Genomic DNA, 55,946 nt, shown 5'->3' on the forward strand with positions numbered 1-55,946 from the left:
TTGTATGGCGATGATTTGAAAAACGTCACCCCATTCAATTCTGCACTCTATGACGCGGAGATGATTGGGTTTGCCGAAACAAAAAATGAGAAAATACTTTCAAATAGATATGATCAGGTCGATATGCAGCGCTACGTATCTAAACTCTTCCATAATGATAGATTTGTGGGCAGTGTAAGGCAGGCTACCAGCGATGAGCAGTCGGTGAGGGCAAGGCTTGATATATTTTTGGATCATCTTCAAAAATTCTGATGCCTTACGCGCGGAGCATATATCGTAAGAACTTTGATTCAGAAGTGGATTTTCTGATCAAAAAAGCCCGGCGCGCGCAGAGATTGCGTGCGTCAGATTCTGATATACGTGACCTCGTCTTTCAGTCTTCCGTTTTTCGAACTGGTGCCGCGGTTGAGACCTATATACGTCTACTTATCGAGTCGTGGGCTCAAGAGGTAAAGAACAAAGCGAGAGGACATTTGACGCCTGGTGAGTGCAGGGCGTTTATTGTTTCAAAGCGACTTCAAGATAAATTTTCTCGGTACGCATTCAATGGCGATGAGAAGGAACTCTATATGGCGCTTCGTGCCGAGACAGATATTGTGGTCCTTCTGGGTGGAAATGCAAATTTGCCAGCTGCGTTCGATGGCAAAGTTCTCCATCAGGGAGCTGCGTATCCGTCTAATAAAAACATCAAGAAGTTGTTTGCGCGAGTGGGTATTGACAACATATTAGGCCGAATAAGCGCCAATCTTTCGCGCGATGCTGAAGTACTCATTGAAAGTTTTCAAAGCGTCAGAACAGCCCTAGCGCATGCGGCCCCTCCGACCGTTACGATTGGGGACGTGGAAAAATTGCTGGGCGATAGCAAAGCGCTTGTTGGCTCGATTGACAGGATATTTTATAAACATGTGGCTGCACACGGCGGTCGCGACTGCTGGACATCGTAGCTTCGCATCGTCGTGAGGGGAGGGTTACTCCGCCGCGTTCTTCTTTGCTCTGTTTGGTTGCGCCGAGCGACTCTCCTTCGTCGAGCCGGCCGCCGGGCGCGGACTTTACTCCGCCGCCGCTTTCTTTGAGGCGGGCTTAGGCTTACGCGCAAGCACCGGCTTCAAATACTGCCCGGTGTAGCTCTCTTTCACCTTCACGATGTCCTCGGGTGTGCCGGCGGCTACAATCGTCCCGCCGCCGTCGCCGCCTTCGGGGCCGAGGTCGATGATCCAGTCGGCGGTCTTGATGACTTCGAGATTGTGCTCGATGACGACGACGGTGTTGCCCGCGTCCGCCAGCTCGTGCAGCACCTCGAGCAGCTTGGCGACGTCGTGGAAGTGCAGGCCCGTCGTCGGCTCATCCAAAATGTAGAGCGTGCGGCCCGTCGCGCGGCGGCTCAATTCCTTCGACAGCTTGATGCGCTGCGCCTCGCCGCCCGAGAGCGTCGTCGCCTGCTGGCCGATGTGGATGTAACCCAAGCCGACGCGCGCGAGCGTTTCGAGCTTGTCGCGGATCGACGGCACGGCCTTGAAGAACTCGGCGCCTTCCTCGACCGTCATGTCGAGCACGTCGGCGATCGACTTCTCCTTGAACGTGACGGCGAGCGTCTCGCGATTGTAGCGCTTGCCCTTGCATTCCTCGCACGTGACGTAGACGTCGGGCAGGAAGTGCATCTCGATCTTGATGACGCCGTCGCCCTGGCAGACCTCGCAGCGTCCGCCTTTCACGTTGAACGAAAAGCGCCCCGGTTCGTAGCCGCGCGTTTTGGCTTCGGGGAGCCCTGCGAACCATTCGCGGATCGGCGTGAAGGCGCCGGTGTAGGTCGCGGGGTTGGAGCGCGGCGTGCGGCCGATCGGCGACTGGTCGATGTCGATGATCTTGTCGAAGTGCTCGATGCCGGTGATCTTGTCGTGCTCGCCGGGGTGGTCCTTCGCGTTGTTCAGCTTGCGCGCGACGGCCTTGAAGAGCGTGTCGATCAGCAGCGTCGATTTTCCGCCCCCGGAGACGCCCGTGATGCAGGTGAAGAGGCCGACGGGGACGGACGCGGTGACGTTCTTCAGGTTGTTCTCGCGCGCGCCGGTGACGGTGAGCATGCGTTTGGGGTCGGGCGCGCGGCGGTTTTTCGGAACGGGGACAAAGCGGGTGCCGGACAGGTATTCGCCGGTGATGCTTTGGGGTGAGTCCATAATGTCTTGCGGCGTGCCTTGCGCGATGACCTTGCCGCCGTGGATGCCCGCGCCGGGGCCGATGTCGACGACGTGGTCGGCCGTCATGATCGCGTCCTCGTCGTGCTCGACGACGATGACGGTGTTGCCGATGTCGCGCAGGTGCTTCAGCGTTTCGAGCAGGCGGTCGTTGTCTTTCTGGTGCAGGCCGATGGAGGGTTCGTCGAGCACGTAGAGCACGCCGGTCAGGCCCGAGCCGATCTGCGAGGCGAGGCGGATGCGTTGCGATTCACCGCCCGACAGCGTGCCGGACGAGCGCGAGAGGGTGAGGTATTCGAGGCCGACGTCATTCAGGAACTTCAGGCGGTCGCGGATTTCCTTCAGGATGCGCGTCGCGATTTCCGACTGCTGCTTGGTGAAGGTTTTCGGGATCTCGCTGAACCAGACGTTGGCGGCCTTGATCGAGAGATCGCAGACCTCACCGATGTGCTTGCCGCCGATTTTGACGGCGAGAGCTTGCGGTTTCAGACGGAAGCCGTTGCAGCCTTCGCATGGGTGCGCCGCCTGATAGCGCGACAGCTCCTCGCGGACCCAGTCGGAATCCGTTTCCTTAAAGCGGCGGGCGATGTTGCCGATGACGCCTTCGAACGGCTTTTCGGTCGAATAATTGCGCGTGCCGTCCCAGTAGGTGAACGTCACGTCCTCGTCGCCGGAGCCGAACAGGAGCGCGAGCTGGACGTGCTTCGGCAACTTCTCCCACGGCGTCTTCATCGAGATCTTGTAGTGCTTGGCGAGGCTTTCGAGCGTCTGCTCGTAATAGGGAGACGAGACGCCGGTTTTCGCCCACGGGTAGATCGCGCCTTTTTCGAGCGAGAGCGAGCCGTCGGGCACGACGAGGTCGGGCTCGAAGCGGAGTTCGGAGCCGAGGCCGTCGCAGACCGGGCAGGCGCCGGCGGGGGCGTTGAACGAGAACAAGCGCGGCTCGATTTCGTCGATCGTGAAGCCGGAGACAGGGCAGGCGAAGCGGGACGAGAATAGGATGCGCTCGTGCGTGTCGTTCTTCGACTTGTTGGCGCCTTCGGTTTCGGCTTTCGACAGTGGCTTGTCGACGTATTCGGCGATGGCGAGGCCGTCGGACAGTTTCAGCGCCTGTTCGAATGAGTCCGCGAGCCGGGTGCCGATGTCTTTCTTCACGACGATACGGTCAATGACGACGTCGATGTCGTGCTTGTATTTCTTGTCGAGTTTCGGTGCGTCCTCAATAGCGTAGACGGTGCCGTTGATCTTGAGGCGCTGGTAGCCCTTCTTCTGCCACTCGGCGATTTCCTTGCGGTATTCGCCTTTGCGCCCGCGAACGACGGGCGCGAGAAGCAGAAGGCGCGTGCCGTCGGGCAGCGCCAGCACGCGGTCGACCATCTGCGCGACGGTCTGGCTTTCGATCGGCAGGCCGGTCGCGGGCGAATAAGGAACGCCGACGCGGGCGAACAGCAGGCGGAGATAGTCGTAGATCTCCGTCACGGTGCCGACGGTGGAGCGCGGGTTCTTGCTCGTCGTCTTTTGTTCGATGGAGATGGCGGGCGACAGGCCGTCGATGTGATCGACGTCCGGCTTCTGCATCATCTCCAAGAACTGGCGGGCGTATGCCGACAAGCTCTCGACGTAGCGGCGCTGACCTTCGGCGTAGATCGTGTCGAAGGCGAGGGACGATTTGCCGGACCCCGACAATCCCGTGAACACGACGAGCGCGTCACGCGGGATCTCGATGTCGACGTTTTTGAGGTTGTGTTCGCGCGCACCCCGGACGTGGATGGTCTTCATCAGCTCGGAGGCGGGGCGGGAATTGGGTTTTGTCGATTTGGCCATGAGAACCGTCTAGCCGAGGGGTGGCGGGACTGGCAATGGAACCCGACGGCGCGGGGGCAATATGGGGGCGGGGTGCGGCATAAAACAGTCCCGCGACCGTGACGCTTGGCTGTCCGGCTGGTTATTCGGTGGCGTTCTAGGCGGCGTCTGGGGGATTGTCCGGCTTGCTGGCCGGGTCTGGGTCGACGATCGGGGCTGGAGAAGGCGTGTCGAGAGCTACGATCATGGCTCCAGCCGTTTCCCGTGAGCCCTGGACGACGTCGGAGGCTCCGTATTGCTTCAGGTAGGCTTCCTCGGCGTCCGAATGAGCGCGGGCGATGATCTGCAGGCCGGGATTGGCGGCGCGGCCCTGGGCGACGATCTGTCCAGCCTCGAAGCAGTCGGGAATGGCGACGATCAGCGCCCGGGCGTCCTTCAGGTTGGCCGACGCCAGATCGGTGACGGCGTTGGCGGCCACGGCGTCTAGACCGCGGGCTTTCAGCATTTGGGCGGTGTCGTCTCGGTCGTCCATGACGAACAGCGGGGTGCCGCGTTGGATCAGGCTCTCGCCGATCAAGCTGCCGACCCGACCGAAGCCGACCAGCACGGTGTGACCGGTTTTCGACGTGACGTGCTCCAGCTCCGACGCCGGTTTGGCGGCCAGGGGAACTTGCCCTGGGGCTGGTCCCGCGGGCGCAGGTTCTTTCGGCTTCGGCGGTTCGGCTGCAATGGTGGGGCCGTAACGTTCGACGGCGAGGAACAGCAGCGGGTTGAGCATGATCGACAGCAGCGCGCCTGCGAGGATCAGCTCGCGCCCCTCGACCGGGAGCAACTTCAGCGTCACGCCTAGTCCGGCGAGAATGAACGAGAATTCGCCGATCTGGGCGAGGCTGGCGGCAATCAGCAGCGCGGTGCGCATGCCGTGGCCGAAGGCGAGGACGATCAGCCATGCTGCAAGCGATTTTCCGACAATGATAATCGCGATAACAGCCACGACGCGCAGCGGATTTTCGATGATGATATTGGGATAGAACAGCATCCCGACCGACACGAAGAACAGCACCGCGAAGGCGTCGCGCAGCGGCAGCGTTTCGTTGGCGGCGCGCTGGCTCAATTCGGATTCGCTCAAGATCATGCCGGCGAAGAAGGCGCCGAGCGCCAGCGATACGCCGAACAGTTTTGCGGCCGCAAAAGCGACGCCGAGCGCGATCGTCAGCACGCCGAGGCGGAACAGCTCGCGCGAGCCGGTGTGTGCGATGTGGTGCAGGATTGCCGGAATGAGCTTGCGTCCGCCGAGCAGCATGACGGCAACGAATGCGGCGACTTTCAAAAGCGTGACGGCGAGCGTCATCGCCAGTTCGTTCGGCGAGTGGGCTCCCGCCGCGTTGGCGCTCTCGGTGCTCAGCAGCGGGGCAACGGCGGGCAGGATCACGAGTGTCAGGACCATGACGAGGTCCTCGACGATCAGCCAGCCGACCGCGATGCGGCCCTGATCGGATTTGACGAGACGTCGTTCCTGGAGTGCACGCAGCAGCACGACTGTGCTGGCGACGGAGAGTGCGAGACCGAAGACGAGGCCTGCGCCCAAAGACCATCCGAATGTCGTCGCGAGGCCGACGCCCATCGCGGTCGCGACAGCGATCTGAACGAGAGCCCCGGGCACGGCGATGGCGCGCACCGCCAGCAGCTCCGACATGGAGAAATGCAGCCCGACGCCGAACATCAAAAGAATGATGCCGATTTCCGCCAGTTCGTTAGCGAGGCCTTGGTCGGCCACGAAACCCGGTGTGAAAGGGCCGACGGCAACTCCGGCGAGCAGATAGCCGACGATAGGAGAGATGCGAAATCTCTGGGCGATGGCACCGAAAATGAAGGCCAGTGATAGGCCGACGACGATCGTAGCGATGAGCGGGGTATCGTGCGCCATTCCAGATGCGGCACCTCCTGAAGGCCGTTCCTCCAGTTTGCCCGGCTCAAGGCGAAACAATCAAGCCCCGCGGGAATTTAGGCTGGAGATTTCAAAGATGAGGGAGTTGGTTTTAGGGACCAGGTTCTGATGCCAAGGGTGCGGCTTCGTGGGTTCCCCTGTTCATCTCGGCTTTGCCTCGGGGATGACGGTGTTTCCGCGACACCCGTCCCCCCAAACGTCATCCCGGCGAAGGCCGGGATCCAGTCAAACCTCGACACCGAAGATACGGATACTTGCCTGGGTGCCGACCTTCGTCGGCATGACGGTGGTTGATCAGCCCGCGCGATTACAATGAGGACACCCGCCCCCGCGGGGAACGGTGTTCATGCGATGATATTCACGTGGTTGTCAGGATACCGTCAGCATTCAGCCTTGACGGCACGTTAAGCGTCGCGGAAATGAACCGCGGATCGTTATCGATGGGGGCATCACGTGAGCGACGCGCCGTCTCTTCTCAACTTTTCGCATCCGGCTCATCCGGTGAACCGAACGCTGACGGTGGTCAAGCTGCTGGTGCTTGCCGTATCCGTCGCCGCGGCCGTACCGACCGCGCGCAATCTGTATTTCTCCTGGAAGAACGACGTGCCGTTCAGCCAGGTCGATCACCGCCTGGCGCAAGCAGCGTTGCTGGAGAAGAATTTCGACTGCCGGATCGCGTATCGTTCGCTGACGACGCAGGGCAATGCGCAGGTTGAGGTCGGATCGTGTGCGAAGACCGGTGACATCTCGATCCGCGTGAAGAGCGCGGACGGTCAGGTCAACTACGAATGGATTGCATTCGATCAGTTGCCGAAGCCGATTTCGAAAACGGCGAGCCTGTGGGACTTGATTGTATCGCGCGCGGTGGCGGATGAAGCCGCACGGCGGGATGAGCCGTTCAATGTTGCGCAGGATGTGACGGTGCTGTGCCAGGCAAAGTCAGGCGACAACATCATTCGCGTCGTGCAATCCGGCGGACAGTGCACGCGCGAAACCGTTTCGATTTTCCGCGGCTCCGTCGAGAAAAGCGCGAGCGTGCCTTGCGATAAGGCGTGTCCTATTAAGTAAGCGCGTGCGACTCCCCTCCGGGGAGCCGGCCGCACGCGCAGGAGTTTTTTTATTGTGCTCGGGGACACGCATTCCGCGCGCCGGCCGCCGAGCACGGCAGTTTTTTATTTTCGCTTCCGACTCCGCTTCGCGGAGCCGGCCGGAAGCGACGGGACGTTTCACCATTCATCTTTCTGCGGCAGGCCGTCGGCGATGTCGTAGTAATCGGACTTCGAGCCGACAAAGATGTGCTCCTTGATCTTGAGGCCCGTCGGTCTGTCGAGCGTTCCGGCGGTGACATAAATTTCTTCGCTGCCGGGGGACTGCCAAAAGAGATTGCTACCGCAGCGCATGCAGAAGCCGCGGTTGCCGGCATCCGACGACTGATACCAGCGCAGCGTCTCGTCATTCAGCAATTTTATGTCTGCGGCGGCGCAGTTCGTCATCGCAGCGTAATTTCCACTCGTCTTCGCGCATATCGAACAGTGACACGCGAGGATCGGGTTGAGTTCGCCGCCGATTTCATAGCGGACACCTCGGCAATGGCAGCTTCCTGTGGCGTGAACGGTCATTAGCAACGAATATCCTTCGAACGGCGATGCGGCTCCCGGTAAGATCACTGATATTGCGCGCATTTCAAACATTACCGATGAGAATTGTGATCGCTTTCTCCCTGATGACAACTTGACGACCGGGGTTTTGAGGCACACATTTCTCTTTGTGACGGTGCCGCTCTCGCTAGCTGTTCCGGTAATTGCGTCTCGGCCGAGGGGTCGATGAGCTGCGGAATGGAGACGCGAGCCGCAAGGGCTTCACGTGGTGCGTATGGGTCCCGTGAGGCGCATGTGGAACGTGGTAGGCGTGACGTTGAAACAGATCGAGGAGAGGAGATGACTCCACCGGGTTATCAATCAGGACCTCGAGACTTGTTCACGGGGTCAGCAGCTTGACAAGCGCTCTCGAGATTGTGGCCACGCTTGGCTCAGCTGCACTCGCTGCTACAATTTGGATATCTCACACGAGGGAGGCGGTCCGTGCGGCCGCTAGAGCCTCGCATTCAAAGGCCCGGTTTTAGTCTGGGCGAACCATCGAAGGTAAAAAACACAGCCCCGCGCGAATCCGAGGATTCGGCGGGGTTAGTTTTTTTATTGTTGGCGAAGTTTTTTGTTGTCGCTTCCGACTCCGCTTCGCGGAGCCGGCCGAAAGCGACGAGCCGCTAGGGTGGCCGGTTGGTATTCGCTGACTGTCCAGAGATTTCCTTCGGGATCTTCAAGATCGAACCCCATCACTCCGTCGGGAAATGCCGGCGAACTCGTCCTGCGAAGAGGGCGAAGGAGCTTCGCTCCGGCTTTTAACGCCAAGCGATGATAATTTTCGACGGCGTCGACGTTTTCCGCAACGAGGCAGATGCAGGTTTTCCCGACCCTCGACCATGCCCCGTCGGCTGGAATCGTGGAGACGAAAATTATTCCGTTCCGCCAGGCAAGTTCTGCGAACACGACTTTACCGTTGGGACCATCGTAGGATGCGACGACGCGAAAGCCGAGCGCCGATACCAACCAATCAATCGCCGATCCAAGATCGGCATAATAGGCGCCCGGAACTACGGCGGGACCGTCGGTCGGAGAGCTCATCGTCATCCCACATCAAGATTGAGAATGCCGAAGCGGTAGCGATGTCGAAACCCTAATCCTTGTGGTTCGTGATCGCGACGAATTTGTCGTCGTTCTGGGCACGGCGTTCGTGCATCAGGAAGTCGTAGTAGCCGCAGCGACCGGAGCCAGGGTATGCGCGGCAGGCGGCGGGGCGCGCCTTATAGATCGTGCAGCAGCGCTTCTTGGTGTCGAAGAACTGGCAGATGCGGCCGTAGTGCTTATCGCGCTGGCGGCGCATGATGTACTTGTGGCCGTGGGCTTCGCGCGTAAAGCGCCGCTTCGCGGTTTCGTATTTCAGGTCGAAATGCTTGGCGAGGCGTTCCACGTCGCGCTTGTTCAGCGCAATGACCGGATACGAACAGCAGTATCCTGGGCAATTCAAACAATTGTACTGAGCCATTGCGGCTTTGGTGCTCCCGCGTGCGCACGCCATCCTCTGGGTAACGGCCTTAGATCATGCGGCGCGGCAGTCAAGACGGCATTCGCGGCGAACGCGACATTCCGGTGAGACCGTGGCGCGATGGGTTAATTTGCTTGCGCCTAGTGGGGCGGGCGCTATATAGAACAATGAGAGAACATTGCTATCCCCGCCCGGTCGATTAGGCCGTGGAGAACGATAAATGAAGTGAAGAAGGTGGCGGGGAGAGCCTTTAAAGTCAGAACGATTCCGCGCTATCCGAATAGCGCGTCTATGCAACTATTCATGTCGGCTGGCGAGCATGCCGCCGGTCGTCGCAAGGGAACGCGGTGGCGTTCCTCGCGTTCAGTCACGTTCAGTCAAGGAGACGAGTGAAATGGCAGGGTCGGTCAACAAAGTCATTCTGGTCGGCAATGTCGGCAAGGATCCGGAGATCCGCCGCACGCAGGATGGCCGCCCGATCGCCAACTTGAGCATCGCGACGAGCGATACCTGGCGCGACAAGCAGACGGGTGAGCGCAAGGAAAAGACCGAGTGGCATCGCGTCGTCGTCTTCAGTGAGCCGTTGTGCAAGATCATCGAGCAGTACGTGAAGAAGGGCGCGAAGCTCTACATCGAAGGCGCACTGCAGACGCGTAAGTGGACGGATCAGTCCGGCGCGGAGAAGTATTCGACCGAGGTCGTCATCCAGGGCTACAACGGCACGCTGACGATGCTCGATGGCGCAGGCGGCGGACGCGGCGCGTCGATCGGTATGCAGGAGAGCGGTCCGGATTACGCATCCGACGGCGGTTTCGGTTCGAGTTCGGGTGGCGAATCCCGGCGCGCGTCGGGTTCCAGGAGCGGCGGTTCGAAGCCAAGCTTCGACAAAGCGCTCGACGACGAGATTCCTTTCTGATGGTTGCTTCCGACTCCGCTTCGCGGAGCCGGCCGGAAGCAACGGGCTTGGTGAGGCAGTCTTCGGACGTCGGCGCGACTCGCGTTCCGCGAGCCGGCCGCCACGCACGGAAGTTCTGAGTTGTCGTTTCCTACTCCGCTTCGGGGAGCCGGCCGTCGGGCTTGGTGAGGCAGTCTTCAGACAAATGCGCCGGTTACAGAATGGATCCTCGGCCTGAAGCCGAGGATGACATTTTGATAGCGGGAACGCGTCCCAACACCGCCATGGCCCGCGATGGCGGCACGTGACGCTTAATGCGTCGCGCCTGCCGCGATCGGCGGCTTGGTTTTGTTGAACTGGAAGGCTTTCTCCGACTGCACCTCGATGAAGAGGTGCTGCACCTCTGGGAAGCGCGTCTTGATGGCCTGCTGCAATCGTGCCGTTACGTCTTCGACCGTTCGTGCGCTGACCCAATCCTCGAAATCGACGCTGGCCGTAACGAGCACATCTTGCGGTCCCAGATGCATCGTCCGGATTTCGTTGATGGTGCGGATCGGTTTGTCAGGTCCGATTTCCTTGGCGATGATTTCATTCAACCCGGCTTGGACTGCGCGCGACGCCGACTCGCCGACGATCAACGAGCGAATTTCGCCCGACATGAAAATGGCAACGAAGCCCAGCACGCAGCCGATCAGAATCGAGGCGATGCCGTCAGCCTGCTCGTAGCCGCCGAAGTCGGCTGCCATCGTTCCGATCAAGGCGATGCTCAGTCCAATCATTGCGGCGCTGTCTTCCAGCACGATCGCGAACAGCGTCGGATCTTTCGATGCGCGTAGCGCGGCAATGAAGCCCAAGCCTGACGGGCCGCGTCGCGTGTTGAATTCTCCAACGGCCTTCCACGTCGAAAATCCTTCAAGCGCCATGGCGACGAGCAGCACGATGTAGACCACGAAGACGTCGTGTATCGGGTGCGGATGGAGCATCTTTTCGATGCCTTCGTAGATCGCGACGCCGGCGCCGAGTGCGAACAGCACCATCGCGACGATGAAGCTCCAGAAATAGATCTCCTTGCCGTAGCCGAATGGGTGGTGCGCGTCGGCGGGTTTTTCGGCGCGTTTGATGCCGAAGAACAGTAGCAGCTGGTTCGAGGTATCGACCAGCGAGTGAATGGCTTCCGAAAGCATTGCCGAGGATTGCGTCCACGCCGCCGCCGCGAATTTTGCGGCGGCGATGCCTAGATTACAGGCAAAAGCGACGACGATAACGGCTTTCGATCCGCCGGTGTCCACGGTTGTTGTCTCCCTCTACGGCACCCTCATGCGTACCCGATAGCAGGGGAATGCGTCCACCCGCGCGCATTGAAGGCCGCGCCACGCGAGCAATAACGGTCAGCCGAAACGTCGTCAGCGGCTGAGGACGTTGCGCTTATTCCAAAGAAAAACGGCCTGTTTCAAACGATCTTTGACAGCGCAACCGAAGCGTGTCTGAGACCATGGGAGAAGCCGAGCGCTACGATCGGTCGCCACATAGTAGCGGCTGATAAGCGGGTAAATGGCCCACGCCATCGCGACACCAACGATCACGTCCGTCACGTAATGCGAGCCGATTGGGACGCACGAGACGAGCATCAGCAGATTAAGCGGCACGAAGAGCCAGCGTAAAATCGGGACCGCCATCCAACCATACGCGAGCAGCACAGCCACAACGGCGTGATAGCTTGGGAACGTCACCAGTCCGGCAAAGTGCAGTTGATGATCGCCGTTGCGCAGCCCGTCCGTAATGCCCGGAGCAACCCATGCGGCAGGCACAATGACGCTCGGAAAATCGGATGATTTGAAATTGAAATGTGCATAGGGGCCGATCGCGGGAGCAACGAGAAAGATGGCGATGGTTGCGGCGAGTACCACGGTGGATGTTGTCATGACGCTGCGGAGACGCTCCGGATCAGCCCAGGCGAGCGTCAGCACCAGAATGATCGGCTGCCATTCGATGCTTGCGTAAGCGTGGCTCAAAATTCTGGTCAGTTCGGGATGGTCACGGAACCAGAATGCCAGCGCCACCCAGTCTATTCCGAGACCGGCGTCGGCAGCGACAAGAATCTTGTCCTGAAACGGAAATGCTGCCGAGGCAAAAATGGCTTCTAACGGCGGCATGATAAGAACGGTTGAAATTGAAAGCGCGGTCGCTTCAACCGCTATAGCGGCCCGCAGGTGGCCGCAGTGTATGAGATAGGCCGTGGCCGCAGCCATTGCCGCCAAACACGCCCCTTGGCGAAGAAAAAAGGCCGGAGGCGGGAACGCGAAATCCGTAATGGAGCAGAGCAGCGCAAGAAGTGCGGCACTTAGAGCTATCAAGATCCAGGCTGGGCGCATGGCGCGCGCCCATACTTTGCTAGCGGAGGGACGAAGTCCGGGAATGCCTTGTTTCAAAGGGCGAGCTGCTGCGGAAATGCGCAATGAATTGGCCATCATCAGCTCAGCAAGTAACGTATCGCTCGGAAACGCGCTCTATACAGGCAAAAATATAAAAGTCGCGTTAAACGCAGATACGCCGGAACGAAGCAATTAATAAAATCGAACGTATTTTTGAGCGTGCAGGTGGGCGCTACCGGCTCTAATTAGACCGCCGCAGTTTCCGTTCTGTGATGTGATTGCTCGCCGCGTACGCGTTTGTGGTCGCCGATTAACCGTGCAAGCCTGAGCGTCGTGTCCGGATCGGTTGCGGGGGAAGAGAATGCAGAAGGGCCCTTATGGTGGCGGCGGGATATTCTTTAAGATATGTCAGCCTTGATGCTCAAAGGCCCGGAAAACTCCGGGCCTTTGTTGGTCTCGCTGTCGGTTTTAGTGGGGCGTTTATTTCAGCGGCACGGGCTCGCTGCTGCGGCCGCTGAGGAGATCGGCAAGGTTGAAGCGATAGCCAACGCCGGCTGAGACGATGAGGGGGTCGACGTCGACCTTGGCGGTGATGCCTGTTCCGCGCCAGTTTGCATCGGTATCCAGCCAGATCTTTTTGACGTCGGCGTTCAAGTACCAGCCGTTTCCGATCTCATAGTCGACGCCGCCCTGGAGGGCGAAGCCGAAGGAATCGCTCAGGTGCAGATTGCCGCCGAGGTCGCCACTATTGGTATTGAAGTAATGGATGTATTGGAAACCAACGCCACCATACGGCTTGAAGCCCATGATCGGGTCCATATGGTATTGCAGCGTGACCACTGGCGGGAAAGCCCAGAAGTTTCCGAGGTTGGTGCCGTTGATGGCGCCCTTGCCCTCGGCGCTGAACTTGGCGAAGCAACAGAAAAGTTCAGCCGCAATGTTCTTGGTAAAGAAATGGGTGATCGTGAGTGACGGGATCGTTTCCGTGCTGATCTCGGCGTCGGCGCCCGACAATGTGGTGCCGCCGCTGTAGACGTGCGCGCCGGAGTCCGGAACGACAACAGAGCCCTCGACACGAACCAAAGTGTCGCCGCTGTAGTCGCCAGCCCGCGCCGATGCCGACGCCGATATCAACGCAAGCACCGTCAACGTCCCTATCCCAAGCCGCCGCATTCTCAATTCCCCTTCTTCAAATTTTCCTGCCATCGCAAAGTCGCATTCGACTCGATGGCTCCCCTTCGAGTTATCGTAGCGTTGTGGAGGAAGGCACAGAGCGCTTTAAGCCTCTCTCCTGATGGGAGTCAGAGTGGCGGCGTGATTGGGTTCGCTGTGACACGAGCGACACGGCATTTATTGATTCACATCAAATGCTACGTCTCGTGACGGTTGGATAACACTAACCGAATGGCCGGATATGCCGGCGCGAGTCGGGCCACATGCTCCCATGACATATGACGTTGCCGCACGATTGACGCCACGCAGTGAAGACCGCGTGCAGTTGGAACCGGGATTAGCGGGGATTGGCAGGCTTCGAAGCCGCGCGCAGTTCGTTCGCCTTGGCAATCGATATGCGCTTTCCTCTCTCGGATCGGGAAATGTCTACGTGGCGGCGAAAGGTGTCGTCGGCATGGAAGGCGGAGCGCCGGGATCGGATGTTCGCGTCATTACCGCGTTACTTTATCCGGGGGACGTTCTCGTTCCCGAGCTGCAGCCGCCGTTGTCGAATTTGGCGCTAGTCTCGCAGCGGCCGGCGGAGTTCTGGAAGCTGACGGCATCGGCATTCGCCGAGGAGGCGGCCCGCGATAGTCAGCTTTGGCAGACGATCTTTGCGCGCATCAACGATCAGAATGCGCGGGCGCAGATGCACGCCGCGGAGATGTCTATTCTCAATTCAGAAGAGCGTGTCGCAGCGTTTCTGATCGAGGCGGGGACGCGGCTCGGCATTTCGTCGGGCGGTATGATCGCGTATGAGCTGCCGTTGTCGCGTTATAGCATTGCCGATTACCTGTCGCTCAATGCCGATACGATCTCGCGGACGTTCTCGGCTTTCAACACGGCGCGGATCATCGAGCGCCGCGGGCGCTTCCAGATTGTCGTGCGCGACTGGCGGGCGCTGATGGAACGCTGCCCGATGAGCGAAGCCATCGTCGCCGCTCATGGCAACGGACGGTTGCCGGTTATCCGCTGACGGGCTTTCTTTCAGCAACGCGACGATTGTTGTCTTTGGTCGCTGGCTGAGATGACCGGTGTGGAAGGCGTTCCACTTCTAAAATCGTCATGGCCGCGGAGGCGGCCGTCTACGACGGCCTTCGCTGGGACGACGTCGTGCCGGAGGTGTCGTTGGGCTTTCGCTCAGTCATGCTCGGGACAAGCCCGAGCATGACATTTGTGGCGTGAAGCGATTACTCGCTGACGGCTTCCTGCGATTCTTCGGCTTCTTCCTCGGTGATGCGCTCGACCGAGACGACCTTTTCATCCGCGTCGGTCTTGAAGATGCGGACGCCCTGCGTGTTGCGGCCGGCGATGCGGATGTCGTGCACCGGGCAGCGGATCAGCTGGCCGCCGTCCGTCACCAGCATGATCTGGTCGTTTTCACCGATCGGGAACGAGGCGAGCAGACGGCCGTTGCGCTCGTTCGCGACCATCGCGACGATGCCTTTGCCGCCGCGGCCCGAGGTCCGGAACTCGTATGACGACGAGCGCTTGCCGAAGCCCCTATTCGACACTGTCAACACGAACTGCTCGGCGGCCTGCATTTCGGCGAAGCGCTCCGGCGTGAGCGTGATGGCGTCGCCGCTGGCTTCCTCGCTGTCGCTCTCTGCCGGAACGGTTTCGGTATCCTCGGCATCTTCCGAGCGGCGAAGTGCGTTCGCCTGCTTCAGATAGGCGGCGCGTTCTTCGGCGGGCGCCTCAAAATGATTGAGGATCGCCATCGAGATCACTTCGTCGCCGTCATCGAGCCTGATTCCGCGAACGCCGGTCGAGTCACGCCCTTTGAAGAGGCGAATTTCGTCGGAGATCAGGAAGCGGATGCACTGGCCTTCCGCGCTGGTCAGCAGCACATCCTGGTTCGGTGTCGAGATGCCGACCTGCACGATGCGATCGCCCTCGTCGAGCTTCATCGCGATCTTGCCGTTACGATTGATGCTCTCGAAGTCCGCCAGAGCGTTGCGGCGGACGTTGCCGGAACGGGTGGCGAAGATCAGCTCAAGGTCGCCCCAGGTGGAGGAATCCTCCGGCAGCGGCAGGATCGAGGTGATGGCTTCGCCTTCTTCCAGCGGCAGCAGGTTGACGAGTGCCTTGCCCGGCGACTGCGGCGACGCAGCCGGCAGGCGCCAGACCTTCATGCGGTAGCACATGCCGCGCGAGGAGAAGAACAGCACGGGCGTGTGCGTCGAGGTCACGAACAACTGCGTGACGAAATCCTCGTCGCGCGTCGACATGCCGGAGCGACCTTTGCCGCCGCGGCGCTGGGCGCGATAGGCGGCGAGCGGCACGCGCTTGATGTAGCCCTTGTGGCTGACGGTCACGACGCAGTCTTCGCGCTGAATGAGGTCTTCGTCTTCGACGTCGCCGTCGAAATCCATGATCTCGGTTTTGCGCGGTGTCGCGAATTCGTCCTTGATCGACTGCAGCTCGCCCTTGACGATGTCGACGACGCGGGCGCGCGAAGCGAGGATCGTGAGGTATTCTTTGATCTCGGTCGCGATCTTGTTCAACTCGTCGGAAATTTCGTCCCGGCCGAGGGCGGTGAGGCGGGCGAGGCGCAGTTCGAGGATCGACTTGGCCTGCTCTTCCGAGAGGCGATACGTGCCTTCGGCCGAAACCTTGTGGCGCGGATCGGCAATGAGTTCGATCAGCGGCGTCATATCTTTGGCGGGCCAGTCGCGCGCCATCAGCTGCTCTTTGGCTTCGGCGGGCGATGCCGAATAGCGGATGAGCTTGATGACTTCGTCGATGTTGGCGACGGCGATGGCCAGGCCGACGAGGACGTGAGCGCGGGCGCGGGCCTTGTTCAACAAGTGCTTGATGCGCCGCGTCACCACTTCCTGGCGGAAGCTCGTGAAGGCCGAGATGAAGTCCTTGAGGTTCAGGCTTTCCGGGCGGCCACCGTTGATCGCCAGCATGTTGGCGCCGAACGTCGTCTGCAGGTCCGAATATTTATAGAGGTTGTTGAGCACCACGTCGGCGACGGCATCGCGCTTCAATTCGATGACGATGCGGATGCCTTCGCGGTTTGATTCATCCCAAAGGTCGGAGATGCCTTCGATCTTCTTGTCGCGCACGAGATCGGCGATCTTTTCGATCAGCGTGCGCTTGTTGACCTGATAGGGGATCTCGGTGACGACGAGCGCCTCACGGTCCTTGCGGATGTTCTCGACCTTGACGCGAGCGCGCATGATGATCGAGCCGCGGCCCTTGTGGTAGGCATTGAGAATGCCGCCGCGGCCGAGGATGATGCCAGCCGTCGGGAAGTCCGGGCCCTGGATGATCTGGGTCAGGTCTTCGAGACTGACCTCGGGATTGTCGAGGTCGGCGATGCAGGCGTCGATGACTTCGCCGAGGTTGTGCGGCGGGATGTTGGTCGCCATGCCGACCGCGATGCCGCCTGCGCCGTTGACGAGCAGGTTCGGGAATTTCGAGGGCAGAACGGTCGGCTCTTGAATCGTGCCGTCATAGTTGTCGCGATAATCGACGGTGTCGTTGTCGAGGTCATCGAGCATGAAGCCCGCGACCTTGGCGAGACGCGATTCCGTGTAGCGTTCGGCTGCAGGCGGATCGCCGTCGATCGAGCCGAAGTTGCCCTGGCCGTCGACGAGGGGCACGCGCATGGAGAAATCCTGCGCGAGGCGCACAAGCGCGTCGTAGATCGCAAGGTTGCCGTGCGGGTGATATTTGCCCATCACTTCCCCGACGATGCGCGCCGACTTGACGTATTTCTTGTTCCAGTCGAGCCCGAGCTCGTGCATCGCGAAGAGAATGCGGCGGTGGACGGGCTTTAAGCCATCGCGCACGTCAGGAAGCGCGCGGGAGATGATGACGCTCATCGCGTAGTCGAGATAGGAGCGTTTCATCTCGTCCGAGATGGAGATCGGGCGGATGTCGCTCGGCTCGCGGCCGGACGGATTTTCTTCGTCGTTATTGTCGGTCAAAGTCAGCTCTTTCCGGGATGAGATCGGCGGGGGTGATACGCACCAGCGGCCGACGGGAAACCAGTGCTTATACTGTAGCCGAAACGGAAACCGAATGCCACCTGCGCGGCGTCGTGCCACGGCTCCACAGAATTTGGAAAAACTATTTTATATCAAACTGTTATGGAGCCGTATTTGGGCGTATTGCGATTGCCGCCATGACGTGCCGGCGAGATCGCGGCGAACGGCGTGGAATGGCGGCAGAATCGGTGCGCTGAAGACTGCGCGGCGCACGCCTCCACGGGCCGCCTGCGGGCGTTTTTCGCGATGGCTGACGGCCTCGGCTTTTCACGCGGAACGGCATTTCGTTCATTGCGTTGGCGAAGCAGGAACAAGTTGCAAAAAACAAAACATCCGGCGCACGGCGTCGGAGGGAGGACTGTCATGCGCGCGATATTCGCTGGTTGTGCAATCGCATTGTCACCGATGCTGATCGAGACCGCGTTTGCGGCGGAAGAGGTTGGGCCGGAAGCGTTCAATAACAATTGCCGGACCTGCCATTCGTGGAAGGAGGGCGACAATCGCCTCGGCCCTACCCTGCACGGCATTATCGGCCGTAGGGCGGGAACGGCTGCGGGCTTCAATTATTCGAGTGCGATGAAGTCGTCAGGCATCACGTGGGATGAGGCGACGCTCGACAAATTCATCACCAACCCGAATGCGGTCGTTCCCAATAACAACATGAAGCCGTTCAGCGGCGTCGGCGATGCGGCGACGCGCAAACAGATCATCGATTTTCTGAAAAGCAATCCGAAGTGAGGCACCCTTGTCATCCTCGAACGGCGAGCTAGCGAGGCCGTTCGAGGATCCAGCGTGATGTGTGCCGAAGGCCCGATATTGGGTCTCCGACGACTCTTGCGCGGAGGGAACGGCGCCCAGCGGACAATTTTCATCGTATTGTGCGATGTTCGACAGAGCCCTCTGGGCAAGGGGAGGGGCAGAGGCTATTCAGGACATTCCTGAATGGTGAAGGCACATATGGCTCGCATCGGTTTTTATTCCGGCTCGTTTGATCCCGTGACGCTCGGGCATACTGACGTCATCCGGCGGGCTGCGGGGCTGCTCGACAGACTCGTCATCGGCATCGGCGTCAATCCGGGCAAAGCGCCGATGTTCGACGACAACGAGCGCGTTGCTATGCTCGAAGACGAAGTGCGGCCCATCGCCGAGGCGACGAAGACCGAGATTGCGGTCGTGACGTTTTCGGGGCTGGCGGTCGATGCGGCGCAGATGCACAAAGCGTCGATCATCATTCGCGGCCTGCGCGATGGCACCGATTTCGACTACGAGATGCAGATGGCTGGGATGAACGGCGAAATGGCGCCGGAAATCCAGACGGTCTATGTTGCGGCGTCTCCTGCCGTGCGGCACATCGCGGCGAACCTCGTGCGGGCGGTGGCGACGATGGGCGGCGATCCCTCGCCGTTCGTTTCGAAAGGCGTGCTGAAGCGCCTCAAGGCGAAGGCCGCGAAACCTCGCTAAGGCACTCATATGGTGCTGCCGGTCAAAGCCGAACTTTTGAAATTGTTGCGAAAAATTCCGCTCGGCCGCGTAGCCTCATCCGACAGGCTTGCGAGTGAACTCGGAGTTCCCGCTCCACTCGTCGTCATGCTCATGGGGCAGCTTTCCGAAGACGAACGCGATCTTGTGCCTTGGCATCGCGTGGTCGCCAAAGGCGGCGCCATCGGCCGCGGACCGCATCGTGATCAGCAGTTTGCCCGGCTGGTACGAGAGGGCGTGATGGTTTCGCCCGCGGGGATCGTTCAGGACCTCGAACGGCACATGATCTCGGGGTTCGACGACAAGTCTTTGCTTGCAAAGGCACCTGAAGAGCCGTCGAAGATGGGCGGGCGATCGCGCGGCATGAAAGATCGGCCTTAAGGCTAGGCACCGGCGCCGGCACCCAGGCAGCGTAAGGATGCTCTGCTGAAGCTTGTCTGGATCCCGGCCTGCGCCGGGATGACGTTTGGTGTATTGCGCAAATTTATCATTCTCGGGCTCGTCCCGAGGATGACATGAAAAGCGCGGTTGCTCCCAACCACCGTCATGCCGACGGAGGTCGGCACCCAGACAACGGCCAACATGACCGATATTTCGGTTTACCAGCATCCCGGCCTTCGCCTTGTTCGAGAGGCGTCGAATACGTAATTCCGCCTTGTGGGTTGCGGCTTAGCCGTCAAATCGCCATAAGGGCGGCAACACTGCCCGCCGCGGCGCTAGGCGGCCGGGATTGGCCCGGAAAAAGCCTGGCGAAATCATTCATCCACGAGGAACGCCATGGTTCGGTTTTTATCGTTCGTTCTCGCTTCGCTGCTGATGGCGAGCGTGTTTACAGGTTCGACGGCACGCGCCGACGGCGACAAGCTGGTTATCGAGCTCAAGAACGGCAAGGTGGTCATTCAGCTTCGGCCGGATCTTGCGCCCAAGACGGTCGAACAGATCAAGACGCTCGCCAACCAGGGCTTCTACAACGGCATCAAGTGGCATCGCGTCATCGACGACTTCATGGCGCAGACCGGCGATCCGACCGGCACGGGCATGGGTGGCTCGAAGCTGCCCGACCTTCCGGCAGAATTTTCCGATGAGGAGTTCAAGCGCGGCACGGTTGCGATGGCCCGGTCGTCGGACCCGAACTCAGCGAACAGCCAGTTTTTCATCTGCTTCAATAGCATCGGCTGCGCAGGCCTGAAGGGCCAATACACCATCTTCGGACAGGTCATCGATGGCATGCAGTATGTCGACATGATCAAGCGCGGTGAGCCTGGCTCGGGCACAGTGACCAATCCCGACGTGATGCAGAAGGTCTACGTTCAGTAGTTGAATCGCCTTCTCCCTATTGCCACTTGGCAGATTGACGAGGGGCGGCTCGTTATTTCGTGTCGCCGCCACCCCTCAGCTTAGCCCTCTCGCCTTGGACGGGAGAGGGGAAGAAAAGAAAGGAACTTTCCGAAATGGCCGAATACAAAGATCCCGAAAACACGCTTCTGATCGAGACGAGCAAGGGGCCTGTCGTCATCGAGCTTCGTCCGGACTTGGCGCCGAAGCATGTCGAGCGCATCAAGACGCTGGCGCGTGAGGGGTTCTATGACGGGATCGTGTTCCATCGCGTGATCGATGGGTTCATGGCGCAGACGGGTTGCCCGCAGGGTCGCGGCACCGGCGGATCGTCGTATGAGAACCTGCCCGCAGAGTTCAATGCCGAGCCGCATGTGCGTGGCGTCTGCTCGATGGCGCGGTCTTCGAACCCGAATTCGGCCAACAGCCAGTTCTTCATCTGCTTCGACGACGCGCGCTTTCTCGACAAGCAGTACACCGTCTGGGGCAAGGTGATCGAGGGCATGGATAATGTCGATCAGATCAACAAGGGCGAGCCGCCCAAGAGCCCGGACAAGATGATTAAGGTCCGCGTCGCGGCGGACGCTGCCTGATGGCGGTCCCCGGCGATAACGGCGAAGGCGCGCCAGCGGGTGCGCCTTTTCTCATTCCGGTATGGGCTGGGCTTGCGGGTGCTGCAGGCGTCGCGCTTTCGGCCGCGGCGGCGCATAAGGTCGATAGCCCTGTGCTGGCGACGGCCGCGACGGTTCTGACGCTTCACGCGGCGGCGGCTGTCGGGATTTTTGCGGTCGCCATTCGCAGCGCATGTCCGAAGCTTTGGTCGGCGGCGGCGCTGCTGATGCTGCTTGCGGCCTCGGTGTTTACCGGCGAGATCGCGTTTCACACGTTTACAGACAACGCGTCGTTCCGGTTCCTGGCGCCAATCGGCGGCTCGGGGATGATCCTGAGCTGGGTGCTCGTCGCCGTTGCGGGCTTTTGCAGCCGCGGGCGGAATTGATGCGCGCGTGCTCTCCCCAAGAGAGAGACTGAGAGAGCAAATAACTTGCTCCCTCAGGTGTCGCTGCCTGATGGATCCTCGGGACAAGCCGAGGATGCCACGCAAGGATAGGCTGTCGCCTTCAACACCGTCATGCCGACGAAGGTCGGCACCCAGGCAATGGTCAGCCAATGACCTGTTTCTGTTTGGCTGGATCCCGGCCTGCGCCGGGATGACGTTGCAGGGATAATGGTCGCCCGCGACCTTCGTGGACCCGATATTAATGGTGGGGTGTTTCGCGCCTTCCGCCAGGGCCGATGATCGGGTAAGTCGCGCGCATGCGTACCGATCTTTTCGATTTCGTCTTACCAGATGCCTCCATCGCGCTGTATCCGGCCGAGCCGCGGGATAGCGCGCGGCTGCTCGTCGTGCATCCGGTGAAGGGCAGTTGCGCGCGCGACGACGCCGACCTCGAAGACAAAGCCATTCGCGATCTGCCGAGCCTGTTGCAGCCGGGCGATGCGCTCGTCTTCAACGATACGAAGGTCATCCCGGCGGCGCTGTCAGGGGTGCGGGCGCGTGGCGACGTTCGCGCCAAGGTCGATTTCAATCTGACGAAGCGTGTGAGCGACAACACGTGGCGTGCGTTTGCGCGGCCGGCGAAACGGCTCGAAGCCGGCGATCGGGTTCGCTTCGGGCATGGCGAAGATACGTGCATGCTCGGTGCGTTAGATGCCACGGTTGCAGCGAAAGGCGAGGCGGGCGAAGTCGAACTGGCGTTCGATCTGTCGGGCGCGGTGCTCGATGAAGCGATTGCCGCCATCGGTGCGATGCCGTTGCCGCCCTACATTGCGCTGAAGCGTGAGCCCGATGCGCGCGATCGCGACACCTATCAGACGATCTATGCCGACAAGGACGGAGCGGTTGCGGCGCCGACCGCTGGTTTGCATTTCACGCCGGAGCTGTTCGCAGCACTCGATGCGCGCGGCATCTCGCGCCATTTCGTGACGCTGCATGTCGGCGCGGGCACGTTCCTGCCGGTGAAGGCGGACGATACCGATGGCCATAAGATGCATTCGGAGTGGGGCGAGGTTTCGCCTGAGACTGCGGCTGCGTTGAATGAAGTGCGCGCGCGGGGCGGCCGGATCGTGGCCGTCGGCACGACATCGCTTCGGCTGCTCGAGAGCGCCGCGCGTGAGGATGGCACGATCATGCCGTGGTCGGGCGAGACTGCGATTTTCATTACGCCCGGCTATCGCTTCAAGGCGATCGACGTGCTGATGACGAACTTCCATCTGCCGCGTTCGACGTTGTTCATGCTGGTCTCGGCGTTCTCCGGCCTCGGCACGATGCGCGCAGCCTACGGACACGCGATCCACTCTGGCTACCGGTTCTATTCCTATGGCGACGCGAGCCTGCTGTTTCGCGACACGGGCGGTTAATATTGCATCGTCGGCGCTACTTCTCTTGCACAAATCGCATTGCTAAGCTTGGGAGTGCCAATCCCGGCAATCCGCCTCGTTCCTGTGAGCCTCGATGACATCTCATATGCGTGCCCTTCTGCTCCGACTTAGCGCGATCGCAATTCTGACGACGGGCATGTTCTTGTGTGCCGGCGAAAACGCTCGGGCGGAAAGCGCGGCATGTACGTCCGTCGATACGCCACGCTGCGTCGAGAAGCTGCCGACGGGGATCGACATGGCCTACATCGAAGTCGGCCCCGCGGATGGCAAACCTGTTCTTCTCATTCACGGACTGACCGATAGTGTCCGTTCGTGGTCACTGTCGATGGATGATCTTCACAAGATCGACCCTAGCTTTCACATCATCGCCGTTGATTTGCGCGGGCATGGCCAAAGCAGCATGCCGGACGCCAAAGCGTGCGCGCCCGACCCTGAAAAATGCTATCGCATGTCGGATCTGGCAGGCGATGTCGTTGCCTTCATGAAGGCGAAGGGAATTGCCAAGGCCGATATGGCCGGGCATTCGATGGGATCGTTCGTCGTCCAGGAAATCGCGCTCAGCCATCCGGAGATGGTGGGGCATGCCATTCTTGTTGCGACGGGAGCGAAGAGCGTCGGCAATGCGGCGCTTAGCGATTTCGTGCTGAAGCAGACGGTCGAAGGCGCCTGGAAAAAAGCGCTGGAAGCAAAAGGATTGGCGTTTCCTGCCGGCGTTTATGAGTTGACGCCGCTCGATGCCGATCCCAAAGCCATGGAATGGATCGCGGCCAACTGGACGCTCGATCCGGCGGCGCAGCCCACGTTTCTGAAGCCCTATACGCCTGAGACTGCAAAGACCCGTCTGGGAACGTGGATCGGCGCAACGCGCGGGCTACTGGCCCAGGATAATACCGAGCGCCTGAAGAGCATGTCGGTGCAGACACTCGTGCTGTGGGCGACGCAAGACAGCATCTACCTTGCGAAAGACCAGGACGAGATCAAAGCGTCGCTCAAGGAGGCCGCTGCGAAGACGGGGTTGACGTTCTATTGGAAGGAATTCGGTAAGCTGCCGCTGCCTGCTTCAGGGGCGCAGGAGAGCGACATCGGTCACAACATTCAATGGTCGGCGTCGGAAACGGTGGCGAAGGATATCGATTCTTTCATCAAGACCGGCGCGCCGACATCCGATCTAGCGCATAGCGATAAGGCTCCGAATTTCAGCACCATCATCGTCGAGCCCGGCAAGGCCATAGTCGACAAAATCGAAAAATAAAAACGTCCGGACGAGAGCCGGCGCATGAAGAGATTTGAATGCAAACGACTAAGGTTGATACGCCTTCTTCCGAGGTGCCGGAAGGTACTTCGGCTTTCGAATTCCGGAAGCTGGCGCAAGACGGCAAGGCGCGGCTTGGCGAGATTCATACGCCGCGGGGTGTGATCCGCACACCGGCGTTCATGCCGGTCGGCACGGTTGCCACAGTGAAGGCGCTGTACCCTGAGCAGGTGCGCGATGCCGGCGCCGACATTCTGCTCGGCAACACGTATCACCTGATGCTGCGGCCGGGCGCGGAGCGCGTGGCGAAGCTCGGCGGACTGCACAAGTTCATGCGCTGGGAAAAGCCGATCCTGACGGACTCGGGTGGTTTCCAGGTGATGAGCCTCGGCAAGATCCGCAAGATCACGGAAGAGGGCGTGGCGTTCCAATCGCATATCGACGGCTCGCGGCACATGCTGTCGCCGGAGCGTTCGATCGAGATCCAGTGTCTGCTCGGTTCCGACATTCAGATGCAGTTCGACGAATGCATCGAGCTTCCGGCGGAGCGCAAAGAAGTCGAGCGCGCGATGAAATTGTCGCTGCGCTGGGCCGAGCGCTCAAAGCGCGCCTTCGAGATGCAACTTGCGTCAGGCGGTGCGGGGCCGGGGCAGGCGCTGTTCGCGATCGTGCAGGGCGGCACCGATATTCCGCTTCGCCATCGCTCGGCCGATGCGCTCGTTGCGATGGATTTTCCGGGTTACGCGGTCGGTGGTCTCGCGGTCGGCGAGGGTCATGAGGCGATGATCGCTACGCTCGGCGAAACGCTGCCACATCTGCCGTCCGAGAAGCCACGCTACCTGATGGGCGTCGGCACGCCGCTCGATCTGATCGAAAGCGTGCGGCTTGGCGTTGATATGTTCGATTGCGTGATGCCGACGCGGAACGGACGGCACGGCTATGCCTTCACCTGGGGCGGTCCGCTTAACCTTCGGAATGCGAAGTTCGCGGAGGATATGGCGCCGCTCGATGAATTCAGTTCGTGTCCGGCAGCGAAGGATTTTTCGCGTGCCTATGTCCACCATCTGATCAAGTCGGGCGAATTTCTTGGCGCGATGATCCTGTCGTGGGTCAACACCGTGTTCTATCAGGACCTGATGGCTGCGATGCGCGCGGCAATCGCCGAAGGCCGCTTCGACGACTGGGCGGCAGAGACGAAGGCGCGGATCATCGCTTCTCCTCAATCGGCTCCAGCGCCATGAGGTTTTCCTTATGCGCGATGCGCTCGCGATGGATCAGGTAAAGCCCTGAGCCAACGATGACGAGCGAGCCGATAAAACTCCATTGATCGGGCTTGTCTCCGAACACGAAGTAGCTCAGCGCGATCATGCTGATGAGTTCGACATAGATGAAGGGCGTCACCGCCGAGACCGGCGCGAACCGGTAGGCTTGGATCAGCAGGAAGTGACCGCCGCCGCCAAGGGCGCCGAGCAGGAGCAACATCGTCCATATCTCGACGCTCGGGAACCAGATCCAGTCGTGAAAGGCGAACGGAGCTGAGGCAACGAGGCCGACGATCGAGCCGTAGTTGAGCGTGACCAGAGGCGGATCGAACATCGAAAGCTTGCGCGTGACGATCAAGAGCAGCGAATAGGCAAACATCGATCCGAACGCGAAAGCGAATGCCGGTTGAATCGCGGTGAAGCCGGGGCGCACAACGATCAGGATGCCGATGAAGCCGACGGCAATCGCCATCATGCGGCGCCAGCCAACATGCTCGCCGAGCAATGGCACGGCGAGCGCTGCGACGACGAGCGGCGTCAGGAACGTGATCGACAGCGTCTGGTCGAGGCGCAGGTATTTCACGGCCACGAAGTTCAAAAGCGTCGTCAGCACCATCAAGGTCGAACGGGTGAGCTGAAGCTTTACGCTCGCTGTTTTGAAGAGGCTCAGCATTCCCGCGGGGCCGAGCAGAGCGGTGATCCAGAAGATCTGGCTGAAGAAGCGCATCCATACGATCTGCGAGACCGGAACGCCGAGCCGCGTGCCGAGGTACTTCGCGGTCGTATCGAGAACCGAGAATAGGATGACCCCGGCGCAGACGAGGAGGATGGCCTTCAGGCGATCGGGCATCGGAAGATTGCTTCTGCGATAAAGGGTGCACGGCTCAGCCACGCCGGGTAACCGGCGAGCGCCACCATTCGGTTCCGTGTTCGAGGCCCCGCGTCAGCGCGTCGGCGGACGCAGGGAAAGCGTGGCTTATGCGATGCCCGTTAGGACTTGGTCATTGCATCGCGTTTTTTGAGAAGTTCGTCGAGTTCGGCTTGCTGCTCATTGATGCGGTCGGCGGTCAGTTCCTCGTTGGCCGCTCCGGAAAATCCGGCAGCCTGCTCGACGAGTTCGCGAAGGTTGTCGCGGAGGATGGCGATGCGCTGCTCGATTTCGGCAAGGGTCTCGGTGTCGGCCATAGTCATTTCCAATCGTTAGAGGTGGCGCGCATCTCAGGCGCCTAGTTCGTCGGTGATATAGCGCGCCGCAACTTCGGGAGCCACCCGCGTTTCTTGCGGGGCTGCGACCATCCGCCAGAAGGGCTGATAGAATGAGGGTTGCGGGTTCCGAAGGTCGTTTCTATAAGCACGCTTCGGCGCGCGACGTGCCCATCCCCATCCGGTGGATGCGGTGTGGCTTGGGGCCGGGATCAAGCTTGGCAGTGCATTCTGTCTAAGTCATTGATTTGGTGTGATAAAGGGCCCGTAGCTCAGCGGTAGAGCATCTGACTTTTAATCAGAGGGTCGTTGGTTCGATCCCAACCGGGCTCACCACCAGAATCAATGGGTTAGTCTTTTCGAGGCGAGTGCGATCCAGGGGCAGATCCGAGGGGCCGCCGTACCAAGAGTGCTTCAGCGACAGTAATCGCTTATTTCGCAAATCCGGGGCTGTGCCCAACCTAGCCTCGCAGCATGTCGGGCTACAATGCTGAGAAAGCTGCTTTCGGTCAGCGGGTTTACGCTCTTGTCGCGCATGACCGGGTTCGCGCGCGACGTGCTCATGGCGTGGATCCTGGGCAAAGGCATGCTCTCGGATGCGTTCCTGTTCGCGTTTCTTTTTCCGAATTATTTCCGCGCCATTTTTGGAGAAGGGACGCTCAATCCTGCTTTCCTTCCGCGCTATGCAGCGCTTCACGCAAAAGGCGACTTGAACGCGGCTCAGCGTTTCGCCAATCAAGTCTTCACGTGGCAGATCGCTGCTCAGGCGGTGCTGCTGGTGGGCGCGATCATTGCCATGCCGCTGCTCGTGCACTTTCTCGTGCCTGGTTATACAACCGAACAGCTTGCGCTGACGGCCAGTCTCGCGCGCATCACCTTTCCGTACCTTATTCTGACGGTCGTCGCGATTCAGCTATCGGCGATGCTCAACGCGATCGGAAAGTTCTGGGCGGCTGCAGCATGGTCGAACTTTCTGAACTTATCGATGATCGCGACACTGCTCGCATCGAGCTGGTTTCCTAATGCCGCGTACGCTGCAGCGTGGGGCGTTCTGATCGGCGGGTTTTGCCAGCTGGTGTTCATTCTCTGGGCGGCGAGACACGACGGGCTTTCCGTCAGGCTCGCGATACCGCGATGGACGCCGGAGGTCGCTGAATTCTTCAAGGCTCTCGGGATCGTCACGGTCGGGGCGGCCAGCGTGGTTGTGGCGCCGCTCATCGACTTCGTCATCGCCAGCTATCTCGCGACAGGAAGCCGGACTGCCCTTTATTATGCGGATCGTATCAATCAGTTGCCGCTCGGTGTTCTCGGCATCGCTCTCGGGACCGTCCTGCTGCCCGAAATGTCGGTGCGATTGGCGCGAAACGACCGTGCCGGATCCGACAATGCTCAAAATCGTTCCGCAGCGCTAACGTTGCTGCTGACGTTGCCGTTCGCATTTGTGTTCATCGCGATCCCCGACACGATCATGCGGGCGGTGTTCGCGCATGGGGCGTTCGACACGCGGTCGGCGGAGCTTGCGGGATCTGCGCTCGCGGCGTACGGCGCCGGGCTTCCGGCAATGGCACTCGTGCGCATCGTGTCTTCGACTTTTTATGCGCGGCACGACACGCTTACGCCTGCGCGGGCAACCGTGACGTCGATCGTGCTCAATATCATCCTCAAGGTCGTGTTTGTCTGGGGCTTCGGTCTCGGCGTGGCAGGCGTCGCGCTTGGAACTGCGTTAGGCGCTTGGATGAATGTCGCCATACTCACATGGCTTGGCCGGAGCCGCGCACTGTTAGCGATCGAAGAGATTTTCGTCAGAGCGCTGGGGCCTGCACTGTTAGCGGCTGTGGCGGCCGGAGGAGGCGCGTGGTTCGGCGCTCGAATTGGCGCCACCCTTGTTCCGGGGCATTTCGTGGACATCGCTGCGCTGGCCGCTGCTATCGGTTGCTCGGGGCTCGCATACGTTATCGCGGTCGTGATGTTTCGGACGCGTCTTCCGCTCGGAAAATTTGCCGGAGAAGTGCCGGCTGCCGGTCGATCCGAATGATCGAGCATCGCTAGGTGTGGCTTCGTTCGTGCTGATCGACCTCAGCGCAGTCCGGTGGCTGAATTGCCTGCGCGGAAGGCGCGGCTGGAATGTTGCGTGACGCAATCGGACAATTTTTAGGTAAGTCTTCAGTGTAAAGATTAATATGATGGCGCGTCTCGTCCATTCCCTCAGACGCGAAAGCTGGTTTCGCACTCCCCCCGTGCCACCAGCTCAGGCGTCGGCCGTCCCCCCCCCCCGAAGGCCGACGCCCCCCAGTCCCCCGGTATTACAATCACTTTGCCCCTAGGCGCCGCTCGTCTATTTGCGGCGCGCAAACCCTTTGACAGAAAATCGCGAGTGGCAGATTGTTAGTCCGCGCTGGACGGGGACCCATAACGTCTGGGAGTGTTCCATGCGTAAAGTGATCTTGGCAGCAAGTGTGTTTGCTGGCGTCCTTACTGCTCTTGGAAGTTTCGCTTCGGTCAGTTCTGTTGCGGCTGCGAATTTCGTAGCGCCGATACCTAAACATCAGAGTGTCGCGATGAAGGTCACCCATCGCCGCTACTGGTATCCCGGCTATTACGCGTACTATCCATCTTATCCGGCTTATCCTGCTTACGGGCCCTACTATTACGCGCCGCCGCCGCCGGTCGCGTATGCGCCTCCCGTCGTCTATTATCCTGGCCCTCGCTACTATCCTGGCCCGGCCGTCTATCCACCCTATGGAGCCGTCAGGTATGGGCGTCCGTATGACTCGTTATATGTGGGATGGTGAAGGCGTGTTGAGGCGTCGGCCGAACGGACCAATGGCCGACGCTCTCCATTCGTTTGCTAGTTTGGCCGTTGGTCGCGTTTGGCCTGCGCTCTGGCATTCGCTTTGAGGATGCTGCCGATCTTGGCGCCGGGCGTGCGAACACGTTTTGGCGCGCCACCCTTGTCTTTTTGACCGGCACCCGCCGTTTGTCCGCCAGAGGGATGGTGAGCAAATTTGTTTTCCCGGTGAAGCGCCAGCGCCCGATGTGCCGCTTCGACGTGGTCGGCTTTGACTTCGAGCGCATAGATAAGAGCGCGTTCTTTTTTTACGCGCTTCAGAGCATGGGCGAAGACCTGCTTTCGTCTTGCGGGATGCTCCGCCGTACCTGGAAAGCTCTTGCCGCGTTTGTCCGCGGTGCCTTTGGTCTCGCGACGCTTTTGGCGCGTGAAGGTTTTTTCTTTGTCGCGAAATCCTTCAAGACGCTGCGCCAAGTTCCGAAGCCCGTCTTTGTCGAGATCATAAATTGCCGGGTGATGCGACGACTTAACGACTTCGTATTCGTCGTGGCTGAGAAGGCTTCTTTCGTCCTTGTTTGAGAATGACATGACGCTCACACCCTATTGGTTATAATGCGTGTTCGTATGATAGGTGATCATCAGCATAGCCATGATGATGGCCGAGAAGAGCCCCGCCAGCGCGCCGAGCAAAACGGGCATTTGGCCAAGAACGTCGCCATAAAGGTCGTGTGCCGCCAGGCTTCCGGCAATTGAGGCGATGGCCGAATACGTGACGACAAGACCCGGCACGCGCGTGTCGTCAGCGCCAAATCCGGCGCCAAGAAAAATCACTTTATAGCGGATGATGCTGGCCACCGTGGTTGCAACCAAGCCGGCAATGATCGCAATTGTGCGGGAACTCAATTCTGTGCCGCTCAGCACCAAACCGATGAGCGCGCCGATAGCTGTCGCGACGAGGATAACAATTATGAGGCTGGCGGAGATTGTACCGGGTTTTCGTACTGGCATGACCGCTCCCTATATTTTTTTATTTGAAAAGGCGCAGTCTGATTGGTTTTCCAGGCTAGTCAAGGAAGCAGCGCGCGAGCGGACGTGATCCATTCAGGGCGTTGGTAAAGGAAAAGGAAGCGAGTTTCCCATCGCGGCGAAAGCACACGCGTGCTTCGCTATGGTCGACATACAGCCCATTTGGGCATGGGCTTTGCGAGCGGTTAGCGCGCAATTTTAATCAGTTGTCGTCAGTTCGGTGCGGCTCGGACCAACCGGCAAATGCAATGTGGACCAATCAATTAGCATTTGCGGGCGGCGAAAACCGACGTTCGGCTTGTCGTCTGAGTTGGTCGGCTGGGCCGACGAACGTTTACCGGCAGTCCTGCCTTGGGCCGCATTCCCGTGAGATCAGCCATGCAATCCCGTGCATGGACAACTTGCTGGCTGCGCTGCATGACCCGCCGCTCAAATTTCATGAGGCCGCGCGAGCTGCGCGTTTAGCGTTATGGCACTTTGCACGTACAGTTCCGATGAACTCGCCGAGGTTCAGCGCATCCTCCAAGAGATCATTGCTGAGGCTCAGGCGTCCCCGGATAGCCCTGATGTCGAAGAAATCATCGAGCGGCTGTTCGACTTGGCCGATCACGGCGAGCGCGATCCGGAAAAGCTGCGGGCGTCGGTGCTTCGCAAGGCCGCCTAAACCGCTCGTGATGCGCTGTGGCGCAAATCGAATTTCCAACTCGTAGATTAACAGCAGCAGCCGGACGACGCGATCGTCGCCCGGGTCAGACGCCGTCACAGTCGTGGTGCGTGGTGGAGGGGTAACGACGCCTGTTCCATTTGCGGATCATTCGCGGGGCGCCTGCGGCCCTTGATGCGCCGGTTGCGATTGCGTCGGCTGATCCAGCGAGCGGTCGGCCAGCGTCGTCGGGCGTTCGGGATGTCCGAGACCGATGAGGGTTGCCAAAAGGACGACGCCGAATGCCGCGCCTGCGAACATCATGAACCCCGGACCGATACCGGCTTTATCGAACGGATCTTCTATTCGCTGTTGCTGATTGCGCTTCTCAGTGTCGGAAAAGCGCGGGTCTGACCACAGAGCCATGTTTTCCTCCATCGTTTTTATTTTGATACAGAGGATCAACGTGTCGTGGCTGACGGGGTTCCAGCCCTGGCTCTGTGTGCAATGCAAAATCGAAATTAGCGAAGGAAATTGCGCTGAACCGGCATAATGTCCGGTATTCGACGAAAACTTGATTGCGCCCTGCCATACGAAATGCACGATCATTCATCGACGACATCCACTCAAGAATGGTGCGTCGATATACATGCGGTGCGTTTGTTTCTTACTAGGGAGAAAGTTTCATGCGTTGTACCATTTTCATTTTGTCATTCGCCACTTTGTTCGTTGCAGCTTCAGCGCAGGCGCAAACGCCATTGAGCGACGCCGATTGCGAAGCGACGTGGAAAGCAGCAGGCGGAGTTGATCTCACGGCAGACACAGCGAAACCTTTTATCGCAAGTTTCGATCAGGTCGACATCGACCACAACGGCGCGATCAACTGGGAAGAGTTCAAGGCGGGTTGCGCGAAAGGATTGATCACGAAGTGACCGGCGACGTGCAATATGTTGACCCAATGGCTTTCTGATTTTCTCATAGCCATTGCTCGGAACGAACGCCTTGCGCCGACGGCGTGAAAGGCGTCAATAGACGTCAGCCTTGCTGGGGGAGCTTTTCCTGCCAGCAAGGCTTTCCGGTGCGGTTTCATTTTTATGAGGCACCCATGCCCTACGCCGTGAATGACGACCTGCCGCCGTCGGTGCGCGATCATCTGCCGGACCATGCGCAAGACATTTTTCGTGCCGCTTTCAATTCGGCTTTCGAAGAATACGCCGGCGATGAAGAGCGGGCTTTTCGCGTGGCTTGGGGGGCGGTGAAGCGCATGTACGTCAAGGAAGGCGGTCAGTGGGTTCCGCGCGGCGTTCCGGGATGATCCGGCTTTATAATGGGCAACCGAACTGAAGCTCATGGCGACTGATAATGGCGGCCGCTTTTGCTCACAGAGGTCGAGGATTTAAAATCTGATACTCGCCAGGGCAGCGCTTCCGGTTGTTGCAAGCTAGGCACTACAAAAAAGCCGAACTGAATTTCCCTGGCTGAGATATAAGTCTGGCATTATCCGATCCAGCAGAAACGAGGTTGAGGAAATGCCGACGTATAAAGGTGAGTGCTTTTGCGGAGCTGTAAAGGTAGAGGCGACAGGCGCGCCTGATGCGATGGGCTATTGCCATTGCAATTCGTGTCGCGCGTGGTCGGCGGGGCCCGTCAATGCATTCACGCTGTGGAAGCCGGATGCGGTCCAGGTGACGGAAGGCGCCGAATTCATCGGCATGTATCAGAAGACACCGGTGAGCGAGCGACAGTACTGCACGAAATGCGGCGGTCACGTGATGACCAATCATCCGCCGCTTGGGCTTGTCGACGTTTACGCGGCGATATTGCCGACGTTGGCTTTCAAACCCGAAGTTCATGTGAACTATGCTGAGACGGTTTTGCCGATGAAGGACGGACTTCCCAAGCTCAAGGATTTCCCGAAGGAGTTCGGCGGCTCGGGCGAGGTTATCGCTGAGTGAGGCTCGGCCTTTGCGGCTCGCACTTTAGATGATGAGCGCTCGCTTCGGCGGGCGCTTTTTCTTTTGCGGATGTCGGCTGCAAGCTGCGCGTCGCGATGACGTTCGAAGCGGTGTGTCAGCAAGTCGAGAGAGGCGGCAATCCGCAATACGGCCGCAATGAACATGCGATGAATGTAAGGCGGCGAAACCGGTTCGTGCCGCGGCGGCGCACGGTCTCATAGCATTTCGTTCACGTTGCCCCATTTACGAAACGAAACGCAGCGGCGCCCGAGTGAAACAAATTCCGGGGTGTCTGCGTTCTGCGCTCAGAAGACGGCGGGCCACCCGCCGAAGGAGGAAGAAATGAGAAAATATATCGGGCTCGCCGCCGCGTTGGTTTCGGCTCTGCCGCTCATGACGTTCGCGACCAGCGCTGACGCGGGCGGCCGGCATTATCATGGCGGCTATCACAACGGCTGGCATGGCCGCTATGGACGTGGCTATGGCCGCCATTGGCATCGCGGACGCGGGTATTGGCACAACGGGCGCTGGATTGCGCTCGGCGTCGGTGCGGCGATTGCCGGCGCTGCTGCCGCAAGCGCTTACGATGACTGCTATTGGCGTCACGGCCGCCGCTACTGCTACTAAAGTCTCGGTCTTTTCCGTTCAGACTAATGCCCCGGACCGTCAAGGCCGGGGCATCTTTTTGCCCGACTGCTGCCATCAGGTGCGTATAGCCAGCTTCCTGACGCTGGGTTTTGCACAGCCCGCCTGTGCAATACTCGATTTATGTGGACTTCGTGGCTGTCGACGTTGGCCTAAGGTTCCGCCTTATGCTGGGTTGCCCTCAGTTGTGGGAGGTTGCGTTATGTTTAGCACGAAGTTGGTTGCGTCCGCGTTCATCGTTCTGGCGTCTGCCAGCGGTATCGCGGGAGTCAGCACGTCCGCGCCGGACGCGCTCAAGCCCCAAAACATCCCGATAGCACTCGACAACAATTCTTTGCTTGTTGCGACACTGGCGAACGGCGAAATCCAGACGCATTGGATGCCGCGCACCGCGTGCGAGCAGGTCGAGGCGGCGGTCGCGTCCGGAGACGCTGTAGCCGGTATCAGACCCGACGGCGTGAGCGTCTACATCGCGAAGGCCAACTGCAGCACGCGCCGGATCGAGGTCGATCCTGCCGCTGTCACGCTCAGCAGCGCGTCTCCAATCGAGCAGTGAGCGCTCGGTCGTCGGCTTCATGCAGGGATCAAAGCCGGTTTGCCGGTTAGGCAGGCAATGAGTTCGGCTTCGTCGTGAATACCCGTCCGCCGCAGGATGCGAGCAAGACCGTCACGCGCAGCGGGCATCGAGATGGCAAGCGCTTGGGCTGCGCGGTCAAGCGAGAGACCTTGCGCCAGCAGCGAGAGCAGCCAACTCTCGGCGATGCTCACCGGATGATGGCGCAGGAGCGTTTCGGCGGGTGAACGCTCCGCTGTATCGAACGCTTTGACGAAGACTGCAACGCGCGCGCAGCAAGAGACGCCGACCGGCAGCCTTACGTGCTCGTCGATATGCGCAACCCACACGGCCAAAGATTTCGTTCCGCATCCCTTGATGATGATCGGCGGCCCGCGGCGCGAACAGGTCGAGCGGCCGCGGCCAGCATCGGCTATGGCTTGGCGCAGCAGACTGTTGCCGTGATTTTCGCGGGCGGCGAGTTCGTCTTCGAGACAAAGCAGGGCGCAGCCGTCGAGTAATTTTTCTCCCGCGGTATTCGCGTGCAGGATTTTGCCGGAGCGGTCTGTGAGGATGATGCCGACGCGCATCGGGTCGAACGCCGCCGACTTACAATGGTGCGCGAGCGGCATGTAATCTAGAAGCTGTGCGATTGCGGTCGCGCGGCGAATGTACGGCGCGAGGGCAGAAAATATTGCGATGTCCTGCGGGACGTAGGGGCCGGTAGCGTCCGGGCGCGCAATCATCAGCACGGAGAATGATCTGGCGGACTTCGAGATCGGGACGATGGCGACGTCATCGAGTCCTTCGGGGCGAAGGGTTCTTTTGTGCCAGAGCGAGTTACCCACCTCCTTGCTGCCGAAGAGTGCTCTCGTCGTAAATGCCCTCTCGACTCCAAGCAGCCAGACAGCGGGAAGCGCAGGGCTCAAGGGCGCCGTCGCGACCATTGCCCGTTCAAGACGTGTGCTGACGTTCCAGCTCGCTTCCATGCGTGCGCTGTCGCCGGGTGTCTGGGAAACGATTGCGGCTGCGCAGCCGCGGATCAATCGGGCGGCGCTACTGAGGGCAGTGGCCCAGCGGCTCGGGTCCATCGAGCAATCGTAGATGTTGTTGAGGAAATTGAGGGGGGCGCGAGTAGTAGCGCAATCGACCTCTACCAAAGGCCCCCCCCTGTGATGAAAACATAAACGCTAGAAATCAATAGGTGGCTGCAATGCAGCAATTCTCAAACGGTGCTGCGCTGACCTGCATCACCCATTTGGATAATGAGAAAGAAACTTTTGTCTGATCGTTACCGGAAGTCCACCAATTAATCAGTGTGCAGTCTTTTTTCCGTGCACAGCGCGGATTTGATCGCCGTTTATTGATTTCTTGACATACAAAGTACGGATTGGGATCAGGCGGCCGTACGGCTGGCGTTGTCTGGTCCGTTCAGGATTTTGCGGATGACGTTGGCAGGCTCGGGGCGATTGAAGAGGAAACCTTGCACGGACGTGCATCCGTATTCCTTGACGATGTCGAGCTGCTCGTTGGTCTCGACACCTTCGGCGGTGGTGAGCATGCCGAGCGTTCGGGCGAGATCGACGATCGTGCCCAAGATGGCGCGGGCCTCCATCGAGACGGCGAGGTCGCGCACGAACGAACGGTCGATCTTAATTTTCTGGAATGGCACTTTCGTTAGCGAACTGAGAGATGAATAGCCCGTGCCGAAATCGTCCATCGCGATTTCGACACCCAGATCGCAGACCTGATGGAGGACGTGAGTTGCGCGCTGGATATCCTTCATGATCATCGATTCCGTAACTTCGATGGTCAGACGGTGGCTGGAGAGTCCAGATTCCGCCAGCGCGGCTTTGACGGTTTCGACGAAGCTTTCGGATTCGAGTTCGACCACGCTGATGTTAACGGACACGCTCATATGCTCGGGCCACGACATGGCCTCGATGCACGCCTGACGCAGCACTTTCGCGCCGAGTTCGGCGATCATGCCGATTTCCTCGGCAATCGGAATGAAGTCTGCGGGGGAGGCGAGCCCAAGGCGCGGATGCTGCCAGCGAAGCAGCGCTTCGGCGCCGATAGGCATCATTGTCGTGACGCCGTAGATCGGCTGGTAATGCAGCTCGAATTCGTTGTTGGTGATGGCCTCGCGGATTTCTGCTTCGAGTAAATTGCGGGCTTTGACCTTCGCATCGAGTTCGCGCTCGAACAGGCGGAATGTGCCGCGCTGATCTTCCTTGGCGGCATAAAGGGCGAGGTCGGCCAGCCGGAACAGCTCGTTGGGATCGCAGCTGTCATCGGGGGCCATCGCGATGCCGATGCTGCCGCCGCAGATGACGTCCTTACGGCCGAGGCGGATCGGCTCGTTCAGGATCGTGATCAGGCGCTGGGCGAGCTTGGTGACGCTGGAGGGATGGTCGAGGTCGATCACGAGCACGGCGAATTCATCGCCGCCGAGACGGGCGACCGTATCGCTTTCGCGCAGCGCACCGGTCAAACGGTCGGCAACGACTTGCAAGAGTTCGTCGCCCGCGGCATGGCCGAGGGTGTCGTTGACGACCTTGAAGTTATCGAGATCGAGCAGCAGCAGCGCCATGCGATCGCCGCGCTTGGCACGCGCCATTGCAAGCTGCATGCGCTCGGCGAGGAGGTGACGGTTTGGAAGCGACGTCAGCGCGTCGTGGCGCGCCATGTAGGCGGCTTTGCGGTCAGCCTTGCGGCGTTCCGTGACGTCGATCGCCGCGATCAGGAGGGCGTCGCCGCCCTCGTGAATGAGCGGGCGAACGTAGACTTCGACTTCCATCGAGCGGCCGTCGCGACGATAGTGCTTGAACAGCTGTGCTTCTTCAGTGGGCAGAATGTGCGGGATGCCGTGATCGTGCGGCAGGTTCAGATCGCCGTTTTGAATGTCACGGAGCGATAGCAGCGAGAAATCCTTGCGGGAATAGCCGTAGTGCGCAATCGCGGCGGTGTTGACGGCGAGGATCGCCTGCTTATCGCGACTGACGACGAACATCGGCAGCGGGTTGTTTTCGAATAGCAGCCGGATCGAGGCCTCGCGCTGCTTCATCTCCGTGATGTCGATACGCAGACTGATCAAGCCGCCCTCGCTGGTGCGGCATTCTTCGATCAGATAACAGCGGCCGTTGTCGAGAAGCTGCTCATGCGAGGCCGCTGGGATTTCGAGGTTTTTGATGCGCTCGGCGAGCCAGGCTTCTTCGCGGCCGAACGCCTCCGGGTACATCTGCCGTTCGAGGCCGATCCTCAGCGCTTCCTCAAGGCTGCGGCCGACGGCAATCGTGTCGCGAGCGCGCTGGTAAATCTCAGCGTAGCGCTTATTCCAGGCGACGTAGCGGTTCTCGGCGTCGAGGATGACGATGCCTTCGGGAAGGATATCGATTGCTTCCTTGAGCCGGTGGTGGGCTTTCTCGATTTCGGCATTTTGAGCCGACATCGTATGCTCCTGGGCTCGCAGGTGGTCGTTCAGTTCGTCGCGCAGGGCGATCTCAGCGGACAGACGTTCCTGCAGGCGGGACTGAGAGTCGATCGCTTCGGCAAGCAGCATCACGATCATGAAGACCGTCAGCGTCCTGAGCTGCATGAGCTGAGTGTCGGTCAGCCAGGATACGTCATTAAACTGGATGCCGACGCGAATGCCGGCTGCCGTCGCAACGAAGAGCATCGTCGACATCATTAGCGCTGCGGCCGAGGTCGCGTTGGGGCCGAGCCGGCAGGCGATCAAGACGAGCACCGGCAGAACCACAAAGCCAAGGGGCTTTAATGCGATGACGATGACCATTGCACAGGCGAGCGCAGCGAACAGGGCATAGGCTTCCCATGCTGCGGTGGAGGACGGCGGCCCCTGGCTTTCCTGGCGCAAGCGCACGAGCGCCGGCGTTACCAGCAGTAGGCCAAGGAGATCCGCAAACAGCCACGAGCTGAAGACGCGCCAGCTTATAGCCCCCGTCGTCAAGTTCGAGACGATCGAGGCCGCGATGGATGACAAAAGCGCGCCTGCGGCGGCGGCGATCGAGAAGGAGATCAGAAAGCGGACACTGCGGAATTCGAAAGGCTCAGACTCCCTGAGCCGCAGAACGTGGAAAGCCGTACAGAGTTCGATGGTGTTCGTCAGCGCAAAGCCGACATTGGCCGCCGCTCCGCGCAGAGCGAAGTAATTCGCGATGATGTTTGCGACGAGGACGGCCGATAAAATCTGCTGCCGCCGCCACGGACGTTTCGCAAGAACGAGCGCAGCAAGCACGATGCCGTTCGCAGGCCAGATGGTGGCGACGCCGTTGCTGTCCTGGGTGAATGCGGCCGAGAGATAAGCAACAATTCCGAAGATGACGGCCACGGCAACCGCATTGGTGAGGCCTTCGCCATCGGTGATGTGCAGAGTTCTCAATCGAGAGAATGTCCGGACCCCGCTAACCGACATCAGAAATGCTTTCGTTCCCCAACGGACCTATCGTCCGCCTATTCCGATTTTCTCAATTGTTCCGGAATTGCGTTGGAGAGAGAGTTTCCAAAAATAAACGAAGACACTCTCGTTCCATATCACCCGACTTGCGGTCAGGCTGAGGCTTTTAGATTAATTTTGGGTCAAGGGCATGATTGTAGGAGCGCGTGCGGATAAATTTTTGGCGCGAATTTGGAAGGTGTTAGCGCCTACGGCGAGACAAAAGTAAAGAATTGATTCACGAAAGTCGGATGGAGCGCGGCGGGCTGCGGACCGGAGCACTGAGGAGGGCGGCAGGGGCTTTGTCGCCACCCACCCGGGATTGTCGGCGGCGGCCGAACAAACCCTGTTCCTCAAGTTCGATCTTGTAAATCAGCACAGAATACCAGATCGCGCCGATAATGACGCCCAAGGCCAATTGGCCGAACACGATCGGCAAAAGGAACGTCTCGGCGATTGTCACGGCGTAATTCGGATGCCGGATCAGCCGGTAGGGACCGCGGTCGACTACGGGGGCATTGTCGAGCGTAATGATGCGGTGGGTCCAATATCGGCCGAGCGAGCCGATAACCCAATATCGGATGATTTGCAGAATGCCGTAGAGAATTGCGAGCGAGATATAGATTTCCGCGTTCGGCGCAATCAGGAAGAATATGGCTGCAATCCAAGCTAAATGCGTCGTCGCCACGACGGGATAATAGGAGCGGCCGATTTCGCGTGCTCCGGCGGAGAGTAGTCGGCTGGTATTTCGCTGCGAATAAAGTTCTTCGAGACCGCGCTGCGCGAGCAGAAGTAGGGCAGCGATCTGCGGCCAGCCGAGAGAGTCGATGATCATGACGAAATCTCCGAAATGAAAAGCTAGAGGTCGAGCGCTGCGAAATACGCGGAGAAGCCGGGTCCGAACGCGGCGAGAAGATGCAAGCCTTTGTCGTTCTGGCGGATCGCGCGAGCGAGAATGAAGAGCGCGGTTGCCGACGACATATTGCCGAAGTCGCGGAGCACGGCCCAGGAATGAGCAAGATCGGATCGGTCAAGGGTCAGCACATCTTCCGCCGTTTCGAGAACCTTCCGGCCGCCGGGATGAAACAGATAGCCTTTGAAATCGGAGAGTTTCAGGTCATGGCGTTCAAGGAAGGCGTTCGCGACGGGCGCGAGGTTGGCGCGCATCAGGGCGGGCAGTTCGGGGCTCAGCACCACGCCGAAGCCGTCCTCTTTCACGTCCCAGCCCATGATGTGGCGAGTGTCGCGCCAGAGATGTTCGCCGGATGCAATGAGCGCGGGTCGCTGCATACCTGTTCGACCCGAGGGCGCGCGACTTCCGTCGTCGGATGCACGCAAAACGACCGCTGCGGCGCCATCGCCGAATAGCGCTGAGGCAACGAACATCGTCGCGCTGGCGTCATTCGGGCGGATGCACAGGCTGCAAAGGTCGACGGTGATGAAAAGAACATTCCGGCCGGGTTGGGCTTGCGCGAGGCGGGCCGCGCGCGAAAGTCCGGCGACGCCACCGCCGCAGCCAAGACCGAAGATCGGCAAACGTTCGACCGTGGGAGAAAAGTCCAGCCGGTTCATCAGCAATGCGTCGAGGCTCGGGATCGCCAGGCCCGTGATCGTGTTGGTCACAAGGGCGTCGATGTCGGAGAGCTTCAGACCGGCGCGAGAAATCGCTTCGAGAGCCACGCGCTCCATGAGGTCGAGTGCACTGCTTTGATAAGCAGCGGTGCGTTCTTCCCACGAATGCCGCTCGCGATACCATGACATCGGCTGGCACATGTAGCGGTGTGCGACGCCGGTATGAGCGAAGAGGCTGTTCAGGCGCGAGAACTGCGGAAAGACCTCGGCCGCGTTGGCGAGCACATCCTCTTGAGCGTAGCGCCGCGACGGATTGGCCGTGGCAATCGACAGGATCTCGACGGGCAGGGCTGCGGAAGCGCGCGGGAGGCCGAGGCGGAGTTCAGGCTTGTTGATTGGTAGAAGTGTCATGAGCAGACTTTTTCTATGCCGGCACTAAGGCCGAGCGCTGAATGTCCGGCGGCGGGCAACCGGCCCACGCGGGCTGAACGACTGCGGCCGTCGATAGAATTGCGAACAGAAGGATGAGAAACGTCGGTCGCTTCGTTTGCATGACCGTCTCCATCTCTTTGGCAGGAGAAGCCCGGGCCGGCAGCGGGTTCGTGGGCGTTTGTCGATCCGGCGGTCCATCGCGGCTGTTCCCTGGGGAACAGCCTGGCGCGCTCGAAGGGGGGCGTTCGGCCGCAGCACGCGTAAAAAGCCCAAAGTATCGGCGCTAAACCGCGAGCTATGAGCGTGAGACAGTTCGCACTTGCAAAATCCGGGCGCGTGACATCTCGACTTGGAACGATTTCCGTAAGATACGCGGTTACTCCAGTTGCTGCAGCGCACGTTGCGCGATGCAGCGAAGCGAGAGGGGAGGCTTCCGCGTGGAGGCAAACGCCAACGGATTCGACAATGTGAATGCCGCTCCGGCGACGTTGACGCGCGGACAGGTGCGCCTCGTGCTGTTCGCGCTGGCGATGGGCGGCTTTGCGATCGGGACGACTGAATTCGCGGCGATGAGTCTATTGCCGTATTTCGCCGCCACGTTCGGCATTACCGAACCGATGGCTGGGCATGCGATCAGTTCCTATGCGCTCGGGGTTGTCGTCGGGGCGCCGGTGATCGCGGTGCTGGCGGCGAAGTGGCCGCGGCGGAAACTGCTGCTGGCGCTGATGGCCTGCTTTGCCGTCTTCAATGTCATGACCGCGCTTTCGCCGACCTACGGAATGATGGTTGTGTTCCGCTTTCTGAGCGGCCTGCCGCATGGCGCTTATTTCGGCGTGGCGATGCTGGTTGCTGCTTCGCTCGTGCCGCCCAATGCGCGGGCGCAGGCGGCGTCACGCGTGCTGATCGGCCTGACGATTGCAACGATCATTGGCGTACCGGTTGCGACCTGGATGGGGCAGGCACTCGGGTGGCGCGTCGGCTTCGGGATCGTCGGTGTGTTGGCACTGCTGACGGTGCTGCTCGTCTCAATCTTCGTACCGCGCGATGAGCCGATCGTGGGCGCGAGCATGATGCGCGAACTCGGCGCGCTGAAACGGCCGCAAGTCTGGCTGACGCTCGGGATCGGTGCGATTGGTTTCGGCGGTATGTTCGCAGTCTACTCGTATCTGGCGACCACGCTGGTTGACGTGACGCACGTCGAGCCTGGCGTCGTGCCGATCGTGCTGATGGTCTTCGGGCTTGGTATGACGATCGGGACGTTCGTCGCCGCGTGGCTCGCAGACAGGGCGCTGATGGCGACGGCGGGCGGCCTGCTGGTGTGGAGTGCGTTCTGGCTGGCGGTCTTTCCGTTCGCCACCGGGAATATCTACGCCGTATCGTTCGTCGTGTTTATGATCGGCTGCGGCGGTGCATTAGGCGTTCCGTTGCAGACGCGGCTGATGGATGTCGCCGACGATGCTCAGACACTTGCAGCATCGCTCAATCATAGCGCGTTCAACACGGCGAATGCGATCGGGCCGTGGCTTGGAGGATTAGCGATCTCGTACGGGTACGGCTGGAGTTCGACCGGCTGGGTCGGCGCAGTGCTTGCTGTCGGCGGGATGGTGTTCTGGGTGATTTCGGTGGTAACCGACCCCAAACACGGTCAGCACGTCCGGCATCATCTACCCCAGGCCGCGCCCGGGGAGTAGCACAAGGCCGTCATGCCGACGGAGGTCGGCACCCAGACAACGATCCACACATGCAATGTTGCGGGATGTATGGATCCCGGCCTGCGCTGGGATGACGTCATTGTGCGTTTTTTTTTGTCGGGTCAGTTCATGTGCCAGCCGTGGCTGACGATGATGCTTTCGCCGGTCATGGCGTTGGTCTTGAAGGCGGCGAGGAAGAGGGCGACCTCGGCGATGTCGGTCACCATCGTGAATTCCTTGTCGACGGTTTCGCCGAGCATCACTTCCTTGATGACACGTTCTTCCGTGATGCCAAGCTCGTGCGCCTGCTGCGGGATCTGCTTGTCGACGAGCGGCGTGCGCACGAAGCCGGGGCAGATGACGTTTGAGCGGACGCCGTGCTGCGCCCCTTCCTTCGCCATGACGCGGCCGAGACCGAGGATGGCGTGCTTGGCCGCAACGTAGGCCGACTTCAGGGGTGAGGCCTCGTGACTGTGGACCGAGCCCATGTAGATCAGCGCGCCGGACTTCTGCGGATACATGTATTTCACGCAGGCTTTAGTCGTGAGGAACGCGCCATCGACGTGGATGGCCATGATCTTCTTCCAATCGGAGAACGGGAATTCCTCGATCGGGTGCACGATCTGGATGCCGGCGTTCGAGACGAGAATGTCGATGGTGCCGAAGGCTTTCGCGGTTTTCTCGGCACCGGCGTTCACCTGATCTTCGTTCGAGACGTCCATGGCGACTGCGATGGCTTCCTTCTCGCCGCCGAGTTCCTTCGCGGCGGCAGTGGCAGCATCGAGGTTCAAGTCGGCGATGGCGACGCGGCCGCCCGCTTCGACGTAACGCCGAGCGATCTGATGGCCGATGCCGCTTGCGGCGCCCGTGATGAGCGCGACTTTGCCGTCAAGTTTCATTGGGGGCGTCTCCTTATTTCTCTTCGAGGTAGTCGTAGACGACCTTGCCAAGGCCGAGGGTCAGGTCGGCGAGGATGTGTGTCGCGGATATGATTTCGCGCACAGGCAGGTCAGCAATCGGCGCGAGGGCATGGGGGTGCAGATCGAGCGCGCCGGGGCCGCTCCATGCGCCTTTGATGGTCACGTCTTCGAGGCGGTAATCGACGAGTTCGAGAATGCGAGAGCTGCCGTCGACGTGCGGAATGATTTTCAAAAGATAGTTCGGCACGGCGAGCGATTTGGCGACGGTGGCAGGATCGAGCGCCTTGTGCTTGAAGCCCATCGTACCCGTCGCGATGCGAACGCTGCCGTAATCGAGCGTGCCGACGAGTGTGTCGATGTCGGGGCCGAGCGTGGGCTTGGCGAATTTCTTCGGGAAGCCCCACAGCTCGCGGCCGCCATAGATTGGCGGGCCGTCGTTCAGGAACATGGCGTGCGTATAGCCGCCTTCGACGCCGTTGAATTTGACCGGAATGACCTGGCCGGATTCGGTGTAGTCGCCGAAGCCGGTCGAGTCCGGCATGCGGATGAATTCGTATTTAACGATGGGTTCGTCGAAGGTGAGGGGCTCGGGCACAACCTTTTCGAGGGCTTCGCGGTCGGTGCGGTAGGTGATGATGAGATATTCGCGATTGATGAAACGATAGGGGCCGGGAGGGAAGGCAGGACTTGTCAAAGGCATCGCAAAGGCGCGTTTCTTGACGTCCGCAATTTTCATCTGTGTGTCTCCGAAGGCGGTGGCGGGCTGAGTTCTTTCGTAAGATCGAGCACCATCACGCCGTCTTCCGGTTTTTCCCGATTGATCCAAGCGGGGTTGCTGAGCGTGCGCTCGACGTCGTCGATGCCGGCGCGCCAATGCTCGTTCACGGTGTAGCGCGAGAACTCGTAGTCGTTCGACTGCGTGGAATAGACGGCGCGGCGATGAATGAGATGGACGATCGTGATCGCGGCGTTGCAGCTGTGGCGCGTCAAAAGTTTCCAGTCGAACGTTGATTTTATGTCGTCCGGCAGTACGCCGTCGAGGCGGCGCACGGCGCGGCGTAGCTCTTGCAGAAGCTTCGAATAGTCGGTGTTCAAGCGCGTCCGGCTCGAATAGCGGATTTCCTTTTCGCGGGTCTGAACGTCAAAGAGCGTTTCGGGGACGGTACCCTGGGCGCTGAACAGATCGACCTGGAAAATGCACATGTCGGAGCGCGGGAGGCTGCCGTCGAGAACGTATTGCAGAGGCGTGTTCGAGACGATGCCGCCGTCCCAATAGAGCATACCGTCAATAGATACGGGCGGGAATCCTGGCGGCAGCGCGCCGCTCGCCATGATGTGCTCGGGAATGATTTTCGTGGTGGCGCTGTCGAAATAGACCTGATTTCCGGTTGCGACCTCGACCGCACCAACGCTGATGCGCATTTTTCCCGAGTTCAGCAGGTCGAAGTCGACAAGTTCGAGAAGCGTTTTCTTCAGCGGGCTGGTGTCGTAGATGCTGATCGCCTGCACCGTGCCGGGCGGCATGATGACGGCGGGCGGATAGCGCGGATCGAAGAAGCCCGGCGCGCCGGTCGATGCGACGAGCGCGGCGGCGGTCTCGTTGAAGATCTTGCGTGAGGCGTTGTCGGTTGCGAGGGGTGGCAGCAGAAGATGGCTGGAAACCCGGTCCCAGAATTCGCGAAGCCGCTTCACGCGGCGTTCAGGAGGATTTCCTGCGATAATCGCAGAGTTGATGGCGCCGATCGAAATGCCAGCGACCCATTCGGGCTCGAGTCCGGCGGCACATAGCGCTTCGAATGCTCCGCCCTGATAAGCGCCGAGGGCGCCGCCGCCTTGTAATACGAGCACGGTCTTTTCGGTGTTCTTTGCCGCGCTGCCGTTGGGCTGGGCCATGTTTTCTATCTACCAAGCTTGGGGTGGCTATGGAGACGGAGAGGTTGTGAAACCTCGGGTATTTCTCAGGCTCTGCTGCAATGCAGTAGATTGGCCGCAAAGGCAAGGGGGCGAATGTTCGATCTTGCTAAACGTCTCGTAACTCGCGACGTGAAATTTATGAACGATTTGCGTCGCCGTTTAGTGACCGCCGGCACCAGCAGGAACGGGAGCGGGCTTGCGCATCAGAAGCGTGAAGAACCCGGCGGTGACGAACAGCACCGTCAGTGCGAGGAAGAGATCGGCGAACGACAGCACGTTTGCTTGATTGCGGACGATCATCGCCAGCTTTTTCAATGCAGCCATGTCGCCGTCCGCATGCATGGCTTGTGAAAAGCTCTGCTGCATCATCGCCAGCCGTTCTTCCGCGACCTGATGGCCCCATGCGACCTGTTCGTGCAAACGTGCGAGATGCAAGTCGAGCCGCTTGTTCAGCAGCGTGTTGATCATCGCAAGGCCGACAGCGCCGCCGAGGTTGCGCGTGAGATTGAAAAGGCCGGACGCGTTCTTGATCTGCTCCGGGGGGAGCGTGCCGAGCGACAAGTTCGTGATCGGAATCATGCACAGCATCAACGACGAACCGCGCAGGATCTGCGGAACGAGAAGCTCCCAGAAATCCCAATCGGGGGTGATGTAGGACGCGATATAGGTGCCGAGCGCGAAACCCATGAAGCCGGTGAACATCATGACGCGCGGATCGAGAATGCCGGCGAGACGGCCACTGATCGGCGCGGTCAAGAACATCGCGACGCCGGTGACGAACATCGTCTGGCCGATCATCAAGGAGTCGTAGCCGCGGACCTGGCCGAGGTAGACCGGATAGACGTAGGTCAAACCGTAGAGGCCGATGCCCATCGTGAAGCTGAAGGCCGATCCGAACGCGAAGTTGCGATCTTTGAAGGCGCGGAGCTGGACGATTGGTTCTTTCGCGAAGGCGGCGCGCAGAAAAAAGATGACGGCGCCTACGACGGTCAGCACCGCAAACGTCGCGATGGTCTGGTCGTCAAGCCAATCATAGCGCGGGCCTTCTTCGAGCACGTATTCGAGCGAGCCTAAGAACATCGCCATGCCGAACAGACCCATGAAATCGAAGTGATTGAGCAGGGCGTAATTCGGCTTGTCGAAATCGACGAGGAAGAACACGGCCGTCGCGACCATGATGCCGGGCACGACGTTGATCAGGAACAGCCAGTGCCAGGAATAGGTGTCCGTCAGGTACCCGCCCACGGTCGGGCCGATGGTCGGCGCGAGCGTGGCGACGAGGCCGATGATCGGCGAGACGATGTTCTGCTTCGAGCGCGGAAAGAGCGAGAACGCGACTGCGAAGACGCTGGGGATCATGCCGCCACCGATGAAGCCTTGAATGGCGCGGTAGACGATCATCTCGTTGATGGTCGTCGCGGTGGCACATAGTGCGCTTGCTGCCGTGAAGCCGACGGCCGCTGAGAAAAACAGCGCACGCGTCGAGAACACCCGGCCGAGGAAGCCCGACAGCGGGATCATCACGACTTCGGCGATCAGATAAGACGTCTGAACCCACGGGATTTCGTCGGAACTCGCCGAGATGCCGGCCTGGATTTCCTGCAGCGACGCCGACACGATCTGAATGTCGAGGATCGCCATGAACATGCCGAAGACCATGGCGATGAAGCCCGCGAGCTGCCGCGGCGTAACGCCGATCCATTCGAGCTTCTGCGGTTCATCCGCAAATGTGATTGCGTCGGTCATGAGCGATTGCCGGATTGTTTCCGAATAGGTTTGCGGACGGCGCTATTTCTGCGCCGTCTTTTCGGTCTTTGGCGTCGTGCGCGTATCGATGCTAACGACGACCGAGAGGCCGGGGCGCAATCTGCCCCTTGCTTCGGAGGCAGGGATCGCGATGCGGACCGGCACGCGCTGCACGATCTTCGTGAAGTTGCCCGTCGCGTTCTCCGGGGGGAGCAGGGAGAACTGTGATCCCGATGCGGGCGATACGCTTTGCACCGTGCCCTTTAAGTCTTCGCCATCGAGCGCATCAACGGAGATCGTCGCCGTCTGGCCGGCCGCGATCGGCGGCAACTGGGTTTCTTTGTAGTTCGCGTCAACGAAGACCTTGTCGAGTGGCACGACGGCCATCAGCCGCTTGCCGGGCGTGACGTAGTCGCCGACCTGGACGCCGCCGCGATTGCCGATGACGCCGTCAAACGGGGCGCGGATGGTGGTGAACGAGAGATCGCGCTTGGCCTGATCGACTGCGACCTGCAGTTCCTTCGCCGTCTTTTCCGCCTGAATGCGCTGGGCGTGGAGCAGAGCGACGTTGGCATCCGCCGACTGGATGGCGGCTTCGTTCGCGTTCACTTGCGCAATAGCCGAGTCGCGCGAGGCGACCGCGGCATCGAGCGCGGCTTGCGTCGCATAATCCTTGGCGGTCAGGGCCTGAGTGCGCTCATAGTCTGCCTTGGTCTTGATGACGTTGGCTTTCGCCGCATCGAGCTGGGCGCGCTCTTGCGCGGCGTTGGCTTCGGCTGCTTTGATCTGTGCGTCGAAAGTCTTGATGACAGCCATCTGTGTGGCGAGCTTCGATTGCGCCTGATCGAGGGCAAGCTGATAGTCACCTTCATCGAGGTGGACGAGCACTTGGCCTTCCTTCACCGCCTCGTTGTCGACGACGGGGACCTCGGTAACGATGGCGGAGACCTTCGGCGAAATGATCGACATGTAGGCGCCGACATAGGCGTCGTCGGTCGAGATCATGAAACGACCGACGGTGATGTATTGATAGGCGAAGTAGGCAGCGGCCAGCAGAGCAACCGCGCCTAGCCCCATGAAGATCGGCTTGCGGCGTGAGCTTTTGGCGGGTGCTGCGCCTTTGACCGGGGCCTCAGAGCCTTTCTCGCGCGCGGCAGGTGCTTCGGCGGAACGCTCAAATGGCGTCTGCTCGGATTTTTCTGCGGTTGTGGATTGCTGTTCAGCAGGCTTTTGTACGCCGGACACGCCGGGTTGACCGTGCTCTGCCACGGTCGTCGTCGCTTCCGCGTCGTCAGAACCGTTACGCCGAATTGTCAAAACGCTGTTCAAATTATTCCTGGCCATCACGCCCGCCTCGTTCAACGACCAAACGTCACCGCACTGAACCGTTTGGTTCAATTTGTGCTTGACATACAGCGTTCAAAAGTGGATAGCAAGTAGAAACTGAACCGTTTGGTTCGTTTGTTAATATAAATTTACTGAACTTAAGGTTCGGTTTGGGCAGGGTGTGATCGATGGAAGGTTCTCAGTTCGCAAAGTCGGAACGGAAAGAGGAACGGCGCGGCGGCCGTCCGGCGGCGGGCACGGACCCGGCGAAGCGGCGTCAAATCTTGGAGGGGGCGGGCCGGATCTTTTCGGAGCTGGGGTTCGATGCCACCAGCATGAGTGACGTGGCGCGCGTCGCGCAGGTTTCGAAGGCGACGCTGTACGTTTATTTTCAGGACAAAGAACACCTCTTCACCGCGATTTGCGCGGAGCAACGTGATCGCAAGATTGCTGAGAAGATCGCTCTGCTTGACGTCAATCTACCGATCGTCGCTGTGCTGCACCGTTTTGGCGTGGAAATTCTGACGACGATGTCCCAGCCGTTTGTCGTCGCCGCACATCGCATCGTGATCGGCGTGGCGGAACGGATGCCGGAAATTGGATCGGAATTCTATGAGGCCGGTCCGGTGCGCGTCATCGGAGCGTTGGCGGATTACCTCGATCATCACGTCAAAGCCGGTCATCTGGACATTCCTGACACGCGGCTTGCTGCGGCGCAGCTTCTTGAAGTGATCCCAGGTTCGCTGTTCAAGGCGCGGCTCTACGGCGTGCTGAAAGAACCGCCGGCCATCGAGGAAGTCGAGAAGAACGTCGCGTCTGGTGTGGCGCTGTTTATGAAGGGTTACGCGGCAAACAACGCCGCGTAACTAAATTTGGCTGAGGCCTACGGTGGAAGAGGCGGAGCGTCCGCCGCTTCACGCGACGCTTTCTTCAACTCCGCTCGTCTCGGCGAAATCGAGATCGCTCCATTCCGACGGCACACCCGCGATCGAGCGCCAGTCGGGAAGGTTGGCGAGCGTCGGGTCGATATAGGTGTGATGCCAAAGCTGGGTCGCGAGAACGGCAACGAGCCCAAGCTCACCCGATTGGCGCTGATAGCCCCACCAGGAGAGATCCTTGTATTCGTTGCGCCACTTTGCGACGGCTTTCGGATCGAAGTATCCGGCCTTCTTGATCGACTCATCGCTGAGCAGCTCATCGACGTAGGGCAGGCGCTGTTCGAGGAAGAAGCCATCGAGCGGGGCGCGGAACATACCCTTCGGCCGCCATGCGACGGACTTCGGCAACCACTTCTCGGCGACGCGGCGGAGCAGATATTTCTCCGTCAGGCCTTTGAGCTTCCATTTCGGATCGATGCCCGCAAGGAAGTCGAAGACATTGTTGTCGAGGAACGGATAGCGCATTTCGACCGATTGGCTCATCGCGATGCGGTCGCCCTTGAGGCTCAGGAGCTGGCCGGGAAGATGGATCTTACCTGCCCAGTACACGCCGCGGTTCACCGGATGCCACTTCGCCGCCCGGCTGCTGTCGGGGTCGATTGCCAGATAAGGATCGTGGTCCGACAGGCCGGCCATCATGCCGGTGCTGTAGAAGCGGAAGCGCGAGGCACCGAGAAGATCGTAGAAACGCTGGAACGGATGCATGCCGCCCGAAGACGTGGCGCACTTGTCGAGATAGGCCATCGCCTCGTCGTTGCAGCCAAGCCAGCGATGGAAATAGCGCTGCATCTTCGGCGGCAGAGTGCCGCCTGAGACCTTGCCCATCATTTCGATGATGCGATCGAATTTGTACCACGGGTAGCCGGCGAGCCATTCGTCGGAACCTTCGCCGGTCAGCGCGACCTTGAAGCCGGTGTCCTTTACTTTTGCGGCGAGCATCATCAAGGCGGTGCACGACGTATCGGTGACGGGTGCTTCAGTGGCGACGAGCAAGCGCTGATAGTTCGAGACGATCTCTTCCGATCCGCAGGCGACGACATACGGGTCGGCGGACAAATGCTTGGAGATGATTGCTGCCTGCTCGGTTTCGTCGAGCTTCGGGTCGCGGATCTTGACGGTGAACGTCGTCGGTGCGGCGCCGAGAATGTCTTTCGCCATCGCGACGACAGTGCTCGAGTCGACGCCGCCCGAGAGATACGAGGCGACCGGAACATCGGCGCGCAGACGACGCTTCACAGCATCGTAGAGGACGCGTTCGAAATCGTTGACGAGCTTTTCCTCATCGGCAAAGCGCGTTTCTTTCCCCATGTCGGGGAAGTCCATCCGCCAGTAGGTGCGCTCGTCGATCGTCGCCTCTTCGCCGACGCGGCCGCGCGAAATGGTCAGGAACTTTCCCGGAGGCAGGATGTTGATCCCTTCGAAGCAGCTCGCCGGTCCTGGAATGGCGAGATAGTTGAAGAGAGCATCGATGCCGCGCGGGTCGGGCTTCGCCTCGACGAGGCCGGTGGCGAGGATCGTTTTGATTTCGGAACCGAAGACGAGCCAGTCGGTACCGAAGCGCGTCGTGCGCGTCCAGTAAAGCGGGCAAATACCGAAACGATCGCGGGCAAGAATGAACTTCTGCTTGCGCTCGTCGAACAGTGCGACGGCAAACTGGCCGTTGAACTTTTCGAACATGTCCTCGCCGTACTGCTCCCACATGTGCGGGAAGAGTTCAGTATCGCAGTGGGTCGTCAGCGTGTGGCCAAGACTGCGAAGCTGCTGACGCCAATCGTCATGATCGAAGATTTCGCCGTTGAAGACGGCAGCGATGGATTTGTCTTCGTTGAAGACAGGCTGCTGGCCGTCGGCAAGGCCGACGATGCTCAAGCGGCGCGAGGCGAACCCGAAGCCGGGGCGCTGAAGATAACCGTCTTCGTCCGGGCCACGATGCAGCATGGCATCGGCGGCGCGCTTCAATACCGATAGCGGTACCGAGCGTCGGCTCTTGAGGTCGATAATTCCAAAAATGCCACACATGGGATCGTCCAAGGTCCTGCAGATGGTCTGGCGGCTTGCTGCTGCCGTCGGGCAGATATAGGGATCTTCGCGTTATCCCAAACCGCCGGATCGGAAGACGCGCTGCAATTCTAAGGCGCCGACGTTAATCAGTTGCCGCGCCGGAAGCTATATTGCCAGTCCGGCGCTCAATGGTGGTTACCATTCGCGACAAATACGCGCGTCGCGAGACTTTCCTAGGCTAGGCGGCCTAATGCAAAGTGTTAGCATACAGGCCGTGGGGTGAAAGAAAGCGGCGGTTGCAATTGTCCCGCGCGCGATTTGTGCAGCAGATACGCTGCTTTTTCCCACTATCGTCCGTTCGTGCTGCTCCGTGATCGCGGTTCATGGTTAGCGCGGAGCGCGTCAGGGTTGCACGAAACACTGTCCGCCATGTGTTCACCGCGGCGATCGCCGAAAAATTCCTGATCATTGGGAGTTATTCGCCGCGGCGGCGGGTCATGAATGCCAGACGTTCGAGCAGGTGCGCGTCTTGCTCATTCTTTATCAGTGCTCCGGCCAGCGGCGGCACGAGCTTTCTGGGATCGCTTTCGCGCAGCAGGGACGGGTCAATGTCCTCGTGCAGAAGCAACTTCAGCCAGTCGAGAAGCTCCGACGTCGACGGCTTTTTCTTCAGGCCCGGTACGTCGCGTAGTTCGTAGAAAACGCGCAGCGCATCGTTGACGAGTTGGTTTTTCAGCCCCGGAAAATGCACCTCCACGATCTGGCGCATGGTGTCGGCGTCGGGGAATTTGATGAAGTGGAAGAAGCAGCGGCGCAGGAAAGCGTCGGGAAGCTCTTTCTCGTTGTTCGACGTGATGAGCACGACCGGGCGGGTTTCAGCCTTCACCGTTTGGCCCGTTTCGTAGACGAAGAACTCCATGCGATCGAGTTCCTGCAGGAGGTCGTTAGGAAACTCGATATCGGCCTTGTCGATTTCATCAATCAGCAGCACGGACCGCTTCGACGCAGCGAACGCGTCCCAGAGCTTGCCGCGCTTGATGTAGTTGGCGATGTCCCTGACGCGTTCGTCACCGAGCTGACCATCGCGCAGGCGCGAAACAGCGTCGTATTCGTAAAGGCCCTGCTGGGCTTTCGTCGTCGATTTGATGTGCCACTCGATCAGCGGCGCATCGAGCGCCTTCGCGACTTCGGCGGCGAGGACCGATTTGCCCGTTCCCGGTTCGCCCTTGATGAGGAGGGGCCGTTCGAGACGGATGGCGGCGTTGACGGCGACCTTGAGGTCGGGCGTTGCGACGTATGCGGAGGTGCCTTCGAAGTTCATGATCCTGTCTTGGCGGGGTTCGGGCGCGTGGGCAAGGTGACCGAAGCGCACTCCTCGGCATCAGACTGTGGGGAGAGGGTGACAGTCGGGCGTCTGCTGATGTGACATAACAATATGTTTTTACTGGAAAAAGTCGGACATATCAAAATTTATCAAGGCTTCGTCTCGTGCTTGACTCGGAGGCCTTCGCGCATAGATAAGGGTCGGCCGGATGAGGCCGACTCAGGTCAGACCTTCGGCGGAGGATGATCGGCTCGAGCGAACGCAGCCTCTGGAGAGGCGGACGATGAGCAAGGCAATCGGAACGAGGGCCGCGAAGTCGAAAGCGGCCGCAAAGAAATCCGCAGCCAAGAGCAGCGGGCCGCCCAAGAATGGGGCCAAGAACAAGGCTTCCCCAGCCGGCGCGTCCACGCCGGCCAAGGCCGCAAAGCCGGCTGCAGCAAAAATTAAGGTGGCAAAGACCGCTACAAAGGGTACGCCGACGAAAGCCGCGACGGGGAAGATCGCCCAGATCGTTCATAAGGCGGCCGTTGGCAAGGTACCGCCGCAGAAAGCTACTCCGGCGAAAGTACCGGCGCGAACATTGGCTGTTGCTAAGTCGACAGCGTCGAAAAAGTCAGAGGGTACGATTAAGAAGATGGCTGCCCGCGTAAAGATTGCAGATATCGTTCTTCCGCCGGATTATAAGCCTTCGGAAAACGAGCCTTTCATGAACGACATGCACAAGGCTTATTTCCGCAAGCGTCTTCTGGATTGGAAGGATGAGATCCTGCGCCAGACGCGTGAGACGCTGGCGATCCTGCACGAAGATTCTGCGCAACATGCCGATCTCGCTGATCGTGCGACGTCCGAAACGGACCGCGCGACGGAGCTGAGAACGCGCGACCGTCAGCGCAAGTTGATCGCCAAGATCGATGCGGCGCTGGGTCGGATCGAAGACGGCTCCTACGGGTACTGCGAAGACACCGGCGAGCCGATCGGTCTGAAGCGGCTCGATGCCCGACCCATCGCAACCCTGTCGGTCGAAGCGCAGGAGCGTCACGAGCGTCGCGAACGCGTCTATCGCGAGGAATAAGACACGCTTTGGCTTTCCGGGATGCGTTGCCTTAGACGCGTTCCGGGACAACCCTTCATTGCTTCTTAAGACTTTGCTCCGACACTCTCGTGCGTTCGCCTATCGGCGTCGCTGACGAGGGTCCCGTCGTGAGAGTTGGAGCACATTTTTTCGGATTGGCATGTATTGCCGTCGCTGCCGTCGGATTTGGCAGCCGCGAGAGCAGCTCCGAGATGCTCAACCGCGCGGGCTTCGTGCACACCGGTTTCACGTATAATCAGGCGAAACCGGCTTCTGCCGCGGCGGCGCAACGCCGCCGTTTGCTGCGGCCTTCGGCTGAGGTCGCCAGCGCGACGCGGCAACTCGACCTCAGCAAGTTGACATTGGCCGATTTCGGCGACGTCGAACGCTAGGCACCAAGGCGTTGCTCGGCCTGACTCGCAAGCTTCCCAATTTGTTTTTGTGCGTGCGCTGAGCGTAGCGCTTCTAAACGTTGCGCTCGCGTGGGACGAGGGCGGGCGCTACCTCGGGGCCGTGACCGAACACCGGCGCGCGGCGGACGGGCGGCGGGACTTCGTTCTGCGCTACGGAGACTGGGCGCGCGGCGGTCGCCTTTATTCCCGTTTCGACCACGACATCGACCGGTCCGCCCGTCAGCAGCAGGTGCTCGACGTCGTCGCGTCTGATGAGGATCAGTTTTCGGCGGCCATCGATGCTGGCGTGGTCGATGACTTCGAGGCGACGCTCGCCCTTCGGCTTAAAAAGAAGGGCGGATGGCGACGTGCCGGTCAAATAGGCCCGCACGAATACGACGGCGCCGGCACTCAGGACGGCCAGTACCGCCAGCATGAAGGTCCAGAAGAAATAGCTTTCCATGTTTTCCCCGCGGCCGGACTTGCCGGCTGTGCCGATAACTCTCGCACGTCAACCAATCGATAGCTTCGAGTTGACTGCATGTTAACTCTCTTAAGCGAAGTCTTATCCAATCGAGTCTCGCCGCACCGTTGCGGCACAGTTGCAGTTGCGTTTGAGTTCCACATCCATGCCCCAATCCCCCGCTTCGATTTTCGAGAATCAGCTAGATTCTCGGCCCATGAAGGATCGCGAGGCGTTGAGGATCGATGCCGCCCCGATCGATCCGCTGAACTCAGCGGAAGGGTTCGGCGGCCTCCTCCCCATGATCATAATCGCGGCTGCGGGCGGCGCAGTTTTGTTCGGGCTGCTCGCGAGCGGATCCGGCGAACCCTTGCTTTTGACCGTCATCGCGCTGCTCGCCATGTTCGGCGCCTTTATGCTCTTTGCGATTGCTGCCGGGCATTTGCGGTTTGGCGCTCGCGTGGTGCCGGGGGATCTTCTCAAGGCGTCTCTGGATTCCGACGATGAGCCGCAGATCATCGCCGAGGATGACGGCACGATTTTGTACGCCAACGCGGCTGTGGATAAAGTTCTGGGCCAGCACGAGGCGGGGCCATTCTCAGCGCTCGAAGCGTCGCTTGCAGGCGACTCGGAGGGCACGCAGGCGTTCTTCCGCCTGATGAAGGCGGCCGAGCGCGGCGAGCCGAGATCGGAAGATGTGCGGTTGCGGCTCGGGGCGGATCGCAACGTCTCCTGGGCAAGGATCACGGTGCGGCCCTTCGCTGGTCCGGAAGGCTTGCTGGAAGGTGGCTTGCGGCAATCGCGGCTCGTCTCGTGGCAGATCGTCGATGTTACGAATGAGAAGAGCCAGGAGACCGAACGCATCGGCCGGCTCGAAGCATCGCTTGCCGCATTCGATGCCATGCCCGCCGGTTTCATGTGGGTCTCGGGCGAGGGCGCGATCGTGCATGTCAACGCCGCGTTCGAGCAGTGGCTCGGCTATCCGGCAGGTGCGTTGAGAGCGCGATCGCTCGGGCTTGCAGAACTCGCCGGCGCGGAAGGCCTGCGTCTATTGAAGCATATGGCGGCCATTCCTGAAGCCGATCAGCGCATCATCGATCTCGATCTGACGCGCAGAGACAGTCGCATCGTGGCGCTGACACTCCTCGTCGAGCCCGTCGCTGGAAACGCCGAGCAGGGCTTTACGATCACGGCGATCAACCGGCAGACGACCGGGCTCGTCGAGCGTGGTCACCAGGACGTCAGAGCATCGCAATTCTTCCAATCGGCTCCGTTCGGCATTGCAGCGCTCGACGCGGAGGGCCGCATCGCCAACTGCAACACCGCCTTCATGCAGATGGTGCTCGACGGCAAGCCGGCGCAGGACGTGCTGGCATCGGAAGCCTTGAGCCGCACGGCGGAGGCGGATGAGCGCTACAAGATCGAAGCGGGTCTTGCGGAAGTTCTTGCCGGACGCGGCAACATTCAGCCGATCGAGATCACAGCGGGCGACAACAAACAGTTCACGCGCCGCCTTTACATGTCGCCGCTGGCAGCGGTGCAAGGCGGCGCAGCTGCTGCGCTCTATGTGATGGACGCGACCGAGCAGAAGACGCTC

General features: G+C 60.0%; 55 protein-coding genes and 1 tRNA gene (2 of these 56 only partly in view). 29 read left to right on the forward strand and 27 right to left on the reverse strand.

What is annotated here, in order from left to right:
• Both HYP802_RS0109205 and HYP802_RS0109210 read left to right on the forward strand, forming a co-directional pair.
• Window positions 1-252 carry the end of a DUF262 domain-containing protein gene (locus HYP802_RS0109205; RefSeq protein ID WP_024275609.1) on the forward strand. 849 nt of this gene lie to the left of the window's left edge, so the window shows 252 of its 1,101 coding nt (coding positions 850-1,101); its start codon lies beyond the left edge, outside the window; its stop codon occupies window positions 250-252.
• Between the two features lie 44 nt (window positions 253-296).
• The gene (locus HYP802_RS0109210) at window positions 297-944 is read left to right on the forward strand and encodes a hypothetical protein (protein WP_155831196.1); all 648 of its coding nucleotides are present in this window, start codon (window positions 297-299) and stop codon (window positions 942-944) included.
• Window positions 945-1,049: 105 nt separating this feature from the next.
• Here HYP802_RS0109210 and uvrA read toward each other — a convergent pair whose 3' ends face one another.
• A complete protein-coding gene (uvrA, locus tag HYP802_RS0109215; RefSeq protein WP_024275611.1) occupies window positions 1,050-4,013 on the reverse strand; it encodes an excinuclease ABC subunit UvrA in 2,964 nt (987 codons plus the stop codon).
• A gap of 136 nt (window positions 4,014-4,149) precedes the next feature.
• Window positions 4,150-5,919 carry a YbaL family putative K(+) efflux transporter gene (gene ybaL / locus HYP802_RS0109220; RefSeq protein ID WP_024275612.1) on the reverse strand — a complete coding sequence of 590 codons (1,770 nt, stop codon included), beginning with the start codon at window positions 5,917-5,919 and terminating at the stop codon, window positions 4,150-4,152.
• Window positions 5,920-6,393: 474 nt separating this feature from the next.
• Here ybaL and HYP802_RS0109225 point away from each other — a divergent pair, with 474 nt between their 5' ends.
• Window positions 6,394-7,008 carry a hypothetical protein gene (locus HYP802_RS0109225; RefSeq protein WP_013946979.1) on the forward strand — a complete coding sequence of 205 codons (615 nt, stop codon included), beginning with the start codon at window positions 6,394-6,396 and terminating at the stop codon, window positions 7,006-7,008.
• A 158-nt stretch (window positions 7,009-7,166) separates the two neighbouring features.
• Here the strand turns inward: HYP802_RS0109225 and HYP802_RS0109230 are convergent, their stop codons facing one another.
• From HYP802_RS0109230 to HYP802_RS0109240, 3 genes are all read right to left on the reverse strand, one after another.
• Window positions 7,167-7,559: a GFA family protein gene (locus HYP802_RS0109230; protein ID WP_024275613.1), complete on the reverse strand. Its 393-nt coding sequence runs from the start codon at window positions 7,557-7,559 to the stop codon at window positions 7,167-7,169.
• A gap of 573 nt (window positions 7,560-8,132) precedes the next feature.
• A complete protein-coding gene (locus HYP802_RS0109235; protein WP_155831197.1) occupies window positions 8,133-8,621 on the reverse strand; it encodes a VOC family protein in 489 nt (162 codons plus the stop codon).
• Between the two features lie 52 nt (window positions 8,622-8,673).
• Window positions 8,674-9,042: a YkgJ family cysteine cluster protein gene (locus HYP802_RS0109240; protein WP_013946982.1), complete on the reverse strand. Its 369-nt coding sequence runs from the start codon at window positions 9,040-9,042 to the stop codon at window positions 8,674-8,676.
• A 394-nt stretch (window positions 9,043-9,436) separates the two neighbouring features.
• Between HYP802_RS0109240 and HYP802_RS0109245 the strand changes: the two genes are divergently transcribed.
• Complete coding sequence (locus HYP802_RS0109245; RefSeq protein WP_013946984.1) at window positions 9,437-9,958, forward strand: single-stranded DNA-binding protein; 522 nt, start codon at window positions 9,437-9,439, stop codon at window positions 9,956-9,958.
• Window positions 9,959-10,248: 290 nt separating this feature from the next.
• On the opposite strand, the gene HYP802_RS0109250 is transcribed toward HYP802_RS0109245, so the two are convergent.
• Window positions 10,249-11,226: a cation diffusion facilitator family transporter gene (locus tag HYP802_RS0109250; RefSeq protein ID WP_013946985.1), complete on the reverse strand. Its 978-nt coding sequence runs from the start codon at window positions 11,224-11,226 to the stop codon at window positions 10,249-10,251.
• A gap of 114 nt (window positions 11,227-11,340) precedes the next feature.
• Entirely contained in the window at window positions 11,341-12,186 is an 846-nt protein-coding gene (locus HYP802_RS0109255; RefSeq protein WP_050976756.1) for a phosphatase PAP2 family protein, read from the reverse strand.
• On the opposite strand from HYP802_RS0109255, the gene HYP802_RS23815 reads away from it, so the two are divergent.
• The gene (locus HYP802_RS23815; protein WP_013946987.1) at window positions 12,173-12,505 is read left to right on the forward strand and encodes a hypothetical protein; all 333 of its coding nucleotides are present in this window, start codon (window positions 12,173-12,175) and stop codon (window positions 12,503-12,505) included. The genes HYP802_RS0109255 and HYP802_RS23815 overlap by 14 nt on opposite strands.
• A gap of 284 nt (window positions 12,506-12,789) precedes the next feature.
• Here the strand turns inward: HYP802_RS23815 and HYP802_RS0109260 are convergent, their stop codons facing one another.
• Window positions 12,790-13,482 (reverse strand): OmpW family outer membrane protein, encoded by a 693-nt coding sequence (locus tag HYP802_RS0109260; RefSeq protein ID WP_013946988.1) that lies wholly within the window; start codon window positions 13,480-13,482, stop codon window positions 12,790-12,792.
• Window positions 13,483-13,912: 430 nt separating this feature from the next.
• On the opposite strand from HYP802_RS0109260, the gene HYP802_RS0109265 reads away from it, so the two are divergent.
• Window positions 13,913-14,497: a helix-turn-helix domain-containing protein gene (locus HYP802_RS0109265; protein WP_245261483.1), complete on the forward strand. Its 585-nt coding sequence runs from the start codon at window positions 13,913-13,915 to the stop codon at window positions 14,495-14,497.
• Window positions 14,498-14,711: 214 nt separating this feature from the next.
• Here HYP802_RS0109265 and gyrA read toward each other — a convergent pair whose 3' ends face one another.
• On the reverse strand, window positions 14,712-17,462 hold the full coding sequence (gyrA, locus tag HYP802_RS0109275) for a DNA gyrase subunit A (protein ID WP_024275617.1): 2,751 nt from the start codon (window positions 17,460-17,462) through the stop codon (window positions 14,712-14,714).
• A gap of 423 nt (window positions 17,463-17,885) precedes the next feature.
• On the opposite strand from gyrA, the gene HYP802_RS0109280 reads away from it, so the two are divergent.
• The 9 genes from HYP802_RS0109280 to tgt all read left to right on the forward strand — a co-directional run bounded on the left by HYP802_RS0109280 (window position 17,886) and on the right by tgt (window position 25,268).
• Window positions 17,886-18,260 (forward strand): c-type cytochrome, encoded by a 375-nt coding sequence (locus tag HYP802_RS0109280; protein WP_024275618.1) that lies wholly within the window; start codon window positions 17,886-17,888, stop codon window positions 18,258-18,260.
• A gap of 219 nt (window positions 18,261-18,479) precedes the next feature.
• The gene (coaD, locus tag HYP802_RS0109285; protein ID WP_024275619.1) at window positions 18,480-18,983 is read left to right on the forward strand and encodes a pantetheine-phosphate adenylyltransferase; all 504 of its coding nucleotides are present in this window, start codon (window positions 18,480-18,482) and stop codon (window positions 18,981-18,983) included.
• A gap of 9 nt (window positions 18,984-18,992) precedes the next feature.
• Window positions 18,993-19,382, forward strand: a complete 390-nt coding sequence (locus HYP802_RS0109290) for an MGMT family protein (protein ID WP_013946993.1) — start codon at window positions 18,993-18,995, stop codon at window positions 19,380-19,382.
• A gap of 396 nt (window positions 19,383-19,778) precedes the next feature.
• Window positions 19,779-20,318 (forward strand): peptidylprolyl isomerase, encoded by a 540-nt coding sequence (locus HYP802_RS0109300; protein ID WP_013946994.1) that lies wholly within the window; start codon window positions 19,779-19,781, stop codon window positions 20,316-20,318.
• A 134-nt stretch (window positions 20,319-20,452) separates the two neighbouring features.
• Window positions 20,453-20,929, forward strand: coding sequence for a peptidylprolyl isomerase (locus HYP802_RS0109305; RefSeq protein ID WP_013946995.1), 477 nt, complete (start codon window positions 20,453-20,455; stop codon window positions 20,927-20,929).
• Entirely contained in the window at window positions 20,929-21,333 is a 405-nt protein-coding gene (locus tag HYP802_RS0109310) for a DUF423 domain-containing protein (RefSeq protein ID WP_013946996.1), read from the forward strand. The genes HYP802_RS0109305 and HYP802_RS0109310 overlap by 1 nt, the downstream gene beginning before the upstream one ends.
• Window positions 21,334-21,650: 317 nt before the next feature.
• Window positions 21,651-22,754, forward strand: coding sequence for a tRNA preQ1(34) S-adenosylmethionine ribosyltransferase-isomerase QueA (gene queA / locus HYP802_RS0109315; protein WP_013946997.1), 1,104 nt, complete (start codon window positions 21,651-21,653; stop codon window positions 22,752-22,754).
• 106 nt (window positions 22,755-22,860) lie between these two features.
• On the forward strand, window positions 22,861-24,027 hold the full coding sequence (locus HYP802_RS0109320) for an alpha/beta hydrolase (RefSeq protein ID WP_024275620.1): 1,167 nt from the start codon (window positions 22,861-22,863) through the stop codon (window positions 24,025-24,027).
• Window positions 24,028-24,065: 38 nt separating this feature from the next.
• Window positions 24,066-25,268, forward strand: coding sequence for a tRNA guanosine(34) transglycosylase Tgt (tgt, locus tag HYP802_RS0109325; RefSeq protein ID WP_013946999.1), 1,203 nt, complete (start codon window positions 24,066-24,068; stop codon window positions 25,266-25,268).
• Here tgt and HYP802_RS0109330 read toward each other — a convergent pair.
• Together HYP802_RS0109330 and HYP802_RS0109335 are read right to left on the reverse strand one after the other, a co-directional pair.
• Window positions 25,234-26,139, reverse strand: a complete 906-nt coding sequence (locus HYP802_RS0109330; RefSeq protein WP_013947000.1) for a DMT family transporter — start codon at window positions 26,137-26,139, stop codon at window positions 25,234-25,236. The genes tgt and HYP802_RS0109330 overlap by 35 nt on opposite strands.
• A 140-nt stretch (window positions 26,140-26,279) precedes the next feature.
• Window positions 26,280-26,474 (reverse strand): hypothetical protein, encoded by a 195-nt coding sequence (locus HYP802_RS0109335; RefSeq protein ID WP_024275621.1) that lies wholly within the window; start codon window positions 26,472-26,474, stop codon window positions 26,280-26,282.
• Window positions 26,475-26,753: 279 nt separating this feature from the next.
• Between HYP802_RS0109335 and HYP802_RS0109340 the strand changes: the two genes are divergently transcribed.
• From HYP802_RS0109340 to HYP802_RS23580, 3 genes are all read left to right on the forward strand, one after another.
• A tRNA-Lys gene (locus tag HYP802_RS0109340) sits at window positions 26,754-26,828 on the forward strand.
• Window positions 26,829-26,979: 151 nt separating this feature from the next.
• Complete coding sequence (murJ, locus tag HYP802_RS0109345; RefSeq protein ID WP_013947003.1) at window positions 26,980-28,527, forward strand: murein biosynthesis integral membrane protein MurJ; 1,548 nt, start codon at window positions 26,980-26,982, stop codon at window positions 28,525-28,527.
• A gap of 394 nt (window positions 28,528-28,921) precedes the next feature.
• Complete coding sequence (locus HYP802_RS23580; RefSeq protein ID WP_013947005.1) at window positions 28,922-29,284, forward strand: hypothetical protein; 363 nt, start codon at window positions 28,922-28,924, stop codon at window positions 29,282-29,284.
• Between the two features lie 56 nt (window positions 29,285-29,340).
• Here HYP802_RS23580 and HYP802_RS0109355 read toward each other — a convergent pair whose 3' ends face one another.
• The gene (locus tag HYP802_RS0109355) at window positions 29,341-29,868 is read right to left on the reverse strand and encodes a hypothetical protein (RefSeq protein ID WP_013947006.1); all 528 of its coding nucleotides are present in this window, start codon (window positions 29,866-29,868) and stop codon (window positions 29,341-29,343) included.
• Window positions 29,869-29,880: 12 nt separating this feature from the next.
• Window positions 29,881-30,288 carry a hypothetical protein gene (locus tag HYP802_RS22220; protein ID WP_013947007.1) on the reverse strand — a complete coding sequence of 136 codons (408 nt, stop codon included), beginning with the start codon at window positions 30,286-30,288 and terminating at the stop codon, window positions 29,881-29,883.
• A gap of 487 nt (window positions 30,289-30,775) precedes the next feature.
• On the opposite strand from HYP802_RS22220, the gene HYP802_RS0109370 reads away from it, so the two are divergent.
• The gene (locus HYP802_RS0109370) at window positions 30,776-30,970 is read left to right on the forward strand and encodes a hypothetical protein (RefSeq protein ID WP_024275625.1); all 195 of its coding nucleotides are present in this window, start codon (window positions 30,776-30,778) and stop codon (window positions 30,968-30,970) included.
• A 147-nt stretch (window positions 30,971-31,117) separates the two neighbouring features.
• On the opposite strand, the gene HYP802_RS23585 is transcribed toward HYP802_RS0109370, so the two are convergent.
• Window positions 31,118-31,375, reverse strand: a complete 258-nt coding sequence (locus HYP802_RS23585) for a hypothetical protein (protein WP_155831198.1) — start codon at window positions 31,373-31,375, stop codon at window positions 31,118-31,120.
• A gap of 260 nt (window positions 31,376-31,635) precedes the next feature.
• On the opposite strand from HYP802_RS23585, the gene HYP802_RS0109380 reads away from it, so the two are divergent.
• The 5 genes from HYP802_RS0109380 (at window position 31,636) to HYP802_RS0109400 (ending at window position 34,105) form a co-directional block, all read left to right on the forward strand.
• Window positions 31,636-31,881: an EF-hand domain-containing protein gene (locus HYP802_RS0109380; protein ID WP_024275626.1), complete on the forward strand. Its 246-nt coding sequence runs from the start codon at window positions 31,636-31,638 to the stop codon at window positions 31,879-31,881.
• Window positions 31,882-32,054: 173 nt separating this feature from the next.
• A complete protein-coding gene (locus HYP802_RS0109385; protein WP_013947011.1) occupies window positions 32,055-32,264 on the forward strand; it encodes a ChaB family protein in 210 nt (69 codons plus the stop codon).
• Window positions 32,265-32,478: 214 nt separating this feature from the next.
• Window positions 32,479-32,904 carry a GFA family protein gene (locus HYP802_RS0109390; RefSeq protein WP_013947012.1) on the forward strand — a complete coding sequence of 142 codons (426 nt, stop codon included), beginning with the start codon at window positions 32,479-32,481 and terminating at the stop codon, window positions 32,902-32,904.
• 342 nt (window positions 32,905-33,246) lie between these two features.
• A complete protein-coding gene (locus HYP802_RS0109395; RefSeq protein WP_013947013.1) occupies window positions 33,247-33,531 on the forward strand; it encodes a hypothetical protein in 285 nt (94 codons plus the stop codon).
• 220 nt (window positions 33,532-33,751) lie between these two features.
• A complete protein-coding gene (locus HYP802_RS0109400) occupies window positions 33,752-34,105 on the forward strand; it encodes a hypothetical protein (RefSeq protein WP_024275627.1) in 354 nt (117 codons plus the stop codon).
• Window positions 34,106-34,122: 17 nt separating this feature from the next.
• Here the strand turns inward: HYP802_RS0109400 and HYP802_RS0109405 are convergent, their stop codons facing one another.
• The 5 genes from HYP802_RS0109405 to HYP802_RS24110 all read right to left on the reverse strand — a co-directional run bounded on the left by HYP802_RS0109405 (window position 34,123) and on the right by HYP802_RS24110 (window position 40,683).
• Window positions 34,123-35,262, reverse strand: coding sequence for a PAS domain-containing protein (locus tag HYP802_RS0109405; RefSeq protein ID WP_013947015.1), 1,140 nt, complete (start codon window positions 35,260-35,262; stop codon window positions 34,123-34,125).
• A 236-nt stretch (window positions 35,263-35,498) separates the two neighbouring features.
• Window positions 35,499-38,504, reverse strand: coding sequence for an EAL domain-containing protein (locus HYP802_RS22850; RefSeq protein ID WP_024275629.1), 3,006 nt, complete (start codon window positions 38,502-38,504; stop codon window positions 35,499-35,501).
• Window positions 38,505-38,796: 292 nt separating this feature from the next.
• Window positions 38,797-39,393, reverse strand: a complete 597-nt coding sequence (locus tag HYP802_RS0109415) for an isoprenylcysteine carboxylmethyltransferase family protein (RefSeq protein WP_013947017.1) — start codon at window positions 39,391-39,393, stop codon at window positions 38,797-38,799.
• 23 nt (window positions 39,394-39,416) lie between these two features.
• Complete coding sequence (locus HYP802_RS0109420) at window positions 39,417-40,541, reverse strand: type III polyketide synthase (RefSeq protein ID WP_013947018.1); 1,125 nt, start codon at window positions 40,539-40,541, stop codon at window positions 39,417-39,419.
• Window positions 40,542-40,554: 13 nt separating this feature from the next.
• On the reverse strand, window positions 40,555-40,683 hold the full coding sequence (locus HYP802_RS24110) for a hypothetical protein (protein ID WP_013947019.1): 129 nt from the start codon (window positions 40,681-40,683) through the stop codon (window positions 40,555-40,557).
• A gap of 346 nt (window positions 40,684-41,029) precedes the next feature.
• Between HYP802_RS24110 and HYP802_RS0109430 the strand changes: the two genes are divergently transcribed.
• Window positions 41,030-42,253, forward strand: a complete 1,224-nt coding sequence (locus HYP802_RS0109430) for an MFS transporter (RefSeq protein WP_050976863.1) — start codon at window positions 41,030-41,032, stop codon at window positions 42,251-42,253.
• 122 nt (window positions 42,254-42,375) lie between these two features.
• Here the strand turns inward: HYP802_RS0109430 and HYP802_RS0109435 are convergent, their stop codons facing one another.
• The 5 genes from HYP802_RS0109435 to HYP802_RS0109455 form a co-directional block, all read right to left on the reverse strand.
• Window positions 42,376-43,152, reverse strand: a complete 777-nt coding sequence (locus HYP802_RS0109435) for a 3-hydroxybutyrate dehydrogenase (RefSeq protein WP_013947021.1) — start codon at window positions 43,150-43,152, stop codon at window positions 42,376-42,378.
• 13 nt (window positions 43,153-43,165) lie between these two features.
• Window positions 43,166-43,909 (reverse strand): acetoacetate decarboxylase, encoded by a 744-nt coding sequence (locus HYP802_RS0109440; protein WP_013947022.1) that lies wholly within the window; start codon window positions 43,907-43,909, stop codon window positions 43,166-43,168.
• Window positions 43,906-45,066 (reverse strand): patatin-like phospholipase family protein, encoded by a 1,161-nt coding sequence (locus HYP802_RS0109445; protein ID WP_013947023.1) that lies wholly within the window; start codon window positions 45,064-45,066, stop codon window positions 43,906-43,908. Before HYP802_RS0109445 ends, HYP802_RS0109440 begins: the two co-directional genes overlap by 4 nt.
• A gap of 180 nt (window positions 45,067-45,246) precedes the next feature.
• Window positions 45,247-46,833 carry a DHA2 family efflux MFS transporter permease subunit gene (locus HYP802_RS0109450; RefSeq protein ID WP_013947024.1) on the reverse strand — a complete coding sequence of 529 codons (1,587 nt, stop codon included), beginning with the start codon at window positions 46,831-46,833 and terminating at the stop codon, window positions 45,247-45,249.
• 42 nt (window positions 46,834-46,875) lie between these two features.
• Window positions 46,876-48,177, reverse strand: coding sequence for an HlyD family secretion protein (locus HYP802_RS0109455; RefSeq protein ID WP_013947025.1), 1,302 nt, complete (start codon window positions 48,175-48,177; stop codon window positions 46,876-46,878).
• Between the two features lie 170 nt (window positions 48,178-48,347).
• On the opposite strand from HYP802_RS0109455, the gene HYP802_RS0109460 reads away from it, so the two are divergent.
• Complete coding sequence (locus tag HYP802_RS0109460) at window positions 48,348-49,025, forward strand: TetR/AcrR family transcriptional regulator (protein ID WP_013947026.1); 678 nt, start codon at window positions 48,348-48,350, stop codon at window positions 49,023-49,025.
• Between the two features lie 48 nt (window positions 49,026-49,073).
• Here HYP802_RS0109460 and asnB read toward each other — a convergent pair whose 3' ends face one another.
• Both asnB and HYP802_RS0109470 read right to left on the reverse strand, forming a co-directional pair.
• On the reverse strand, window positions 49,074-51,116 hold the full coding sequence (gene asnB / locus HYP802_RS0109465) for an asparagine synthase (glutamine-hydrolyzing) (protein WP_013947027.1): 2,043 nt from the start codon (window positions 51,114-51,116) through the stop codon (window positions 49,074-49,076).
• 457 nt (window positions 51,117-51,573) lie between these two features.
• On the reverse strand, window positions 51,574-52,419 hold the full coding sequence (locus HYP802_RS0109470; protein WP_013947028.1) for a MoxR family ATPase: 846 nt from the start codon (window positions 52,417-52,419) through the stop codon (window positions 51,574-51,576).
• Window positions 52,420-53,074: 655 nt separating this feature from the next.
• Between HYP802_RS0109470 and dksA the strand changes: the two genes are divergently transcribed.
• Together dksA and HYP802_RS0109480 are read left to right on the forward strand one after the other, a co-directional pair.
• Window positions 53,075-53,494, forward strand: coding sequence for an RNA polymerase-binding protein DksA (gene dksA / locus HYP802_RS24160; RefSeq protein ID WP_024275630.1), 420 nt, complete (start codon window positions 53,075-53,077; stop codon window positions 53,492-53,494).
• Window positions 53,495-53,649: 155 nt separating this feature from the next.
• Window positions 53,650-53,886 carry a hypothetical protein gene (locus HYP802_RS0109480; protein WP_157135406.1) on the forward strand — a complete coding sequence of 79 codons (237 nt, stop codon included), beginning with the start codon at window positions 53,650-53,652 and terminating at the stop codon, window positions 53,884-53,886.
• A gap of 73 nt (window positions 53,887-53,959) precedes the next feature.
• Here the strand turns inward: HYP802_RS0109480 and HYP802_RS0109485 are convergent, their stop codons facing one another.
• The gene (locus HYP802_RS0109485) at window positions 53,960-54,349 is read right to left on the reverse strand and encodes a flagellar biosynthetic protein FliO (RefSeq protein WP_013947031.1); all 390 of its coding nucleotides are present in this window, start codon (window positions 54,347-54,349) and stop codon (window positions 53,960-53,962) included.
• 217 nt (window positions 54,350-54,566) lie between these two features.
• On the opposite strand from HYP802_RS0109485, the gene HYP802_RS0109490 reads away from it, so the two are divergent.
• Window positions 54,567-55,946, forward strand: partial view of a PAS domain-containing sensor histidine kinase gene (locus HYP802_RS0109490; protein ID WP_245261484.1) — the 5' portion only. It continues 1,179 nt past the right edge of the window; only the first 1,380 of its 2,559 coding nucleotides appear in the window; it begins with the start codon at window positions 54,567-54,569; its stop codon lies off the right edge, out of view.

The organism is Hyphomicrobium sp. 802 (assembly GCF_000526135.1).
In the GTDB taxonomy this organism is placed as follows: Bacteria; Pseudomonadota; Alphaproteobacteria; order Rhizobiales; family Hyphomicrobiaceae; genus Hyphomicrobium_B.

What these genes read in the sequence shown, in the direction of transcription:
- HYP802_RS0109455 (WP_013947025.1), bottom strand. Translation starts at nt 48,177, where the DNA reads ATGGCCAGGAATAATTTGAACAGCGTTTTGACAATTCGGCGTAACGGT.
- HYP802_RS0109470 (WP_013947028.1), bottom strand. Translation starts at nt 52,419, where the DNA reads ATGAACTTCGAAGGCACCTCCGCATACGTCGCAACGCCCGACCTCAAG.
- HYP802_RS0109400 (WP_024275627.1), top strand. Translation starts at nt 33,752, where the DNA reads ATGTTTAGCACGAAGTTGGTTGCGTCCGCGTTCATCGTTCTGGCGTCT.
- HYP802_RS0109435 (WP_013947021.1), bottom strand. Translation starts at nt 43,152, where the DNA reads ATGAAACTTGACGGCAAAGTCGCGCTCATCACGGGCGCCGCAAGCGGC.
- HYP802_RS0109420 (WP_013947018.1), bottom strand. Translation starts at nt 40,541, where the DNA reads ATGACACTTCTACCAATCAACAAGCCTGAACTCCGCCTCGGCCTCCCG.
- HYP802_RS0109415 (WP_013947017.1), bottom strand. Translation starts at nt 39,393, where the DNA reads ATGATCATCGACTCTCTCGGCTGGCCGCAGATCGCTGCCCTACTTCTG.
- HYP802_RS0109390 (WP_013947012.1), top strand. Translation starts at nt 32,479, where the DNA reads ATGCCGACGTATAAAGGTGAGTGCTTTTGCGGAGCTGTAAAGGTAGAG.
- HYP802_RS0109485 (WP_013947031.1), bottom strand. Translation starts at nt 54,349, where the DNA reads ATGGAAAGCTATTTCTTCTGGACCTTCATGCTGGCGGTACTGGCCGTC.
- HYP802_RS0109310 (WP_013946996.1), top strand. Translation starts at nt 20,929, where the DNA reads ATGGCGGTCCCCGGCGATAACGGCGAAGGCGCGCCAGCGGGTGCGCCT.
- HYP802_RS0109460 (WP_013947026.1), top strand. Translation starts at nt 48,348, where the DNA reads ATGGAAGGTTCTCAGTTCGCAAAGTCGGAACGGAAAGAGGAACGGCGC.
- HYP802_RS0109240 (WP_013946982.1), bottom strand. Translation starts at nt 9,042, where the DNA reads ATGGCTCAGTACAATTGTTTGAATTGCCCAGGATACTGCTGTTCGTAT.
- coaD (WP_024275619.1), top strand. Translation starts at nt 18,480, where the DNA reads ATGGCTCGCATCGGTTTTTATTCCGGCTCGTTTGATCCCGTGACGCTC.
- HYP802_RS0109395 (WP_013947013.1), top strand. Translation starts at nt 33,247, where the DNA reads ATGAGAAAATATATCGGGCTCGCCGCCGCGTTGGTTTCGGCTCTGCCG.
- HYP802_RS0109300 (WP_013946994.1), top strand. Translation starts at nt 19,779, where the DNA reads ATGGTTCGGTTTTTATCGTTCGTTCTCGCTTCGCTGCTGATGGCGAGC.
- HYP802_RS0109235 (WP_155831197.1), bottom strand. Translation starts at nt 8,621, where the DNA reads ATGAGCTCTCCGACCGACGGTCCCGCCGTAGTTCCGGGCGCCTATTAT.
- queA (WP_013946997.1), top strand. Translation starts at nt 21,651, where the DNA reads ATGCGTACCGATCTTTTCGATTTCGTCTTACCAGATGCCTCCATCGCG.
- uvrA (WP_024275611.1), bottom strand. Translation starts at nt 4,013, where the DNA reads ATGGCCAAATCGACAAAACCCAATTCCCGCCCCGCCTCCGAGCTGATG.
- murJ (WP_013947003.1), top strand. Translation starts at nt 26,980, where the DNA reads ATGCTGAGAAAGCTGCTTTCGGTCAGCGGGTTTACGCTCTTGTCGCGC.
- HYP802_RS0109230 (WP_024275613.1), bottom strand. Translation starts at nt 7,559, where the DNA reads ATGACCGTTCACGCCACAGGAAGCTGCCATTGCCGAGGTGTCCGCTAT.
- HYP802_RS0109260 (WP_013946988.1), bottom strand. Translation starts at nt 13,482, where the DNA reads ATGCGGCGGCTTGGGATAGGGACGTTGACGGTGCTTGCGTTGATATCG.
- HYP802_RS0109255 (WP_050976756.1), bottom strand. Translation starts at nt 12,186, where the DNA reads ATGGCTGCGGCCACGGCCTATCTCATACACTGCGGCCACCTGCGGGCC.
- HYP802_RS0109445 (WP_013947023.1), bottom strand. Translation starts at nt 45,066, where the DNA reads ATGGCCCAGCCCAACGGCAGCGCGGCAAAGAACACCGAAAAGACCGTG.
- asnB (WP_013947027.1), bottom strand. Translation starts at nt 51,116, where the DNA reads ATGTGTGGCATTTTTGGAATTATCGACCTCAAGAGCCGACGCTCGGTA.
- HYP802_RS0109370 (WP_024275625.1), top strand. Translation starts at nt 30,776, where the DNA reads ATGGCACTTTGCACGTACAGTTCCGATGAACTCGCCGAGGTTCAGCGC.
- HYP802_RS0109355 (WP_013947006.1), bottom strand. Translation starts at nt 29,868, where the DNA reads ATGTCATTCTCAAACAAGGACGAAAGAAGCCTTCTCAGCCACGACGAA.
- HYP802_RS24110 (WP_013947019.1), bottom strand. Translation starts at nt 40,683, where the DNA reads ATGCAAACGAAGCGACCGACGTTTCTCATCCTTCTGTTCGCAATTCTA.
- HYP802_RS0109280 (WP_024275618.1), top strand. Translation starts at nt 17,886, where the DNA reads ATGCGCGCGATATTCGCTGGTTGTGCAATCGCATTGTCACCGATGCTG.
- HYP802_RS0109440 (WP_013947022.1), bottom strand. Translation starts at nt 43,909, where the DNA reads ATGAAAATTGCGGACGTCAAGAAACGCGCCTTTGCGATGCCTTTGACA.
- HYP802_RS0109330 (WP_013947000.1), bottom strand. Translation starts at nt 26,139, where the DNA reads ATGCCCGATCGCCTGAAGGCCATCCTCCTCGTCTGCGCCGGGGTCATC.
- tgt (WP_013946999.1), top strand. Translation starts at nt 24,066, where the DNA reads ATGCAAACGACTAAGGTTGATACGCCTTCTTCCGAGGTGCCGGAAGGT.
- HYP802_RS0109335 (WP_024275621.1), bottom strand. Translation starts at nt 26,474, where the DNA reads ATGGCCGACACCGAGACCCTTGCCGAAATCGAGCAGCGCATCGCCATC.
- HYP802_RS0109450 (WP_013947024.1), bottom strand. Translation starts at nt 46,833, where the DNA reads ATGACCGACGCAATCACATTTGCGGATGAACCGCAGAAGCTCGAATGG.
- HYP802_RS23585 (WP_155831198.1), bottom strand. Translation starts at nt 31,375, where the DNA reads ATGGCTCTGTGGTCAGACCCGCGCTTTTCCGACACTGAGAAGCGCAAT.
- HYP802_RS0109385 (WP_013947011.1), top strand. Translation starts at nt 32,055, where the DNA reads ATGCCCTACGCCGTGAATGACGACCTGCCGCCGTCGGTGCGCGATCAT.
- HYP802_RS0109245 (WP_013946984.1), top strand. Translation starts at nt 9,437, where the DNA reads ATGGCAGGGTCGGTCAACAAAGTCATTCTGGTCGGCAATGTCGGCAAG.
- ybaL (WP_024275612.1), bottom strand. Translation starts at nt 5,919, where the DNA reads ATGGCGCACGATACCCCGCTCATCGCTACGATCGTCGTCGGCCTATCA.
- HYP802_RS0109290 (WP_013946993.1), top strand. Translation starts at nt 18,993, where the DNA reads ATGGTGCTGCCGGTCAAAGCCGAACTTTTGAAATTGTTGCGAAAAATT.
- HYP802_RS0109320 (WP_024275620.1), top strand. Translation starts at nt 22,861, where the DNA reads ATGCGTGCCCTTCTGCTCCGACTTAGCGCGATCGCAATTCTGACGACG.
- HYP802_RS0109305 (WP_013946995.1), top strand. Translation starts at nt 20,453, where the DNA reads ATGGCCGAATACAAAGATCCCGAAAACACGCTTCTGATCGAGACGAGC.
- HYP802_RS0109380 (WP_024275626.1), top strand. Translation starts at nt 31,636, where the DNA reads ATGCGTTGTACCATTTTCATTTTGTCATTCGCCACTTTGTTCGTTGCA.
- HYP802_RS22220 (WP_013947007.1), bottom strand. Translation starts at nt 30,288, where the DNA reads ATGCCAGTACGAAAACCCGGTACAATCTCCGCCAGCCTCATAATTGTT.
- HYP802_RS23580 (WP_013947005.1), top strand. Translation starts at nt 28,922, where the DNA reads ATGCGTAAAGTGATCTTGGCAGCAAGTGTGTTTGCTGGCGTCCTTACT.